This is a genomic window from Arcticibacter sp. (assembly GCF_053551015.1).
On the sequence record NZ_JBMQOB010000023.1, the window covers coordinates 1 to 57,671 of the forward strand.

General features: G+C 45.7%; 47 protein-coding genes and 1 tRNA gene. 21 read left to right on the forward strand and 27 right to left on the reverse strand.

Annotation, left to right across the window (positions count from 1 at the left end; genetic code table 11):
* Positions 1 to 1,848: 1,848 nt before the first annotated feature.
* The 6 genes from ACO1NU_RS17045 to ACO1NU_RS17070 all read left to right on the forward strand — a co-directional run bounded on the left by ACO1NU_RS17045 (position 1,849) and on the right by ACO1NU_RS17070 (position 7,854).
* The gene (locus ACO1NU_RS17045; protein WP_448819708.1) at positions 1,849 to 2,745 is read left to right on the forward strand and encodes an outer membrane protein assembly factor BamD; all 897 of its coding nucleotides are present in this window, start codon (positions 1,849 to 1,851) and stop codon (positions 2,743 to 2,745) included.
* Positions 2,746 to 2,752: 7 nt separating this feature from the next.
* Positions 2,753 to 3,082: a DNA-directed RNA polymerase subunit omega gene (locus tag ACO1NU_RS17050; protein ID WP_448819709.1), complete on the forward strand. Its 330-nt coding sequence runs from the start codon at positions 2,753 to 2,755 to the stop codon at positions 3,080 to 3,082.
* Between the two features lie 58 nt (positions 3,083 to 3,140).
* Positions 3,141 to 4,340 carry a bifunctional phosphopantothenoylcysteine decarboxylase/phosphopantothenate--cysteine ligase CoaBC gene (gene coaBC / locus ACO1NU_RS17055; RefSeq protein WP_448819710.1) on the forward strand — a complete coding sequence of 400 codons (1,200 nt, stop codon included), beginning with the start codon at positions 3,141 to 3,143 and terminating at the stop codon, positions 4,338 to 4,340.
* Positions 4,337 to 5,233, forward strand: a complete 897-nt coding sequence (porD, locus tag ACO1NU_RS17060) for a type IX secretion system protein PorD (protein WP_448819711.1) — start codon at positions 4,337 to 4,339, stop codon at positions 5,231 to 5,233. Before coaBC ends, porD begins: the two co-directional genes overlap by 4 nt.
* A 53-nt stretch (positions 5,234 to 5,286) precedes the next feature.
* Positions 5,287 to 6,960 (forward strand): DNA repair protein RecN, encoded by a 1,674-nt coding sequence (gene recN / locus ACO1NU_RS17065; protein ID WP_448819712.1) that lies wholly within the window; start codon positions 5,287 to 5,289, stop codon positions 6,958 to 6,960.
* A gap of 81 nt (positions 6,961 to 7,041) precedes the next feature.
* Positions 7,042 to 7,854 (forward strand): enoyl-ACP reductase FabI, encoded by an 813-nt coding sequence (locus tag ACO1NU_RS17070; RefSeq protein ID WP_448819713.1) that lies wholly within the window; start codon positions 7,042 to 7,044, stop codon positions 7,852 to 7,854.
* A gap of 75 nt (positions 7,855 to 7,929) precedes the next feature.
* Here the strand turns inward: ACO1NU_RS17070 and ACO1NU_RS17075 are convergent, their stop codons facing one another.
* The 3 genes from ACO1NU_RS17075 to ACO1NU_RS17085 all read right to left on the reverse strand — a co-directional run bounded on the left by ACO1NU_RS17075 (position 7,930) and on the right by ACO1NU_RS17085 (position 9,611).
* Positions 7,930 to 8,322, reverse strand: a complete 393-nt coding sequence (locus ACO1NU_RS17075) for a hypothetical protein (protein ID WP_448819714.1) — start codon at positions 8,320 to 8,322, stop codon at positions 7,930 to 7,932.
* 81 nt (positions 8,323 to 8,403) lie between these two features.
* Positions 8,404 to 8,892: a hypothetical protein gene (locus tag ACO1NU_RS17080; protein ID WP_448819715.1), complete on the reverse strand. Its 489-nt coding sequence runs from the start codon at positions 8,890 to 8,892 to the stop codon at positions 8,404 to 8,406.
* Between the two features lie 17 nt (positions 8,893 to 8,909).
* Positions 8,910 to 9,611 carry an SDR family oxidoreductase gene (locus ACO1NU_RS17085; RefSeq protein WP_448819716.1) on the reverse strand — a complete coding sequence of 234 codons (702 nt, stop codon included), beginning with the start codon at positions 9,609 to 9,611 and terminating at the stop codon, positions 8,910 to 8,912.
* Between the two features lie 129 nt (positions 9,612 to 9,740).
* Between ACO1NU_RS17085 and ACO1NU_RS17090 the strand changes: the two genes are divergently transcribed.
* Positions 9,741 to 10,697, forward strand: a complete 957-nt coding sequence (locus ACO1NU_RS17090; RefSeq protein ID WP_448819717.1) for an NAD-dependent epimerase/dehydratase family protein — start codon at positions 9,741 to 9,743, stop codon at positions 10,695 to 10,697.
* Here ACO1NU_RS17090 and ACO1NU_RS17095 read toward each other — a convergent pair.
* The 6 genes from ACO1NU_RS17095 to ACO1NU_RS17120 all read right to left on the reverse strand — a co-directional run bounded on the left by ACO1NU_RS17095 (position 10,694) and on the right by ACO1NU_RS17120 (position 18,932).
* On the reverse strand, positions 10,694 to 11,614 hold the full coding sequence (locus ACO1NU_RS17095) for a lysylphosphatidylglycerol synthase transmembrane domain-containing protein (protein ID WP_448819718.1): 921 nt from the start codon (positions 11,612 to 11,614) through the stop codon (positions 10,694 to 10,696). The genes ACO1NU_RS17090 and ACO1NU_RS17095 overlap by 4 nt on opposite strands.
* On the reverse strand, positions 11,589 to 12,539 hold the full coding sequence (locus ACO1NU_RS17100; RefSeq protein WP_448819719.1) for a glycosyltransferase family 2 protein: 951 nt from the start codon (positions 12,537 to 12,539) through the stop codon (positions 11,589 to 11,591). Before ACO1NU_RS17100 ends, ACO1NU_RS17095 begins: the two co-directional genes overlap by 26 nt.
* Entirely contained in the window at positions 12,536 to 14,134 is a 1,599-nt protein-coding gene (locus ACO1NU_RS17105) for an ArnT family glycosyltransferase (protein WP_448819720.1), read from the reverse strand. Before ACO1NU_RS17105 ends, ACO1NU_RS17100 begins: the two co-directional genes overlap by 4 nt.
* Before the next feature lie 30 nt (positions 14,135 to 14,164).
* The gene (locus tag ACO1NU_RS17110) at positions 14,165 to 16,210 is read right to left on the reverse strand and encodes a TonB-dependent receptor (protein WP_448819721.1); all 2,046 of its coding nucleotides are present in this window, start codon (positions 16,208 to 16,210) and stop codon (positions 14,165 to 14,167) included.
* The gene (locus ACO1NU_RS17115) at positions 16,207 to 17,517 is read right to left on the reverse strand and encodes a PQQ-dependent sugar dehydrogenase (RefSeq protein WP_448819722.1); all 1,311 of its coding nucleotides are present in this window, start codon (positions 17,515 to 17,517) and stop codon (positions 16,207 to 16,209) included. The genes ACO1NU_RS17110 and ACO1NU_RS17115 overlap by 4 nt, the downstream gene beginning before the upstream one ends.
* A 65-nt stretch (positions 17,518 to 17,582) precedes the next feature.
* Positions 17,583 to 18,932, reverse strand: a complete 1,350-nt coding sequence (locus ACO1NU_RS17120; protein WP_448819723.1) for an NAD(P)-binding domain-containing protein — start codon at positions 18,930 to 18,932, stop codon at positions 17,583 to 17,585.
* Between the two features lie 28 nt (positions 18,933 to 18,960).
* Here ACO1NU_RS17120 and ACO1NU_RS17125 point away from each other — a divergent pair, with 28 nt between their 5' ends.
* Positions 18,961 to 19,575 (forward strand): hypothetical protein, encoded by a 615-nt coding sequence (locus tag ACO1NU_RS17125; RefSeq protein ID WP_448819724.1) that lies wholly within the window; start codon positions 18,961 to 18,963, stop codon positions 19,573 to 19,575.
* A 75-nt stretch (positions 19,576 to 19,650) separates the two neighbouring features.
* Here ACO1NU_RS17125 and rpsJ read toward each other — a convergent pair whose 3' ends face one another.
* The 10 genes from rpsJ to ACO1NU_RS17175 form a co-directional block, all read right to left on the reverse strand.
* The gene (gene rpsJ / locus ACO1NU_RS17130; RefSeq protein WP_016197132.1) at positions 19,651 to 19,956 is read right to left on the reverse strand and encodes a 30S ribosomal protein S10; all 306 of its coding nucleotides are present in this window, start codon (positions 19,954 to 19,956) and stop codon (positions 19,651 to 19,653) included.
* A 60-nt stretch (positions 19,957 to 20,016) separates the two neighbouring features.
* Positions 20,017 to 22,128, reverse strand: coding sequence for an elongation factor G (gene fusA / locus ACO1NU_RS17135; protein ID WP_448819725.1), 2,112 nt, complete (start codon positions 22,126 to 22,128; stop codon positions 20,017 to 20,019).
* A gap of 99 nt (positions 22,129 to 22,227) precedes the next feature.
* On the reverse strand, positions 22,228 to 22,695 hold the full coding sequence (gene rpsG / locus ACO1NU_RS17140; protein WP_448819726.1) for a 30S ribosomal protein S7: 468 nt from the start codon (positions 22,693 to 22,695) through the stop codon (positions 22,228 to 22,230).
* 18 nt (positions 22,696 to 22,713) lie between these two features.
* Positions 22,714 to 23,127 carry a 30S ribosomal protein S12 gene (gene rpsL, locus ACO1NU_RS17145; protein ID WP_448819727.1) on the reverse strand — a complete coding sequence of 138 codons (414 nt, stop codon included), beginning with the start codon at positions 23,125 to 23,127 and terminating at the stop codon, positions 22,714 to 22,716.
* A 132-nt stretch (positions 23,128 to 23,259) separates the two neighbouring features.
* Positions 23,260 to 25,248 carry a M1 family aminopeptidase gene (locus ACO1NU_RS17150; RefSeq protein WP_448819728.1) on the reverse strand — a complete coding sequence of 663 codons (1,989 nt, stop codon included), beginning with the start codon at positions 25,246 to 25,248 and terminating at the stop codon, positions 23,260 to 23,262.
* Between the two features lie 68 nt (positions 25,249 to 25,316).
* Positions 25,317 to 25,670, reverse strand: a complete 354-nt coding sequence (locus ACO1NU_RS17155) for an arsenate reductase (RefSeq protein ID WP_448819729.1) — start codon at positions 25,668 to 25,670, stop codon at positions 25,317 to 25,319.
* 2 nt (positions 25,671 to 25,672) lie between these two features.
* Positions 25,673 to 26,233 carry an aminoacyl-tRNA hydrolase gene (pth, locus tag ACO1NU_RS17160; protein ID WP_448819730.1) on the reverse strand — a complete coding sequence of 187 codons (561 nt, stop codon included), beginning with the start codon at positions 26,231 to 26,233 and terminating at the stop codon, positions 25,673 to 25,675.
* A 203-nt stretch (positions 26,234 to 26,436) separates the two neighbouring features.
* Positions 26,437 to 27,018, reverse strand: a complete 582-nt coding sequence (locus ACO1NU_RS17165; protein WP_448819731.1) for a 50S ribosomal protein L25/general stress protein Ctc — start codon at positions 27,016 to 27,018, stop codon at positions 26,437 to 26,439.
* A 9-nt stretch (positions 27,019 to 27,027) separates the two neighbouring features.
* Complete coding sequence (locus ACO1NU_RS17170) at positions 27,028 to 27,993, reverse strand: ribose-phosphate pyrophosphokinase (protein WP_448819732.1); 966 nt, start codon at positions 27,991 to 27,993, stop codon at positions 27,028 to 27,030.
* A 132-nt stretch (positions 27,994 to 28,125) separates the two neighbouring features.
* A tRNA-Gln gene (locus tag ACO1NU_RS17175) sits at positions 28,126 to 28,196 on the reverse strand.
* A gap of 318 nt (positions 28,197 to 28,514) precedes the next feature.
* Between ACO1NU_RS17175 and ACO1NU_RS17180 the strand changes: the two genes are divergently transcribed.
* Positions 28,515 to 31,541: a protein O-mannosyl-transferase family gene (locus tag ACO1NU_RS17180; protein WP_448819733.1), complete on the forward strand. Its 3,027-nt coding sequence runs from the start codon at positions 28,515 to 28,517 to the stop codon at positions 31,539 to 31,541.
* A gap of 78 nt (positions 31,542 to 31,619) precedes the next feature.
* Here ACO1NU_RS17180 and ACO1NU_RS17185 read toward each other — a convergent pair whose 3' ends face one another.
* Complete coding sequence (locus ACO1NU_RS17185) at positions 31,620 to 32,576, reverse strand: acetyl-CoA carboxylase carboxyltransferase subunit alpha (RefSeq protein WP_448819734.1); 957 nt, start codon at positions 32,574 to 32,576, stop codon at positions 31,620 to 31,622.
* A 140-nt stretch (positions 32,577 to 32,716) separates the two neighbouring features.
* On the reverse strand, positions 32,717 to 34,600 hold the full coding sequence (locus ACO1NU_RS17190; RefSeq protein WP_448819735.1) for an ATP-binding protein: 1,884 nt from the start codon (positions 34,598 to 34,600) through the stop codon (positions 32,717 to 32,719).
* On the opposite strand from ACO1NU_RS17190, the gene ACO1NU_RS17195 reads away from it, so the two are divergent.
* Positions 34,590 to 34,649: a hypothetical protein gene (locus tag ACO1NU_RS17195; protein WP_448819813.1), complete on the forward strand. Its 60-nt coding sequence runs from the start codon at positions 34,590 to 34,592 to the stop codon at positions 34,647 to 34,649. The two genes, ACO1NU_RS17190 and ACO1NU_RS17195, sit on opposite strands and share 11 nt — an antisense overlap.
* Positions 34,650 to 34,685: 36 nt before the next feature.
* Here the strand turns inward: ACO1NU_RS17195 and ACO1NU_RS17200 are convergent, their stop codons facing one another.
* Complete coding sequence (locus ACO1NU_RS17200) at positions 34,686 to 36,869, reverse strand: HRDC domain-containing protein (protein ID WP_448819736.1); 2,184 nt, start codon at positions 36,867 to 36,869, stop codon at positions 34,686 to 34,688.
* Positions 36,870 to 36,970: 101 nt separating this feature from the next.
* Here ACO1NU_RS17200 and pruA point away from each other — a divergent pair, with 101 nt between their 5' ends.
* The gene (pruA, locus tag ACO1NU_RS17205) at positions 36,971 to 38,602 is read left to right on the forward strand and encodes an L-glutamate gamma-semialdehyde dehydrogenase (RefSeq protein WP_448819737.1); all 1,632 of its coding nucleotides are present in this window, start codon (positions 36,971 to 36,973) and stop codon (positions 38,600 to 38,602) included.
* Positions 38,603 to 38,775: 173 nt separating this feature from the next.
* On the opposite strand, the gene treF is transcribed toward pruA, so the two are convergent.
* Positions 38,776 to 40,368 carry an alpha,alpha-trehalase TreF gene (gene treF, locus ACO1NU_RS17210; protein WP_448819738.1) on the reverse strand — a complete coding sequence of 531 codons (1,593 nt, stop codon included), beginning with the start codon at positions 40,366 to 40,368 and terminating at the stop codon, positions 38,776 to 38,778.
* Between the two features lie 112 nt (positions 40,369 to 40,480).
* Here treF and ACO1NU_RS17215 point away from each other — a divergent pair, with 112 nt between their 5' ends.
* Together ACO1NU_RS17215 and ACO1NU_RS17220 are read left to right on the forward strand one after the other, a co-directional pair.
* Entirely contained in the window at positions 40,481 to 41,725 is a 1,245-nt protein-coding gene (locus tag ACO1NU_RS17215) for an aspartyl protease family protein (RefSeq protein ID WP_448819739.1), read from the forward strand.
* Between the two features lie 108 nt (positions 41,726 to 41,833).
* Positions 41,834 to 42,427: a YceI family protein gene (locus ACO1NU_RS17220; protein WP_448819740.1), complete on the forward strand. Its 594-nt coding sequence runs from the start codon at positions 41,834 to 41,836 to the stop codon at positions 42,425 to 42,427.
* 142 nt (positions 42,428 to 42,569) lie between these two features.
* On the opposite strand, the gene ACO1NU_RS17225 is transcribed toward ACO1NU_RS17220, so the two are convergent.
* Complete coding sequence (locus ACO1NU_RS17225; protein WP_448819741.1) at positions 42,570 to 43,340, reverse strand: MBL fold metallo-hydrolase; 771 nt, start codon at positions 43,338 to 43,340, stop codon at positions 42,570 to 42,572.
* 181 nt (positions 43,341 to 43,521) lie between these two features.
* Between ACO1NU_RS17225 and recJ the strand changes: the two genes are divergently transcribed.
* The 3 genes from recJ to ACO1NU_RS17240 are packed head-to-tail and all read left to right on the forward strand — an operon-like array spanning position 43,522 to position 47,499.
* Positions 43,522 to 45,231 (forward strand): single-stranded-DNA-specific exonuclease RecJ, encoded by a 1,710-nt coding sequence (recJ, locus tag ACO1NU_RS17230; RefSeq protein WP_448819742.1) that lies wholly within the window; start codon positions 43,522 to 43,524, stop codon positions 45,229 to 45,231.
* A gap of 1 nt (position 45,232) precedes the next feature.
* The gene (gene lptB / locus ACO1NU_RS17235; RefSeq protein ID WP_448819743.1) at positions 45,233 to 45,985 is read left to right on the forward strand and encodes an LPS export ABC transporter ATP-binding protein; all 753 of its coding nucleotides are present in this window, start codon (positions 45,233 to 45,235) and stop codon (positions 45,983 to 45,985) included.
* Complete coding sequence (locus ACO1NU_RS17240; protein ID WP_448819744.1) at positions 45,982 to 47,499, forward strand: GH3 auxin-responsive promoter family protein; 1,518 nt, start codon at positions 45,982 to 45,984, stop codon at positions 47,497 to 47,499. Before lptB ends, ACO1NU_RS17240 begins: the two co-directional genes overlap by 4 nt.
* Before the next feature lie 2 nt (positions 47,500 to 47,501).
* Here the strand turns inward: ACO1NU_RS17240 and ACO1NU_RS17245 are convergent, their stop codons facing one another.
* The 3 genes from ACO1NU_RS17245 to murB form a co-directional block, all read right to left on the reverse strand.
* Positions 47,502 to 48,473 carry a polyprenyl synthetase family protein gene (locus tag ACO1NU_RS17245; protein ID WP_448819745.1) on the reverse strand — a complete coding sequence of 324 codons (972 nt, stop codon included), beginning with the start codon at positions 48,471 to 48,473 and terminating at the stop codon, positions 47,502 to 47,504.
* A 180-nt stretch (positions 48,474 to 48,653) separates the two neighbouring features.
* The gene (locus tag ACO1NU_RS17250) at positions 48,654 to 49,193 is read right to left on the reverse strand and encodes a sigma-70 family RNA polymerase sigma factor (RefSeq protein WP_448819746.1); all 540 of its coding nucleotides are present in this window, start codon (positions 49,191 to 49,193) and stop codon (positions 48,654 to 48,656) included.
* Positions 49,194 to 49,292: 99 nt separating this feature from the next.
* Positions 49,293 to 50,309 carry a UDP-N-acetylmuramate dehydrogenase gene (gene murB, locus ACO1NU_RS17255; protein WP_448819747.1) on the reverse strand — a complete coding sequence of 339 codons (1,017 nt, stop codon included), beginning with the start codon at positions 50,307 to 50,309 and terminating at the stop codon, positions 49,293 to 49,295.
* Positions 50,310 to 50,423: 114 nt separating this feature from the next.
* Between murB and ACO1NU_RS17260 the strand changes: the two genes are divergently transcribed.
* The 5 genes from ACO1NU_RS17260 to ACO1NU_RS17280 all read left to right on the forward strand — a co-directional run bounded on the left by ACO1NU_RS17260 (position 50,424) and on the right by ACO1NU_RS17280 (position 57,541).
* Entirely contained in the window at positions 50,424 to 51,050 is a 627-nt protein-coding gene (locus ACO1NU_RS17260) for a TetR/AcrR family transcriptional regulator (RefSeq protein ID WP_448819748.1), read from the forward strand.
* A gap of 83 nt (positions 51,051 to 51,133) precedes the next feature.
* Complete coding sequence (locus ACO1NU_RS17265) at positions 51,134 to 51,766, forward strand: TetR/AcrR family transcriptional regulator (RefSeq protein ID WP_448819749.1); 633 nt, start codon at positions 51,134 to 51,136, stop codon at positions 51,764 to 51,766.
* A gap of 94 nt (positions 51,767 to 51,860) precedes the next feature.
* Positions 51,861 to 53,183, forward strand: a complete 1,323-nt coding sequence (locus ACO1NU_RS17270) for a TolC family protein (protein WP_448819750.1) — start codon at positions 51,861 to 51,863, stop codon at positions 53,181 to 53,183.
* Positions 53,184 to 53,303: 120 nt separating this feature from the next.
* Positions 53,304 to 54,368: an efflux RND transporter periplasmic adaptor subunit gene (locus ACO1NU_RS17275; RefSeq protein ID WP_448819751.1), complete on the forward strand. Its 1,065-nt coding sequence runs from the start codon at positions 53,304 to 53,306 to the stop codon at positions 54,366 to 54,368.
* 14 nt (positions 54,369 to 54,382) lie between these two features.
* Entirely contained in the window at positions 54,383 to 57,541 is a 3,159-nt protein-coding gene (locus ACO1NU_RS17280) for an efflux RND transporter permease subunit (RefSeq protein ID WP_448819752.1), read from the forward strand.
* The last annotated feature ends 130 nt before the right edge of the window (positions 57,542 to 57,671 follow it).

Genomic DNA, 57,671 nt, shown 5'->3' on the forward strand with positions numbered 1-57,671 from the left:
CACACCATACGACCAAACAATCACCCAACAATCGCTACAATGAATCAACAGCTCAAAAGGCCGCTTAATACAGGAACATTAACACCGAAATATTAACTTAACTTACCAGACTTTTGGTCTCGAAAATGGGGAGTGTTATACCGATACCGAAAACTCAGGAAGCATCAACGAGGCTATTATATTCCTATATATATATAGTACCACGTATAGCACTAATTAAGAGCCGGGATACTGAAGTCAGGAAGCCCAATGGGGCATTATATTCCTCACCTATATCGGTGTGCGATTTGATCTAACAGTTCTAGCAATCTTATATATGCCAACCAGTAGCAGATTCACGATACGACAATGGGATGCACTGTTGCACCCATCTATTCAGATTCATATAGTAGGAGATGATATTATATAATGCCAGCGTATTCGTAAACTAATCTCAAGCGCGCCTTCGATTCCAAGGAGAACATTCCACAGTCCGTACTCCCGCTACTGACACATACTATCGAGGTAACACCTTTTCTCTTATCCCCTACCGCCCCTTACTATATATATAAGTGTACAAGACCTTGAAGGGCAAAAACTAAAAGCCACATAAAAGATCCACTCATTAAACAAGTAGCAAATCATATTAGAACAAAGCGTAGGATGAAAATCATTTACACGGCGACCGTTTCCAGCTAAAGCATTAAAATTTCAGCGCCTTGTTTCTCACTCCAAACAGAGGGAATTGTATATATTTACGAACAGGAAATACAATAGACTATTCCAATCAGAAGATCGCATACACTATCCTATTTAAAGCAAGATCAACCCTTAAGATTAAAATCGCGCCAATTATCCCGGGATTCTATTAGAAATGCATTATACCATACTATAACCAGCGTTATACCGGCCGCGTGCAAACATCGAATCACCTACCCGACAAATCCGTACAAAGCTCGCATTCTTCCAAAGCTGGTCCGAGGGTGGTCCGAAGCTGATCCGAAGCTGATCCGACATTGCTGTATCGCTAGTATAAAGATGATGATACGGTAACCCTTACACATCCACTTGCAACAGCTCCCTAAAATAACGGTTATAGAAGAATTGACGGACTAATTGAACGTACTGCTTTCCCCGGGCGGCTAGGTGATCCACATTACACTATACCCGTTTAGCTGCTAACTACTTGCTCCACGTGGCACATTTCCTTAAAAACGTACCCGGGATGCGAAGTCTGATCACTACAAAGATCTAAGCGGGCAAGTAAAATACTCATTTTTCTATTCCCCTTTCTGATATGAGGACGCGCCATCCGAAAGGATGTGCGCAAATGCTTTCTACACCAATCACATCGTTTTACGAGGCTGATCATCGTAGCGTATTACTTCTTAAAGTTAAGAATTTCATTTTCTCGCACAAAAGGTGTTCCTCACTTTCCACAAAAATTTGGTAGAACGAAAGGATTCGTCTTCTTTCTTTGCTGATGATGATCTATGCTGCTGCTGATAATATATGCCGATATTGCTCTACTCTGCAGATAGAATACAGTTAACGAAGGTCTATTGCAACTTAGCTCTGCTTCTACGACTAACGATCATGCCGGCTCTTTGCAGGCTTGCCTTAGTAGGTTACTATTTTATGAGACCAATCCTGTCTATCCATTTAGCTCAACCTTGCTGACTATGATGCCTTATTACTCAATTACGGTCTTATTGTTAATGCTGTACCCCGCCCTCGCTGCCTGCGAAGAAGCAAGCCCCACTATGTGTGTTAAGTTTTGTTAAAATGATGTAGTCAGCCATAAAATAACCTAACTTCGGACCAATTAATTGAATTGACTATTATTTTGATTTAATGTATCTTTGCAGGATGTTTAAAAACAAGCGTTTATTAACGTGGTGCTTATTGTTACTTGTCGCTGTTGCAGCTGGCTGTAAAAGCAAATTCGAAAAGTTGGTTGCGAGCAACGACACGGGCAAGAAGTATCAGGAAGCCATTCGTTTATACAATAAAAAAGATTACAGTAAAGCCCTGCTCCTTTTTGACGGGCTTAACCAGAAATATAAAGGACGTGGTGAGGCTGAAGACCTGGCTTATTACTTTGCTTATACGAACTACAGACTGCGGGATTATACCACTGCACGCTACCAGTTCAAAGTATTTGCTGACACCTATCCGAACAGCGCAAGAGCGGAAGAGTGCCGGTTCATGTCGGCCTACTGCTTTTATCTGGATTCTCCGAACTTCACTCTGGACCAGGAGAACACATTTCGCGCTATTGAGTCCTTGCAGCTTTTCATCAACCTCTATCCAAAGAGCGACCGTGTTGTTGAGGCGAGTACTCTGATTGCCGACCTGAGAGATAAGCTCGAGAAGAAAGCGATGGCAAATGCGCGTTTGTATTTGGATATCGGTGATTACAAAGCAGCCGTATTCGCATTCGATAATGCGCTGAAAGATTTCCCGGATACGAAGTATGCAGAGGAAATGGAAGCACTGAGCGTTCAGGCACAATACTTATACGCTGAAAACAGTCTGGAGATCAGACAGGAAGAGCGTTTTGGACAAGTGATCGAGATGGCAAATACATTTGCTGAAAGCTTTCCGGAAAGCAAATTTCTGAAGAACATTCAGGATTATAAAAAACGTGCTGAGCAAGGCATCGTTCAGGTACAAAAATTGATAGCATTGTCTCAGCAAGGCGCTACAGACAAGGCTAAAGAAGAAGAAAAGAAAGAAGAAAAATCCGCTGAGGAAAATAAATAAGTTAAAGATGAGTAATACAAAAAGTACAGTTGCTTCAAGCACAATAACAAGGGATCTGCGTCAGTTGGACACAACTACAGATAATGTATATGAGTCTTTAGTTGTTATTGCAAAAAGAGCCAATCAGATTTCAAACAACATAAAAGAAGAGTTACAAGGAAAGCTTTCTGAGTTTGCTTCTTCAAATGACAATCTGGAAGAGGTTTTCGAGAACCGTGAGCAGATTGAAATTTCTAAGCACTATGAGCGTATGCCAAAACCTACGCTGATTGCGATTGATGAGTTTTTACACGATAAGGTTTATTATCGTAACCCTTCTAAAGAACAACAGGGTTAATTGTTCTAGGAAGTCTGGATAGCCATATTTGTCATCCAGGTTGTTTACTTGATGTGATATGCTTGAAGGAAAAAAGATATTACTAGGCGTTTGCGGCAGTATAGCCAGTTACAAATCTGCTATTTTAACCCGTTTACTGGTGAAAGCTGGTGCAGACGTCAAAGTAATCATGACACAAGATGCGACGCATTTTGTGACCCCTCTTACGTTCTCCACCCTCTCTAAGAACCCGGTCTTTAGCACCTATTATAAGCCTGAGTCGGGCGAATGGAATAACCATGTTGAGCTGGCACTCTGGGCCGATTTTATGCTGATCGCACCGATAACAGCCAACACACTTGCGAAGGTAGCCAACGGCATCTGTGATAATCTTTTAGCGGCAGTGTACCTTTCGGCCAAATGTCCGGTCTTCTTTGCTCCGGCAATGGATCTGGATATGTGGATTCATCCGGCTGTGCAACGTAACGTTTCCTTGCTTGAATCTTACGGGAACAAGCAGATCAAGCCTTCCTATGGAGAACTGGCGAGCGGTCTGGTCGGTGAAGGCAGAATGGCTGAACCGGAGGAGATAGTCGCTTTTCTACAAAATCAGTTCAGCTTAAAGCTTCCTCTCAAAGGAAAGAAGGTTTTGATTACAGCAGGTCCTACATACGAATCAATAGATCCGGTACGCTTTATTGGCAACCACTCTTCCGGAAAGATGGGCTTTGCTCTGGCAGAGGAACTGGCCCGGAATGGTGCATCGGTCACGCTGGTGAGCGGCCCCTCGGCACAGATCTTACACACCCCTTCTATCAGACGCATTGACGTCAGTTCGGCTGAAGAGATGTACCATGCGGTTCATCAGGAATTCGCGGATGCTGACATCATGATCATGAATGCAGCGGTAGCCGACTACAGGCCTAAACTGGTTGCTTCTGAAAAGATAAAAAAGAATCCTTCTGAGTTTGCTATCGAACTGGTGAAGACGCGGGATATTTTATCCTCGCTGGGCGAGATTAAGCGCGACGACCAGATTTTAGTTGGCTTTGCTCTGGAGACAAACAACGAAGAAGAGCATGCTCTGGCTAAGCTCAAAAAGAAGAACCTTGATTTCATTGTCCTGAATTCGTTGAAGGATGAAGGCGCGGGATTCCAGGGCGACACGAACAAGATTACCATCATTGATCGCTCTCTTCAAAAAGAAACCTTTCCTCTGAAGTCGAAAGAGGAAGTTGCTAAAGATATCGTCCGCAAACTTGCAGAACACCTTTCATGAAGTTCGCGGCATTGATTCTGTTCCTGCTTCTTGCCCCGGCTTTAAGAGCACAGGATCTGAATGCTCAGGTGCAGGTTATATCTCCTCAGGTACAGAACACCAACAAACGTGCGCTCATACAGCTTGAAGCGGCTATACGCGACTTTCTGAATGGTCGTAAATGGGCGGATCGCACTTCTGGCACCGAGGAGCGAATTGACTGTAACTTTCTGATCAACATCAGCGAATGGGATGGATCTTCGAGTTTTAAAGCAGAGGCACAGATCCAGTCGAGCAGACCGGTATTTGGCACCACCTACAACTCCCCCATACTTCAGATCAGTGATAAAAACTTCAACTTTACGTACATAGAGGGACAAGCGCTCGACTTTTCGGAACAGCAGTTTATCTCCAATATCAGCTCGCTCCTGGCCTATTACGCTTATATCATCATTGGTGTAGATGCCGACAGCTTCTCCAGACATTCGGGGGAAGCCTATTTCAGACGCGCTCAACAGATTGTTAACAATGCGCAGAACGTAGGTTTTATCGGTTGGAAAGCGATAGAAGGTCAGACAAACCGGTATTGGCTGGCAGAGAATCTGAACAGTCAGCAGTATGAAAGCCTCCGTACCTTCATCTATAACTATCACCGCAGTTGCCTGGATGTTCTGGCAGCCAGACCAGAACGTGGACGAAAGACATTGCTCTCTATCCTCCCTGACCTTCAGCGAACAGACAGGGCGCGCCAAGGCGATATCCTGACTCAGATCCTGTTTACGGTTAAAGCAAGTGAGATGGTAAACATCCTGAAGCCATTGACGGAACAGGATCGCCTGCGTGCACATTCTATTCTCAGCGCTGTAGATCCGGCGAACATCCGTAAGTATGATTTGTTAAAGAGTAATCAATAGTGCTGTTGTATATTTGATGTACCTTTAAAACAAAAGATCAGCTCACAGACCATATGCTAAGTCGCTTAATCATACGCAATTATGCACTTATTGAAAACCTCGATATTGCATTTTCAGGGAAACTAAACATTATCACGGGAGAGACCGGTGCTGGGAAATCAATCATTCTGGGTGCGTTGTCGCTTATCCTGGGCCAGCGTATAGAAGGAAAATACTTCTTTAATCAGCAAAAAAAATGTGTTATTGAAGGACATTTTGAGATAGGATCCTATCAGATCGGCTCGTTCTTCGAAGATAAGGATCTGGATTATGAATCGTCGACGGTTTTGCGCAGGGAGATATCAGCTGACGGAAAATCGAGGGCCTTCATTAACGATACGCCAGTTAACCTGACGGTGCTGCGTGAACTTGGAGAGCTGCTGATTGATATCCACTCGCAGCATGCGACGCTGGAGATTAATAATGAGAAGTTCCAGCTGCTGGTAGTTGACTCCATAGCGGCGAACGACCTTCTGCTGAAGAGCTATCAGGAGAATTACCGCCAGTATCGATCGGTGAATCAGAAGCTGAAGGCACTGGAGGACCAATCTCACCAGGCGAAGGCAGATGCCGACTATTATCAGTTCCAATATAATGAGCTCGATGAGGCTTCGCTGAATGACGAGCAGGAGCAGGATAACCTGGAGCAGGAGCTTAATGCTTTGACTCATGCAGAGGAAATTAAGAAAAGCTTGCTGATGGTGGGGGCAGCACTGACTGAAGACGAGCAATCGGCGGTTATACTGCTGAAAGAGGCACTGGCTCAGCTGCAGCATACGGAGAGATACCTCCCGGAGGTGCATGACCTGACAGAGCGGCTCAACAGCGCGCTCATAGAGGTCAGGGATATCGCGGCAGAAGTTGAGGTTCTTGAAAGCGGCACATCAGTCGATGAACTGCGCGCTGATGTGGTGAACGAACGCTTAAGTGTTCTCTATAACCTTCAAAAGAAGCATCGGGTAGCGTCTACCCTGGAGCTGATTCAGATTCGTGAAAGTCTGGCCGAGAAATTGGATTCGGTCTCTACATTGGACGAGGAGATTGAAAAATTAAAGAAAGAAAGTGCTGCATTGCGAGATGAGCTGATCATCCTGTCAGATACGCTTTCTGCCAGTCGTAATGAGATAATTCCTTCGATAGAGAAGCGCATCAGGGAAATGCTGACGGAGGTGGGTATGCCGAATGCGGTGCTGAAAATTGAAAATGAGTTGCTGGACGAGGCTTCTCTGGGAGCAACGGGCAGGAACAGGATCCAGTTCTTGTTCTCAGCTAACAAGGGACAGGAGCCGGCTCCGATGAACAAGGTTGCTTCGGGAGGCGAGCTGTCGAGGCTTATGCTCAGCATTAAATCGCTTATGTCGCATCATATCGCCCTTCCTACTATCATCTTTGATGAGATAGACACTGGAATTTCGGGGGAAGTAGCGTTAAAGGTCGGTTCGATAATGGAGCGTCTGGCTGAAGGCATGCAGGTCATTGCGATTACGCACCTGCCGCAGATTGCCAGCAAAGGAGACGCACACTACTTCGTGTTTAAAGACGAAAAAGAGGACATCACCCACACGGATATTACTTTGCTGAGCCGGGATGAACGCATCACGGAGATCGCGAAGATGCTGAGCGGCGAGAATCCGGGCGAGTTTGCACTGCAGCACGCCAGAGAATTACTGGAGTCGGCTAAATCGTAAAAAACTGATTTATAAATTCATAGCAATTCATTTCTTTTTAACTGATTAGAATCCTTATTTTAGTCGCCAAATTGGTTAATAATGGCTTATAATTTACTAAAAGGCAAAAAGGGTATAATTTTCGGAGCTCTTGATGAAAAATCTATAGCTTGGAAAACAGCCCTACGCTGCGTTGAAGAAGGCGCCGAAATTGTGCTTACAAACGCTCCTATCGCGATGCGTATGGGAGAGATCAATAAACTGGCCGAACTGTGTAATGCTCCTGTGATTCCTGCTGATGTAACCAGCCAGGAAGACATCGAGAACCTGTTCACCAAGTCTATGGAACATTTTGGTGGGGGTGTTGACTTCGTTCTGCATTCGGTAGGTATGAGTATGAACCTGCGTAAGGGGAATCACTATACAGACACGAACTATGATTTCATGCACAAGAGCATGGACATTTCAGCAATCAGCTTCCATCGTGTACTTCAAACTGCTATGAAGCTTGACGCGATCAACGAGTGGGGATCTGTAGTAGCCCTGTCATACATTGCTGCTCAGCGTGTATTCCCTGACTACAATGATATGGCTGATGCAAAGGCTATGCTGGAGAGTATTGCGCGTAACTTCGGTTACCAGTATGCTGTTAAGAAGCATGTGAGAGTAAACACGATATCTCAGTCGCCTACCCGCACAACTGCTGGTTCAGGAGTGAAGGGATTTGAAGGGTTTATTCTGTTTGCTGAAAAGCAGTCGCCTCTTGGAAATGCATCTGCAGACCAGTGTGCTGATTACACGGTGACATTATTCTCTGACCTGACGAAAATGGTAACGATGCAGAACCTGTTCCATGATGGAGGTTTCTCCAACACAGGTATCAGCCATGCGGTTATTGATCAGATGGAGAAATAATCATCTTTCAAAAAATACTAAAAAGGGGCTACCGATTAAACGGTAGCCCCTTTTTGGTTCATAGGACATTCTATTTTAGTAAACTGCTGAATCGATCATCACGATCTTTAATCGCATATTCGCGGGTGGCGTAACTGCTTTCAGTCCGTCGGCACTTTGAATCTGCACCAGGATGCTTCCTGCATTGGCGACATAGCTGTAGGATACTCCCTGGTATACCTGTGGAACCTGCTCGTAGTTGCGGCCTTCGAAGGCGGCGTAGACCAGGATAGCACCCTGATCATTGAGATAGCTGTCGTACTCAGGCAAGTCGATCAGAGTCTCATAGGTTCTTCCATTTTCCCGCGGATCCCAGTCACGTGCGCGTACGTCTACTATCACTGTCCGGTTTGGGACTACATATTCGGTTTGCTCGCATGCTGTTACCAACAGCATCAGTGGCATGATAAAAGTAAGTAGATATTTCATATCGGTGTGTTTCCTATATAGACGAAAGTTATTTCCGATGGTTTCATCAGAAAAGCAATTTCACGGCATGGACCGATATTATTAGTTAAAGTCTTTGAATGTCGTCCTTGTAAAGGTGCCCGGCATGGCGTGGTCTCCCTCTTCAAATTCTATCTTGACCGCTTTAATCGTGGGGATCTCGGTAAGTGAAAAGGTTGCTTCTGCCAGGTAGGATTCTGCACCGGAGGTTCCGATGTTTTGAGTGAGCTGTGTAGCGTCCTGAATACGGGTAATGATGGTGTCGCCCTGCATTCCCCGGTATTCCATTTGGATGCCGGGATATTTCTTGTTGAGCATCCGGATGATCTCTTCGTATCCCACCCCTTTCATGCTTTCACCGCTATGATCCAGCTGAAGTTTTTGAGTAGTTTCGTTATACGTGGTGTTCCAGGGAAGTGAATCGAGCTGCTTATTCGCTGATGCTGAATCGGTCCTGGTGGAATCCTGGCCTTCAGCATAAAGCTGTTTCTGATCGCTTGTACAGCCACCCAGGAAGATGATACACAACAAAAAGAAACAGCCGTATTTCATAACGAGCAATTAGTATGTTAAGGGGTTGTTACAGCAACGGGAATCACTTTTCCGTTGAAAAATTTGTGAGCAGTCAGCGCAAAATCAGCAATGTATTTACCCATCTCAAAAGCCATTACGGGCGACTGATATCCGGGGAACGCCTCTTCTAGCATCTCCGTTTGTGCTGATCCAAGTGCCAGACAATTGAAGTGAATATTGCGCTCTGTATATTCTACAGCCAGGCATTCGGTGAGGGCGTGCAATGCTGCTTTGCTGGCTGTATAGGCCGACATACCGGGAAACTTTACACTGCCGGTAAAACCAGCCATGCTGCCTATGTTAACCACATGCGCACTGTCATTCAACAAAGGGAGCATATTCTGGATCATCTTGATGTGGCCCATCAGGTTGCTCTGCAACATGGCGGCAAAGTCAATCTGGGTGATTTCTGCAAAAGGCTTTTGAATAAGCTGTCCTGCATTATTGATCAGGACGTCTATTGTCCCTACCTTTTGCTTAACGAAATTCACGAGTGATGTGTAGTCGTCATGCACGATATCAAATTTGGCCGGATAGAGCTTGCAGTTCGGATTCAGGCCCAGTGCTATTTCATACAAGCGTTTAAGCTTGTCTTCTGAGCGTGCTAGTGCAATGATCTCATGGTCGCCGTTTTGTATCATGTCAAGAACGGCTTCAAAACCTACACCACTACTTACACCTGTTATTAAAATCTTCATTATTAATAATATTCTTTAACGATACGAAATTAGGTAAAAAGATCCGCTATATTTAAAACGCCTGGACACGGATTATAGTTTACATTAGTTCGGGACGTCTAAAAAACGTAGCTTTGCTTTATAATTAATATGAGACATATTCTGGTAACCGGCGGTGCTGGTTTTATTGGTAGCAACCTGATTAACACATTATTATTAACTGGCAAGTACAAGATCACCTGTATCGATAACTTCGACGATTTCTACCCGGTTGCACAGAAAGAATGGAACATCAAAGACTTTCTTCAGCACCCAAATTTTACCTTAATTCGTGGCGACATCCGCAATCTGGATGATCTGAATAAAGCGGCAGACGTAGACACCATTGTGCATTTGGCAGCAAAGGCAGGCGTCAGACCCAGCATTCAGAATCCAAAGCTGTATCTGGACGTAAATATTAATGGCACTCAGGTGCTACTTGACTACGCCCGTGAGAATGAAATCAAGCAGTTCCTCTTCGCATCGAGCAGTAGTGTCTATGGAGTTAACGAGAACGTGCCATGGATAGAGGAAGATCCCTTACTACCTATCAGTCCCTATGCCTCCTCCAAGGTAGCCGGCGAAATGCTGGGGCATGTTTACAGTCATTTGTATGGCATCCGCTTCGTCGCGCTGCGTTTCTTCACGGTATATGGTCCGGGACAGCGTCCTGACCTGGCCATTCATAAGTTTTTCAAGGCGATAAGCAATGGAGATCCTATTCCTGTTTTTGGAGATGGTACTACCAGCCGGGATTATACGTTCGTGGAAGATACCGTACGGGGTATTGTAGCGGCACTGGACTATACGAGATCCAGTTACGAGGTTATCAATCTGGGAAATCATCGTACTGTTTCGCTAGCCAGTCTGATTGAAGCAATAGAGGATGTCTGCGGGAAGAAAGCCATCATAGAACGCTACGGAGAACAGCCCGGAGACGTGTCTCAGACATTTGCAGAGATCTCCAAAGCTCAGGAATATTTAAGCTACGACCCTTCAACTTCTTTGGAACAAGGCCTGTCGGCATTCCATGAGTGGTTCCGGGAGTTTTACGCGGAAAAAGTCTAGAGGTTCTTTTCAGACTCCTCTTCTTTTAGATGCGCCATCTCCTCTTCTGAAGGAAGCGGCTCAAACTCGCTGGACCGGTATACGAACCAAAGGCCCGGCAGGGATGCCAATACATTGATCATCCAGAAGGTAAAGGTGATGAACACAGCTAAACTCTGGTCTATGTCGAATACATCTGAGGCATGGGCCATGAATACGTCGCGGACTCCCAGTCCGCCTACTCCAATATTGATCAGGGCAACGATGGACGACATCAGGAAGCTAAACAGGTAGGGTGCGAATTTCCCATCGAAATTCTGTGAGAGCAGTATGCAAATGACGCTCAGGACCTGCAGCGACTGAACCATACCTGCCTTGATATGGTTCCTAACGAAGTGCTTCGAAAAGTTGTTGAAGAAGCGGCGCAATACCAGAAAATAGATGAGCGTACCAGCCAGCAAAGCTGTAATTGGCCAGGTTGCCGGTATTTCGATCTTCGGTATGAAGATAAAGAGTGTCACCGAGATAAACCCTACAGCCCAAAGGCCGCTCAGGCGATCAAAGAAGAAAGCAAGCAGCAGACGCTTCGTTGGGAGCTTATACTTCTTGCGCAAGAGATAAACCTTATAGCCGTCGCCCCCTATTCCACCGGGGAGAAATACGTTGTAAAACATCCCGAGCAGGTACAGACGGAAGTTGTACCAGAAGCTAAACTCGAGACCGATGGCCTTCAAGAAACTGAGCAGACGCCAGGAGGATACCACCTGGGAAAGAAAATAGGAGCATAACGCCAACAGGATAAACCACATGTTGCTCGTTAGAAACAGCTGCTTAACCTGATTGAAATCTATCTTCTGAAAGACGTAGTAGATCAGTAACGCCGTCACAGCTACTTTTAAAGGAATTTTAACTTTATTCCAGAGTTTCTTCTTGTCCATTAAATATTCTTCTTACCTGATAGGTTTTCCTGTTCGTTCCTTCAAAATAGTTTCTGATACTGATTTCGGCGATAATACCGATCGTGATCAGCTGAATTCCTCCGAGAAGGAGAATCAAGCCGAGGATCAGCAGAGGCTTCCCTCCTATATCATTCCCGAGAAGTTTCAGAATGAGCAGATAAAAGTTGATCAGCGCACCGAGACCAAAAGACACGAAGCCGATAGTTCCAAAAAGGTGCATAGGCTTCTGAATGTACTTGCGGAAGAAAACCATGGTGATCAGATCTGCCATGACTTTAAACGTGCGATTAAGTCCGTATTTGGACTGCCCGTGGATACGTGCATGATGTTTTACATCGACTTGCGTGATGTTGGCTCCCTGAAGTTTGGCTAACACCGGAATGAAACGATGAAGCTCTCCATAGATACCCAGGTCTTCTGCGATCTCGCGTTTAAATACCTTTAGCGTACATCCGTAATCTTTAATGTAGACGCCGGTCATCCGTCTGATGATGGTGTTGGCAATCTTGGACGGCACTTTCCTTAAGAACATACCATCCTGTCTCTTCTTCCGGTTACCTGCAACTACGTCCCAGTCTTCATCGATGAGCTTTTCGAGCATCATGGGGATGTCGCTTGGATCGTTCTGCAGATCTCCGTCGAGTAGTGCGATGTACCGGCCTGTTGAGTGTTCAATACCGGCGGTCATGGCGGTACTCTGACCGTAATTTCTTCTTAGTTCGACAAGCGTAATGCGCTCATCGGCATATTTGCGGATCTCCTTCTGTGTTCCGTCAGATGATCCGTCATCTACCAATACCACTTCGTAATTAAGGGTCCCTAATGCTTTGCGTATCGCCTCCAGCAGAGGCTGTATATTTTCTCTCTCGTTGAGGACTGTAATGACTACGGAAAGGTCTTTCATTTCACTTTAAATAGTTTGAGATTGTTGTTGTAGGATTTCACCAATACCCCATTGGGATTGCTCAAATCGCGGTCAAAGGTAAGATAATAGCCCGGCTTCGTGTCATCCTTTGTGGTATGCATAATCTCTCCCCGCTCTCTTTCGATGTAGAAGATGATGCGGTGATAGAAAGGAAGATGCTCCACAGGCGGGTTAAAGTGGTAGAAGTAAATATCTTCACCCTTGCTTATTCCGGCCATTTCGATCGATACCGCTCTGAAATAGGCGTTCTCATTATTCGCATACCGATGAGGTAATACAAAGAAGCTAAAGGCCATTCTCACAACGATGAGAAGACCCAGGAACGCTACGAGTTTATGTCTCTGAAATTTGTAGATCAGCCAGGTAAAGAATACTGCGCCTGAAAAAACAAGCAGCACCTTCGGCACGAGGTAGTCGACGAACGGTTCAAGACCCACAAACAAGGGAGCTAACATGGCCAGCGATACCAATATGCCCAAAACCAGCAGGATGATGTTTAATATCCTGTTCAGTTTGGGAAAATATTCCCTGTAGGTGTAATAGGCATGGCTCCAGATGATAAACAACAAGGGATAGAGCATCAATAAGTAACGCGGTCTTGTTTCGGGAGAAAGCCAGTACACCCAGATGTTGGCAAGGAAAGTGACTGCGCAGAAGAACAGAAATTGATTTGCTTTAAGCTCCTTTAGGAACTTTTTGTGAAAACAGAAGATGATCAGCAGACTTGTTGGCAACATGTGCATAACATGTTCGAAAGGAAACGTCACCAAATGCCTGATACTGCTCCAGAATCCGGTCCTTACAGCGGTACGCTGACTGCTTTGGTCCCAGATGGTCGCAAAGTAGCCTTCCAAATCCGGATTGTACAAGGAATAGTTATAAAAATACAGGCCGATAATGGCCAGACATATCAGTCCTGAGAGGATATGCTGCCAGCTGAAAAGCTTTTTGAAGTTCCGGGTAACGAGCAGGAATGCAATGAGCGTAAAACCCTGAAATACGACGGAGGGCAGCCCTTTGCTTAAGAATGTCAGCGAAGTAATCACATAGGAAACAAAGAAGAGCAGGAACCATTGTTTACGCTGATAGAAGTAGAAAATGCTCATGAATGATATGAACGTGAGCCATGAGTAGAATATATCGATATGCCCCAGCATGGAATCGTACAACAACATACGTCCGTTGACCAGGAAGAAGAATGCGCTCATCAGTGCTACCCGTTTATCAGCGATAAAATACCTCACCGAAATATAGATGGTTCCTGCAAAGAGCAACATCGGCACAACGGCAGGCAGGCGGGTTATAAACTCAGAATAACTGCCGGTGAACAAGTATAATACTACCAGGATCCAGTTGTACAACGGGGGTTTGTTGTAGTAGTATTCGCCTGCAATCGTAGGGACCGAGTAGTTCTTGCTGAGTATCATCTCCAACGCGACGCTCGACCGGGTTGGTTCATCAGCAAAGAGAGGAAGCAGCCCCAGGTTGAATACAAAAGCCGGTATCGACAGGATGATTAGAAAAAGGAATGTTTTGCCCGGATACCGATCTATATAGTCTTCTATCTGCTTCATCTTATTTTCCGCAAAGATAGAAGGATAGAACTATAAATCTACGCTCAATCCTGCAAAGAAGTTCCTTTTGGCAGCTGGGTTGAAGTATCGCCCTCCAAAAGCGTTCAGGTCGTTACCCAGACTATAGTCCTCATTAAGGAGATTATCTGCCCCTGCATAAAGAGAAATGCTCGTACCATTAGCCATCCTGATCCGGCAACTTGCCTTTGCCTGTAAAAGGTGATACTTGGATGCATATACGCTGCCTGCATCATTTAGCGGGATATCTGAGGTATAATTATGCTGGATAAATAAACTATAGTTCTTTGCAAAGCCGAGGTTGACGGAGCTTACCAGCATGTGTTTAGGAACGCCCGTCAGCCTGTTACCAGAAAAGTCCTCTGAACCACTTTGATAGCTATCAAACGAGAAATCGCTGTAGGTATAACTGTTCTTCAATTGTACGCTGCGCAGGATGCCCTGCTTTCTGGTGGGGATTAACCAGTAGATGAGTTGCGACTCCAGACCTGACTGGTCCGTTCCTCCTGCATTAACGAAGAACTCTGCATCAGCATCATTCACCCGGCGAACAATCGCGTCTTGCAGATCATAGCGGAAAACCACGGCGTCCCAATAAAGCCGGTTGTTGACAAGGGACATCCTAAGTCCTCCTTCGTAGTTCCATCCTGACTCTGACTGAAGACTGGTGTTGATCACCTGATCAGAAGCGCGTACCTCTGCAATTGTGGGTGCAGAGTACCCTCTGCTGGTTGACGCTCTTAAAGCTACTTCTTCTGATAACATATAAGAAGCAGCGAACCGCGGCATGATCTCCACATCGAAGTTCTTGCGCGCAAGGGCGGATGCAGCTGCATCCAAGCTGCCATACTTGTAACCATTGAAGTTTACGCTGGCAGCCGCTTCAAGCAATAGCTTGTCGCTTGCCTGGAAGGTAAGATGCGAAAAGAGGAATTGCTGCCTGGCGTTTAGCTGATCTGCCGACTGCGGGTTTCCTCTAACGCCCCTGTTATTGTCGTAATTGCTGATATCTGAATGCGTCTGCTGCCCTTCGTAGCCGAGCTGCAGCGTCAGGGGTATTGCATCCCCTATATATTGAAAATAGGTTCTTAGCCCGACAGTTTTCTCTTTTCTGACTTCATAATTGGTTATAAACGGATTTTTGAAGTCGGTTATCGAGCCTGTGAAAGCGATGACATGCTTAAAGTACCTGTTAAATGTTGTCTCGTGCATCAACCCACCTAAGAATGTTTTGTTATAAATCCCGGCTTGTTGTTCAGCAGCACCTGGATTAGGGCCTCCCGCAGGTCTTGCGCTCCTCGGATTAGCCGCTAATTGCGCTAAGGTTAATCCTCCTGGGGTTTCATAATGCATGTCTGAGTATAAGAGCAGGGCTCCTAACGAAGCACGATCAGAATAGTTCCATTGAGGCCTGGCTTGAACGTACTTTCGGTTCATGGCACTGTTCTCCCGATAGCCATCGGATCGTTGATAGGCCTGATGGATATTCAGGCTAAAATCCTTCCACTTCTGCTGAATTGACGCGTTCTGGTAAAGCAACCCGTAAGAGCCGCCGCTTATATTTGCTTTTAGCAAAGCTGAGTCGGCCTTTTCTGTCCTGATCATCACAACGCCTCCGGTGTTCGCACCAAAAACACTAGCCTCAGGACCTTTAAGCACCGTAATTTCTGAAGGGCTGCTGGCATCAATCGCATTGAGATACGTGTTCCCGCCTGCATCCGTCAGAATGAAATCATCCATGTACATCTTCACGTTTCTTATACCGAATGGAGAGCGCAATAGACTGCCACGTATAGAAAGCCTGTAACTACCAGGCGAGCGTTCTTCCATTCTGATGCCTGGAAGAGAGTTAACTGCCGGTACCAGGGAGAAAGGCTGCTGCTCTGCGAGCATTCCTGTACTTAAGACGCTAACAGAGGCTGGCAAACTGAGCACGGGCTGCTTGATAAAATAAGCATTTATCTCTACCGTGTGTAGTCGCCCCACGCTATCTGTTGATTGCGCAATAGAGTAAAAACCAGAAAAGAGAAGGGAAGCTAGTAGTGTTATTCGTTTCATTTTTTATCGGACGATACGCGCCATAGGGTGTTACCCGCATCATCGGCTACCAGTAGAGATCCGTCGTTGAGCACTGCGACTCCAACCGGACGACCATAAACTTCGCTCTTTCCTCCTTCTACAATAAATCCAGTGAGAAAATCTTCCAGTTTCCCGAATGGTTTACCTCCCTGGAAAGGAACGAAAGCGACCTTGTAGCCGGAAAGTTCAGAACGATTCCAAGACCCATGTTGGCCAATAAAGGCGCCATTCTTGTACTTGGCAGGGAAGGCTGCAGCTTTATAGAAAGCAAGACCGAGCGATGCGGTGTGAGCACCGACAGCTAAGTCAGGGGCAATAGTCTTCTTAACAAGTTCAGGCTTCTGACCCTTCATCCGCGGATCTTCATTCGGCCCGAAGTAAGCATATGGCCAGCCGTAGAAAGCACCATCCTTTACGCTGGTGATATAGTCAGGAACAAGATCGTCCCCAAGTTCGTCCCGCTCGTTCACTGCAGTCCACAATTGCTTAGTTTCCGGATTCCAATCCATCCCCACGGGATTGCGAAGCCCCGCAGCAAAGATACGTTCAGCACTGCCGTCAGGGTTGATCTCGAGAATATTCGCTCTGCGAACCTCATGCTCCATACCGTTTTCCCCAACGTTACTTCCTGAGCCTACTGAAACATAGATTTTTGATTTATCTGCATTCGCGATGATATTGCGAGTCCAGTGATTATTATATCCTCCGGCAGGAAGTTCCAGAATCTTCTTACCTTTTGCAGTAATCTTCTTTTGTCCCTCTTTGTAGGGGTACTGCCATAAGCCGTCGGTGTTGGCAACATAGAAAGAATCTCCTATGACGAGCATTCCAAACGGCTGATGGAGACCAGACAGAAACACCTCCGCAACTTCCGGCTTCCCGTCTTGATTACCGTCCCGGAAGATCAGAATAGAATTAGGGCTTTCACCGAGGTTCTGAGAACCGGCTCTTCCTGATACGATATCCGAGGCTTTTTTACCTTCTGTGGTCGCCTGAGCCACAAAAATGTCGCCATTCGGCGCAACATATATCCAACGGGGATTAGTTAAGCCTCCCACAAACTTGCTGACTGTGAATCCTGCCGGGGCGACAGGGGTCTTCCCCTCAGGCCAACCAATGACTTTACTGAACTTCGTCTTCGACTCACCCGGCTGAGGAAGCTGGCTGGTGTCAGCTGAATGTGAACCAGTATCACTGCCCTTCGATGCAGGGTTATTTTCTGCACTGCAGGCGCCAAATATAAGAGAGCCACCTATTCCTAAAAGAAGTATCTTTCGTAAAGTCATATTGCAAAGTTGTACCGTTTCAACCGCGAAACTGCTTCTTTTGTTTGAACAGCTTTAAGAACAACTTACGATGTCAACCTGGCGATTAATTTAGAACTTTGCTGTGCACCCTCCTGTAACCTGTCGGAAAAGAATTCCTTTACTTGTTCGAAGTGCGACAAGTACCCGCTCATATCACCATACTCGATAATAGAGGCCCATTCTCGCACAGCGGAGTGAAACTCCAGATCATCCGCGCGGATGCTCTTGTCATACAAAGCCGTCTGGATGGTTTCCTCGAGCAGGTCAGCATTCTTATATAGATACTCCGCAATGCCTAGCCTCAGGCGAAACGGGGGTGTCTGACAGATCAGGTTTTCGTAAGGATTTACCCCCAACTGATACCAGGCATCTACCATAGCTAACAGGCTCAAATGCGAATTCGGCATATAGTCATCAGCCTTTTCAGCCATCTTGAAATCCTTCATAACATCCGGATCAAGTGTAATAAAGTCGCGTTCCCCATGAAACACGAATTTACTTGCAGCATGAATACGCTCCCGGAACTTGTCTTCCTGCTCACAAATCATCATCTTAAAAAGCTCTGACTCTGACTTCGCGTATTGTCTCACCTGCTTACGCGCAAAAGGATTCAGAATGGCCAGACCAGCGTAAACATGCGCCTTGTAGCTAAAGATACGAAGCGTAGTTAGTATCTTGACATTATCAATTCCGTTTGAATAAGCCCCATGATCCCAAGGGTAAAAACCAGCATTCTTCCATGCTGTGCCCATACTTTCAAAGCCCATATGCGTTACCGCCTGGGTATCGGCCATGATCTGATCATGCTGCTGATAAGTGGGCACCTCGATAATTTCAGACTCGAGAGCCTCAAATACGTCGAGCGCAGCACGGTATGCATCTGTTGTGGAGCGATGATTCACAACGATCAGCTTCTGACCTGTTGTCGAGAAAGCCGGACCGTGCAAGGAATGGCAGGTAATAATATGAACGTCATCCGGAAGATATTTCTCGAAAGCAGCAATCTCAGGGGTCTTCACAGATGTCTGACCTGAAATGATCGAACCAAACTTAACAGAACTGGCTGTCTGAGACACCACGCTCCCAATATTAGATGCTTCCACGGAATATAGCAGGAAATCTGCCACTCGCGCCACGTCATTGCCGGTTTTAAGAATGATCACAGACGTGTCGCGAAATTCTTCAATAAGTTGCTCATATCGCTCAGGAAGGTCACAGCCATACACAGTAAATCCCTTGGAAGCCCATTTCCTGGCACATACTGAGCCCATATCTCCTAAGCCGATGATCCCGATATTCATACCGTAAATATATACATTGATTTTAGATCTTATTTTTACAAGTAAGAACTTTAACCTATTATTGCCGAGATAGCGTGGGGCTTTGGTACCCATAGATACATTTACTTAATTTACAGACACCATGAAAAAATCCTTTTTTTTTAGTTTATCATTAGCCGGCATGCTGCTATGCGGAGCTTTGAATCAAACAAATGCACAGGATACCACCAAAGCTGCCAATCAGACATTGAATATGCAGTATACAGAGATGTTGAGGAAATCCCGCAACATGGATGGTTACAAGTTGATCAATCCAAACCGCCTGTCTGCATTCTGGAAAAGCACTGCTGATACACTCAGAAAAGAGAGAAGAAGTCTGGCTGAAGCAAGAACGAAAGTTAACACGCTCAGTTCGTCACTCAAAAGCCTCAAGGATAACCTTTCTTCCAACGAGAAAGAGCTTGCCGAATCAACAACAAAGGTAAATCAGGTGAGCTTCCTGGGATTCCCGATGGACAAAGCAACCTATAATATGATTATGTGGGGAGCTGTAATCCTGTTGGCCATCGCGTTAACAATTTGTGTTATCCAGTCTACAAGGGCAAGAATAGAGGCGCGATATCGCGTGAAGCTCTTCGAAGAACTCTCTACAGAGTTCCAGACATATAAAGTAAAGGCTAATGAAAGAGAAAAGAAATTAGCAAGAGAGCTGCAGGATGAAAGGAATAAACTTGATGAGCTCGGATACCGGGGATAAGTTTTTAAGTATATAAAACAAAGAAAGGCGGATAGTAAACTATCCGCCTTTCTTATTTCAGAGTACTCGAGGTACTTAAACTTTGATTTCAACTTCAACTCCACTTGGCAATTCAAGTTTCATTAAAGCATCTACAGTTTTAGAATTAGAACTGTAAATATCAAGAAGTCTCTTGTAAGCACATAATTCAAACTGCTCACGAGCTTTCTTGTTTACGTGCGGTGAACGCAATACTGTAAAGATTCTCTTTTCCGTTGGAAGAGGAATCGGACCACTAACTACTGCGCCAGTAGGCTTTACAGTTTTAACGATTTTCTCAGCTGATTTATCAACCAGGTTGTAATCGTAAGATTTTAATTTAATTCTAATTCTTTGGCTCATCTTATTTTTAATTAAGCCCTGCTTAAGAGCTATTGGTTAAGCAGGGCGATTTTATTTTTATTAACCGCTATTTCTAGCGCCTTTTACTTTAGCAATAACTTCATCCTGAACGTTACGAGGAGCTTCAGCATAGTGATCAAACTCCATTGTAGACGTTGCACGTCCAGAAGTGATCGTACGCAACTGAGTCACATAACCAAACATTTCAGAAAGAGGCACGGTTGCTTTGATAACCTGAGATCCTGCACGAGAGTCCATACCTAAAAGCTGGCCACGACGACGGTTCATATCACCGATAACGTCACCCATGTTTTCTTCAGGAGTCAAGATTTCAACCTTCATGATTGGCTCCATCAAAACTGGTCTACATTTCGGCAATGCCTCACGGAATGCAGAACGAGCACAAATTTCAAAAGATAGAGCATCTGAATCGACCGCGTGGAAAGATCCATCGATCAAACGAACCTTCATATCTGGAAGCGGGTATCCTGCCAATACACCATTAGCCATGGCAGCAGCAAAACCTTTTTCAACAGATGGGATGAATTCACGAGGAATAGCACCACCAGAGATTTCGTTAACGAACTGAAGTCCGCCTTTTTCGTAATCTGCATCGATCGGAGAGATAACAACCTGGATATCCGCGAACTTACCACGACCACCAGTTTGTTTCTTGTATGTCTCACGATGTTGAGTAGTTCCGGTGATTGCTTCTTTGTAAGCAACCTGAGGAGCACCCTGGTTAACTTCCACTTTGAACTCACGTTTCAAACGATCCATCAGGATGTCTAAGTGAAGCTCACCCATACCTGAAATTACAGTCTGGCCAGTTTCTTCGTCAGTTTTTACGTGGAAGGTAGGATCCTCTTCTGCTAATTTAGCAAGAGCCATACCCAATTTATCAACGTCAGCCTGAGTCTTTGGCTCAATCGCTAAACCGATTACCGGCTCAGGGAACACCATAGATTCAAGAATGATCGGGTTTTTCTCATCACAAAGAGTATCTCCAGTTTTGATATCCTTAAATCCAACTACCGCAGCAATATCACCAGCACCTACATTAGGGATAGGATTCTGCTTGTTAGCGTGCATCTGGAAGATACGGGAAATACGCTCCTTGTTTCCTGATCTCATGTTATAGATATAAGATCCGGCTTCGAGGTTACCTGAATAAACACGGATAAAGCAAAGACGACCAACGAAAGGATCCGTTGCGATCTTAAATGCAAGAGCAGCAAACGGCTCAGTTACATCCGGTTTACGAAGGATCTCTTCGTTTGTATCAGGGTGATGACCAACGATACCTTCAACATCCATAGGTGAAGGAAGAAGTTCCATCACATAATCTAGCATGGTTTGAACACCTTTGTTTTTGAAAGATGATCCACATACCATAGGAACGATCTTAGCATCAAGTACAGCCTGACGTAAAGCATCAAGAACCTCGCGCTCAGTGATAGTTTCAGGAGCATCGAAGAACTTCTCCATTAAACTCTCATCGTATTCTGCTACTGATTCAAGTAATTTCTCTCTCCACTCAGTTGCTTCTTCTACCATATCCTCAGGGATAGGCACTTCAGTAAAGGTCATACCTTTATCGTGCTCATTCCAAACGATACCACGGAAGTTGATCAGATCAACCACTCCCTTGAAAGTATCTTCAGCTCCGATAGGTAACTGCAATGGAACTGCATTACTTCCCAGCATCTCTTTTACCTGCTTAACAACCTTTAAGAAGTCAGCACCAGAACGGTCCATTTTGTTAACGAAACCGATACGGGCAACATTATAGTTGTTAGCCAGACGCCAGTTAGTTTCTGATTGAGGCTCAACACCGTCAACAGCTGAAAACAAGAATACAAGACCATCAAGAACACGTAAAGAACGATTTACCTCTACAGTAAAATCCACGTGTCCCGGAGTATCAATAATATTGATATGATAGTTCTGGTTTCTGTATTTCCAGTTTACAGTAGTAGCAGCAGATGTGATCGTGATACCACGCTCCTGCTCCTGAGCCATCCAGTCCATGGTTGCAGCACCTTCGTGCACTTCACCAATCTTGTGGCTAACCCCTGCATAATAAAGAATACGCTCAGTAGTTGTAGTTTTACCGGCGTCAATATGGGCAGCGATACCTATATTTCTTGTGTATTTTAAATCTCTTGCCATTTTATTTTTGTGATTCTCTATGACCAAAAAAAGACTACATTGAGTTCAAAACTAGTCTTTGTCAATGTAATCTTTTTTAAATCTATGTAATCTTTATTGTTAGAAACGGAAGTGTGAAAACGCCTTGTTAGCCTCAGCCATCTTGTGCGTATCTTCTTTCTTCTTCACCGCTGCACCTTCACCTTTAGAAGCAGCAATGATCTCTCCTGCTAATTTCTCCATCATGGTTTTTTCACCACGACGACGAGAGTAAAGGATCAACCACTTCATTCCTAAAGCAATTTTACGCTCAGCACGAACTTCAGTAGGTACCTGGAAGTTAGCACCACCTACACGGCGAGACTTAACCTCTACAGCAGGCATCACGTTGTTCAACGCTTTTTTCCAAGCCTCAAGACCGCTTTCGCTAGTTCTTTTTTCAACTAACTCTACAGCATCATAGAAAATAGAATAAGCAATCGATTTCTTTCCGTCGTACATCATGTTATTTACGAAACGGGTTACCATCACGTCATTAAACTTCGGATCAGGCAGGATAATTCTCTTTTTTGGTTTTGACTTTCTCATTTATATATCCTCCTTTGCTTATTTCTTTTTACCCTTAGCCGGTGCTGCAGCTACCTGTCCTGGCTTAGGACGCTTAGTACCATATTTAGAACGACGTTGATTTCTTCCGGCTACACCTGAAGTATCCAGTGCACCACGGATGATGTGATAACGTACACCCGGTAAATCTTTAACACGACCTCCTCTGATCAATACGATAGAGTGCTCCTGCAAGTTGTGTCCTTCTCCTGGAATGTAAGCATTCACTTCTTTTCCATTTGTTAAGCGAACACGCGCAACTTTACGCATTGCTGAGTTTGGTTTTTTAGGGGTAGTAGTGTATACACGGGTACACACGCCTCTTCGCTGTGGACAGCTGTCCAACGCTGGGGATTTACTCTTATCCTCCAGAGCTACTCTACCTTTCCTAACTAATTGTTGAATAGTAGGCATTTACGTTTTTTGTTTTTAAATTAATTTTGCTTTACTCTATTGTCCTAAAAAGGAATGCAAAGGTAGCAAGTTTTTTTGATTATCAAGGTGTTGCCACAGAAATTTCCGCACAAAAACTAAGATCTTCTTAAACTAGCTTTTCACTTTCCAAATATTATTATCTGTGTTCATATCAGGGAGCGTCTGATCGGGATCGATAGTAACCGATACGACATCTTCAGTCGTAGGATGGTGGAAGGTCCAGCTCTTGTCGCTTTTCCAAATCTCCACCGGAAGCTGCACCCTTTCTGTATTCCCGCTCTTTAATTTGATTTCAACCACAACAGGCATAACCATCTTTTGCAGGTTGCTTATTGTGATCAGAACACCGTTCGACGGATCATTCTTTACATAACTCACTCCTGATACCGCCTGATCGAGCTTCCAGTTGTTAAAGAACCAACCACGCCAAAACCAGTTCAGATCCTCGCCGCTTACATTCTCCATCGTCCTGAAAAAATCATCAGGTGTTGGATGCTTGTATGCCCAGCGGTCGATGTAGGCTTTAAACGCGCGGTCAAACCGCTCAGGTCCGAGCACGTTCTCCCGCAATACCGACAGCGCAATCGCGGGTTTATAATAAGCCAGATACGCTACATTCCGCTCTTTCATATTGTCGGCACTATTCGTCACAGGTTCCAGGGCCGGATCCATGATCAAAGACGTCCACTTTCGCATATTCCGGCCCCCCTTGTCGTACTCGCCCTTGTTAAACGCCGCAGTCGACAGTTCGTTGATAAACGAATTCAAACCTTCGTCCATCCAGGGATGAAGACCTTCATTTGAACCAACGATCATCGGGAACCAGGTATGTCCAAACTCATGGTCAGTCACGCTCCATAATGAACTTCCACGGGCAGTACTTCCGCAAAAAACGATTCCCGGATACTCCATCCCGCCGGCATTGCTCGCTACGTTGATCGCTGCAGGATAAGGGTACTCCGTCCACTTGGCCGAATAATATTCGATAGATGCCTTAACATATTCAGTCGAACGTCCCCAGGCCAGCTTGCTTGCCGACTCAGCGGGGTACGCAGAAATAGCAAGAGAACTTCTGCCCTCCGGAAGGTTAATTCGTGCGGCATCGATCATAAACGCAGCAGACGATGCCCAGGCTACGTCCCTGGTGTTTTCCATCCGGAACTTCCAGGTCTTCGTTCCTGCCACAGGTCTCGATGCACTTCTTGCATCCCTCTCCGAACGGATCACAACCACCTTGTCGCTGCGCTCAGCCTGCACCCAGGCTTTCTGCTGACTCTCCGAATAAACATCCTGTGGATTGAGCAACTTTCCGGAACATACAACGGCATGATTTGCCGGAGCCGTGATATTCACATGAAAGGTTCCATAATCCAGATAGAATTCAGAAGGTCCAAGGTATGGGCTTGTGTTCCAGCCCGAAATATCATCGTAAACACTCATGCGCGGATACCACTGCGCAACAGAAAAAACCGGCCCGTTTGAGGTCTCCAGGATCCCCATCCTGTCTCTCCCTCGTTCCGGAATGATAAACGAAAACTCTATCTTCAACCGGAGACTGCTACCGCCCGCCTTGAGCGGCTCCGGCAACATCAGCTGCATTCGTGTATCGTCAATCATGCAGTTAAGCTCCGTTTCCTTTCCGTTTTTATCGACTAGCTTCGCTGTTTTTATCTTAAAACCACCGTCAAACTGCTTGTCGTTGATGCCTCCCCTGCTTCCACTGATAGGCACCACGCTCAAACCACGGGATCCCTGCTTGAACAAGTTCTGATCCAGCTGTAGCCAAACGAATTCAAGGTCGTCCGGACTATTGTTCGTGTAAGTGATCACCTCCGAACCTGTAACGGTCTTCTGCTTTTCATCCAGCACCACGTCAATATCATAGTCAGCACGATTCTGCCAGTAAGCATGTCCCGGTTTACCGGATGCCGACCGGTATTGATTGCCTGCACGGGTGTACACAGAGCCGCTAAACGCTTCCGTATAATTATATCCGTTCGAATTTTTATCATCTGCAAAAAAACTCTCAGACTGCTGCGCCTTAGCAGCAGAGGCGAACAACACAAATGAAAGAGGAATTAAAAAGCTTTTAAGATGCATAAAGTATAAGCTTCTGACACCCGCCCCCACATGGAGCCGGTACAGTAATGAACATATTAACACTCGATTTACCTGATATTGAAAGCTTGGGCATACCTTGCCTCATCAAAACCCAGGATCACCTGATCTCCGAGCTCAACAACCGGCCGTTTGATCATACTGGTTTTTTCCATCAAAACCGGAAAGGCTGATTCAGCATCAACTACACTGCTCTGCACCTCATCATCAAGCTGCTTCCAGGTAGTTCCCCTTTTGTTAACAAGCGATTCCCAGCCCAGTGCCTTAGCCCAGGCAATCAGACGCTCCTCTGCAACACCCCACTTCTTGAAATCCTGAAACTCATAAGCAACCCCATGCTTATCCAGCCAGTCCAGCGCCTTTTTTACTGTACTGCAATTTTTTATACCATATACCTTTACCATAGCTATTTATTAAAACGCGTCATTGTCAACTCTGCGCCTGCTGTCACAAAACTTTCTATCATCTCTATAGAACGATCAATCAACGCCGGTAGTGCCGGGCGTTCATCATCGTCAAAGCCACTCAGCACATAATCAACCTGCCGCCCCTTCGGAAAATTATCGGAAATTCCGAACCGAAGCCTCGCGTAGTTCGAACCGCCCAGCACAGATTCAATGCTCTTCAACCCGTTATGTCCTGCGCTGCTTCCCTTTGGCTTGATCCTGACCTTCCCAAAGGGAATGGCCAGATCGTCTACCAGTACCAGAATGTTTTCTACCGGAATCTTCAGTTCCTGCATCCAGTAGTTAAGTGCCTTTCCGCTCAGATTCATATACGTGGTCGGTTTAATCACGTAAACCTTCCTCCCCTTGAAACCAAATTCAGTATAATAGGCGAGCCGGAGGTTAACAAAGCTCACTTCTGCCTTTTTAGCAAGCTCATCAGCGATCATAAATCCAATATTATGCCGCGTATCCGCATACTCATGTCCCATATTTCCCAGACCTACAATCAGGTATTTCATCAATAATCTCTTAAAAAGTTCAGGAGCACTATACAAAGCATACACGACAATATCCGTGTACCTGCACGCCTTCTCCCTACAAAAATATACTAAAAGTCCAGACCCGAAAGTTCTGCTCCTCAAGTTAGCTTCTTCCGGTCACTAAACAACAAAAGAGGTTACCTGTTCAGGCAACCTCTTTTGTAAATCTGAAGACGAAAGAATTATTTGTTCTTCGCTGCTTCTTGTTCCGCTTGTCTCAACGCACGTGAAGTAGTTACAGATACGATAGTATCCTCAGGAGTGTTGGTAACGTCGAAACCTTCGAATTTCAGGTCACGAACACGAACAGACTTTCCTACTTCTAATGGCTCGATGCTCACTTCAACATACTGAGGCATTGCAGCTGGTAATGCTTTAACGCGCAGCTTGCGAAGTTTCTGCACCAACTTACCACCCATCTTAACACCTGGAGAAGTTCCGGTTAATTTAACTGGAATCTGCATAACCAAAGGTTTGTCAGCATGAAGTTGTAAAAAGTCCACATGTATAACCTGCTCAGTCAATGGATGAAATTGCGCATCCTGAATGATTGCCTGAGTTGAAGTTCCGTCAATCTGAATATCCACGAAGCTTACATCTGCACTGTAAATCAAAGCTCTTAAATCACTTGCTTCTACAGCGAAATGCTTCTGGCCTTCTCCACCATAAAGAACTGCAGGCACTTTACCTTCGTAACGCAGTTCCTTTGCGTCGCGTTTCCCTACGTTCCCTCTTAGGGAACCGCTAATAGCGATAGTTTTCATATTATATATTTAGTTATTTGTATTCAAATTTTGGTCTACATTAAAGAGACCGCTGATCGAGCCGTGCTCATGAACGATCGAAATAGCTTTAGCAAAAAGATCGGCTGTCGACAATACCTTGATCTTGCTTGAAGGACGCTTCAACGGAATCGTGTCCGTAACGATAAGCTCAGTCAGCGCAGAATTCTCAACAGTTTCGTAAGCGTTTCCTGAAAGCACCGGATGTGAACATACCGCTCTTACACTGTTTGCTCCATTCTCCATGATCAGTGCTGCTGCTTTAGCCAGCGTTCCTGCCGTGTCGCAGATATCATCCATCAACACAATATCCTGTCCGGTTACATCTCCGATGATGGACATGGATTCAATCTCGTTTGCACGCTTTCGGCGCTTATCACAAATCACCACCTCTGCATTGAAGAACTTGGCAAAAGTACGTGCGCGGTAAGAACCACCCATATCTGGCGATGCGATCGTCAGGTTTTTAAGTCCCAGACTCTTGATATAAGGAACAAAGATAACAGAGGCATCCAGGTGATCTACCGGAATGTCAAAGAATCCCTGAATCTGTGCAGCATGCAGATCCATCGTCATAATACGGTGAGCACCGGCAGCAGTAAGCAGATTAGCAATCAACTTTGCCCCGATAGCCACACGTGGCTTATCTTTTCTATCCTGTCTCGCCATTCCAAAATAAGGAATAACAACCGTTATATAATGCGCAGAAGCCCTTCTCGCTGCATCTATCAGCAATAAGAGCTCCATCAGATTATCGTAAGGTTGATTGGTGGACTGAATCAGAAAGACGTCACAACCTCTGACAGATTCATTGAAAGATGGTTGAAATTCTCCGTCGCTAAAACGAGCTGTAACAACATCACCCAGGTCTCTCCCATAGGAGCTGGCTATCTTGCCTGCTAAGAGTGTGGAACCTGAACCGGCAAATAACTTAACGTGATTGGGTTGGAATGGCATTTTATTCGTTCGGATTTCGGAACTTATGAGTGCAATAAAGAATTGAAACTCTGATCTTTAGTGGGAGTATAAATCCGGATGTCGAATTAGATGTACTCTAGAATAATGATCAGAGAATCCGAATTATTTGTGTTGCCCGACCAGGATTCGAACCTAGACAAACGGTACCAAAAACCGTCGTACTACCTTTATACTATCGGGCAATCTTCCATTTCAGTAGCGCTTGCTGCGAAATGGAATGCAAATATAGCGCGATTAAACACATATGCAAAACATTTTTTCGTTTTCGACTACATGGGACCGCATTTCCAAAACAACTATCTGGAAATCAATCCTGAAAAATTAAACATTTTATACCCTTATTTGAGCAATACACAGGCCACAGCAACAAACACGCCCATGGATCCTTCAGATCCGATACACATACCCGCTACATAAATCCATAAAGCGCGGTGATCAGAGTTGGTAATTAAATTCTATTCGTTAATTTCGGGCTCCATATCGATACGGGTATATTACATATGAATTACAACAAGATTAACAACCTCTTCGGTTGGCTATGTTTTATAATCGCAACCGCGACTTATACCATGACAGCAGAGCCGACAGCAAGTTTTTGGGACTGCGGCGAATTTATCGCAGCAGCATACAAACTGCAGATCGTACACCAGCCTGGTGCACCTCTATTCCTCATCCTTCAAAAGATATTCTCTCTCCTGGCAGGTTCCGACGTTACCAGGGTGGCTTATTGGATGAATATAGGATCTGCTGTTTCCAGCGGCGCAACCATCCTCTTCCTATTCTGGACCATCACGGCTCTCGCAAGAAAGACCTTATGGAAAATCGGAGAAGAGCTGAAACCGGCAACCCTGATAACCATCATCGGCTCAGGACTGGTGGGCGCCCTTGCCTACGCGTTCTCTGACACTTTCTGGTTCTCAGCTGTCGAGTCTGAAGTATACGCGATGTCTTCGCTCTGCACCGCCATCGTTTTTTGGGCAACCCTCAAGTGGGATTTCCATGCCGATGAGCAGGGAGCAGACAAATGGCTCGTATTTATTGCGTATGTGATGGGACTCTCCATTGGAGTTCACTTGCTGAACTTACTCGTAATCCCGGCCATAGCACTGGTCTACTATTTCAGACGCTATAAAAATCCTACGGCCAAAGGTGCAATACTTGCATTACTCGCAGGTATCGTTGTGCTAGCAGTAATCCAGTATGGTATCATACAGTATCTCGTTAAGTTTGCTGCCTACTTCGACCTGTTCTTCGTGAACTCTCTCGGAATGGGATTTGGAAGTGGTGTATTCGTTTTCGTTCTCCTTGTAATAGGAGCCCTTACATACGGAATCCTTTACTCCATTAAAAAGGTAAAGCCTACACTGAACCTTATCCTGATCTCCTTTGCATTTATTCTTTTTGGTTACAGTTCTTACGCGATGATCGTCGTACGTGCAAAAGCCAACCCAGCACTAAACAACAGTGATCCAGATAACGCTTTCGCTTTCCTGAGCTACCTCAACCGGGAACAATACGGCGACCGTCCATTGTTATACGGTCAATATTTTGATTCTCAGCCTGTCGACTACAAACAGGGAGATAATATCTACCGTAAAGGAGCTGAGAAATACGAAGTTGCAGGCAAGAAATTCAGCACAGAATACGACCGCAATACTTTATTGCCGCGTATGTACAGTGATGATCCACAGCACGTGGGTTATTACCGCGACTGGATGAAACTTGGCGAAACTGAGTCTCCAACATTCGCCGACAACCTGGGCTTCCTCTTCTCCTATCAAACCGGATTCATGTACGCCCGTTACTTCCTTTGGAACTTTGCCGGCAGACAGAACGATGATCAGGGACATGGAAATTACACTTCCGGAAACTGGATCAGCGGCATTAAGCCGATTGACGCCATGTTACTGGGCCCGCAGGATAACCTTCCACCAAGCATCACCGAGAACGAGGCACACAATACCCTCTTCTTCTTACCGCTTATCATCGGACTGATCGGTGCATTCTGGCATTTCAAATACAATCAGAAAGATGCAGGCGTGGTAGGTTTGCTATTCTTCTTTACTGGTATAGCCATTGTATTATACCTTAATCAGAACCCCCTACAACCCAGAGAGCGTGACTATGCATACGCAGGATCCTTCTATGCATTTGCTATATGGATCGGTCTGGGTGTAGCCGGAATCGCGAGCTTCCTAAACAGAAAGATGTCCGCACAAACCGCAGGCATCGCTGCTACCGTACTCTGCCTTTTTGCAGCACCAGTATTGATGGCTTCACAGGAATGGGACGACCACGACCGTTCAGATAAATTTACCACACGAGATTTTGCAATAGATTACCTGCAGTCCTGCGCTCCAAACGCTATCCTTTTCACCTACGGGGACAATGATACTTATCCGCTCTGGTATGTGCAGGAAGTGGAAGGTGTACGTCCCGATGTGCGTATCGTAAATCTGAGCTTACTGGGTACAGACTGGTATATCCGTCAGATGAAAGATAAGATCAATCAGGCAGACCCCCTTCCGATCACTATGGGCGATGAGAAATTTGTTCAGGGAGTACGTGACGTGATCCGTTACTACGACTACAAGTTTGCTGAGCCTATTGAAATGAAGAACCTGTTTGAAGTGTTGACCTCAGATAATGACAATGATAAGGTTCCTATGCAGGATGGCAGCAAGGAGAATATCCTGCCGACTAAAAACTTCAAGATCACTATTGACCCTGCACAGATCCTCGCCACAAAAACAGTAAGCGAATCCATGAAAGACAGCATTGCCACTGCAATGGAATGGACATACAACAAGAACTATGTAACCAAGACCGAGCTGGCTATGTTCGATATCCTGGCACATAATGACTGGAAACGTCCTGTCTACTTTGCAGTAACAGTACCGTCGAGCAACTACATCGGCATGGATAAATACCTGTATAATGAAGGCTTTGCATACAGATTGCTGCCTTTGAAACAACCGGCGGTTGACTCAACTAAACAGGAGCCTGAGCTGATCAATGCAGATCGCATGTATGATAATATGCTAAACAAATTCGTGTGGGGCAATATGAAGGGAGCTAAATACCTTGACCCGGAAACTACCCGCATGATCGCTACGATCATCAAGAGCTTCAACACGCTTGCCGGCAAGTTATACGAAGAAGGACGTGTAGAAGAGGCAAAGAAAGTATTAAACAGGTCACTCGAAGTAATTCCTGAAAGGAACTACCTGTTCTATTACATTCTTCACAGGTACTATACTGCCGATCTGCTGTACAAAGTTGGCGAAACAGAAAAGGCCAACCAACTTGTTAAGCATACCAGCAATTATATCAGCAAGGAGCTTGGTTATCTAGGCGGACTGTCCGGAAACCGCCAACGCTTCGCAATGAACGATATACAACTTGGCGTATCCGTTCTCAACGAACTGCTGAAAATCACCGAAGCGAACAAGCAAACAGCACTTCATGCTGAACTGCAGAAGCTATTCACAAGCCTGCAAGGGTCTCTGTCTCTCAACTACCAGTAGCAGGGACTGACACCAAAAAGAAGAGGCCTGAAATTACATTTCAGACCTTTTCTTTTTGCGATATATTTAAACTGCAGATTATCCTTCAACCACAACACCCATAGAGCAGAACTTCTCAATACGCTCATTCACCAACGTATCAACATCCTTCGCTTTAAGTTCCTCCAGATCATGAAGAATTCTCTCTTTAAGTATTTCAGCCATGGCTGCAGGATCCTGATGCGCTCCTCCCATAGGTTCAGGGATAATACCGTCAATCAGTCCATTCTTCAGCATGTCATCACCAGTTAGCTTCAGACATTCAGCTGCACGCTCCTTATAATCCCATGTACGCCATAAGATAGCAGAACAGTTCTCCGGGGAGATAACCGAATACCAGGAATGCTCCAGCATGAGTACCTTGTCGCCGATGCCTATTCCCAGGGCACCACCAGATGCACCTTCTCCGATGACCACACAGATAACCGGCACCCGTAATACAGACATTTCCAGCAAGTTTCTTGCAATTGCTTCACCCTGCCCACGCTCTTCAGCCTCAAGGCCCGGAAAAGCTCCCGGTGTGTCGATAAGCGTCACAACCGGCTTATTGAATTTCTCGGCCAGCTTCATCAGGCGCAGAGCCTTACGATAACCTTCCGGATTTGCCATACCAAAGTTACGATACTGACGCAGCTTGGTATTGGTACCCTTCTGGTGACCGATCACCATTACCGTTTGGCCGTTTATCGAAGCGAAACCTCCCACAATGGCCTTATCATCTTTTACCGTCCGGTCTCCATGCAGCTCGACGAAATTCTCGCACATCATCTCGATGTATTGCAGCGTGTAAGGCCGCTCCGGATGCCTGGAAATCTGCACTTTTTGCCAACCCGTCAGATTAGAATAGATCTCGTCTTTTGCAGCCGCCAACTTCTGATCCAGCTCTGTCAGCGTTCCGCTCATATCCACTTTCGTCTTATCAGCAATTTGCTTTACTTTCTCTATCTGCTGCTGAAGATCAGCTATAGGTTTCTCAAAATCAAAGGATGTAGTCATTTTTTCAACAGAATAGTTTGTTTCTTAAATGTTGATGAAGCGGTCGTGATGCCCACGATGCCTTCAACAGGCGGTAAACGTTTTAACTAAACAAATAATCGGGCTAAGTTAGGAAAATGAAGCCACATCAGAAAACAAAACTATTTCAGCGGGAAGTTCACCGAGAAAACCGTCCCCTTTCCGGCGTGGCTGTTGATAGACAGGCTGGCGCCATGTTTCCTCACCAGATCATTACAGATCATCAGCCCGAAACCTGTTCCTGACTCTTTATGGGTACCCTTGGTAGTAAAGTAGCTTTTGCTCATCACCTTCTGCAGCACATCCTCACTCATCCCCACACCTGTATCTTCCACATGGACCTGAATCGAATCTCCGACCGACGAAGATATCCGCACATACCCCGTTTCCGTAAACTTAATAGCATTGGTCAGCAAATTCCGGAACACCACCTTTATCATTTCGCGATCACCCAGAATAGTGAGATCTGGACACACATCATTAATCAGAGCGATATCCTTTTTCCCGGCTGATATCTCCAATTCGTGGCAGAGCCCATCGATGACTATCTTCAGATCAACGGGCTTGGACTCGAGCGGAGAGCCCGACATTTGGCCTTTTATCCAAAACAACAAATTGTCGAGCAGGTTCAGCGACTTGACATATTGGGCATCCAGGTCCTTCAGCATCTGCCTCAGCTCAACCGCACTCAGATAGTTTCCTTCTACCAGGTCCAGAATACCTTTCGTATTGGCCAAAGGCGTCCGGAGGTCATGACTGACTATCGACAGAAGCTTATCCTTCATACGGTTCGACTCCTCGAGACTTTCATTCTGCTTTGTAATGGCGCTGTTCAACTCGTTTAGTGCCAACACATGCTTTTGAATAACGGCTGCCTTGTCCATCAACTCGGCACTGTAAGACTTTGCCTGCCGGTAATTCTTGTACCAGAGAAAGGATAAGATGATCAATGATATCAGCCCACAAGACACTATTCCCAAAACCGCATTCGAGTAGGCCTCCCGCTGTTGCGCATTAACAATCTTCTTTTGAAACACGAATCTTTCCTGCTCTTTCTCCTTCAGAATCTCCAGGAAATTCATGGAATAAAATTTCTCCCTTTCCGACAAAGACTCCTGCATCGCGATAAGTGTATCCTGCCAGCGAATCAGTTCAGCAAGATTTGATTCCTTCCGGTAAACCTCACATAAACCCCTGAGTGATTCTATCTCCAGCTGAACAGCCGATATTGTACCTCCGGCGTTCAGTGCAGACTTCAGCAATTTAACCGCATCGTCATAGTCCCCCTCCGACATAGCAATCCGGGCGAGCTGATTCTTGTTTAAAGCAATCCCATAAGCATCGTTCGACTTCATGTCAAGGGCCAGAGACCTTCTCAGGCACAGCCTGGCTGTCTCGACATCGCCCAATTTAGTGTGCAGCAAACCCAAATTATGATTCGCTTTTTTGATGCCATAAGTGTACCCTACTTTTTCACTCGCCTGTAGCGCCTCATTAAAGTACCCGCTGGCGGACTCAGTCTTACCGGCCGCAAGCTTAACCTGACCCAAGCTGTTCCACATATTGATCAGATCCTCATTCAGACCTAAAATACTGAAATACTTGACTGCAATACTGAATAAGCGCTCTGCTTCTTCGTATTCACCACTCTCCACCAGCGCATTGCCAATCTGCTGATTAGCTTTGGCAATATGCAATGTGTCTTTTATTTTGGTGCTGATGTCGAGCGACTTGTAATATAAGGTCAAAGCCCGCTTTTGATAACCATTTTGATGATAAATTCCCGCTTCCGTCAGCAGGGCCTCTGCCATTCCTTTATCGTAATGATGCAGCTCTGCCAGGTAAGATGACTTATAGATCACGTCAAGCGCACGCATCACATCATTTCTCTTCACCTGAAAAGCCACTTTATTGAGTGAATCTATTTCGCGGTAGACCTTTTCGTTGGGCTTTGCAAAAATATGCGGGCTGTCCAGAGAATCACTGCTACAGGCATTGAACACCATAAACAGTAACAGCAATCCGCCAATGCGTAAGTTTAGCATCGAAGAGTGATAGAGGTTTAGGAATAATCGGATCAGCATTTCATCATCAGATTAAAGCATGTGGCTCCCGGTCTTTTAATTTAATTTCCATAGGATGCCGGTCTACGCCTTTTCTGTCGCAATAGTCGGCTATAATCTCCAGGATCTCGCGTCCGAAGGTTTTGACCTTCGTTTTGCCTATCCCCTTGATCTTTTCCAGCTCCTGTAAGTTAGACGGCATCTGCTCCACCAGCTCGATCAGCGACTTCTGAGGTAAAACCACAAATACCGCCACGCCTTTATCTGTAGCCACATCATTCCGCCACTTCCATAAACTGGAGTACAGCTCCGGATGAGAATTGCCTTTCACAGCAGGAGCTTTCTTCGTCGCCGGCACAACTTTCAGCATAGCCTCATAGTCGATGTCAGCGTTCGCCTTCGTCTTCAGATAACCAAGCGTGTCGAAACCATCAACACCGTAGTTAAAAACCGCTGTCTTGATGTGGGATGCCTTCTGCAGGCGACCAAAAGCATCAGTCAGACTTTTCTTAATAGCTTTATTGTCAGTTTCCAGATCAAACTTTTTAAGTGCGTCCTGCAAAATCAAACGCGCTTTGTCAACAAAATAAGCACATGCTTTTCTTACACGTTCCTGCAGTTGTTCATTGTCTTCCGGGAGCTGCTCTTCCTGAAGCAAACCGCTTAACTGCCGCTGAAATGACTCGGCAACCTTATAAAAGTCTTTATCGAGTGAGGCTCCCATAGCAATAACGTCGTCTGCCAGCGAAGGAACCAGAACCCGGTCATGCTCCTGCACTATTCGCTGCAGCTGAAAGAAGGCCTGTTTGATCTCCCTGAAGTCGAACATATCGAACAACAGGCTTTGTTGAAACGCTACTTTCGAGCGATTGAGCTGATCCTGATCCGGCTCATTATTGCTTGCATCCCGTGTATAAGCGGCAATAGCACCGTCGGTTTTAACGCTGCCCATCGAAATAGCGGAGCTGAGCACCATACCTTCGAAGCTCTTGCAACGACTCAGGGCTACGTAGACCTGACCGTGTGCAAATGCAGCGTTCGCGTCAATAATGGCTCGCTCAAATGTCAGACCCTGACTCTTGTGGATCGTGATTGCCCAGGCCAGCTTCAGCGGAAACTGCGTGAACGTACCGATCACGGACTCTTCCACCTCCTTGGTTGTGGGGTTCAGGTTATACTTGATATTCTGCCATTCGGCTTTTTGCACAGGAGTTTCAAACAGGTCACCGGGACACTTTACATAGATCATCTCCGTAGTCATCCTGACAATCTTCCCGATCTTACCGTTATAAAATAATTTCTCCCGCGAGGTATCGTTTTTTACAAACATCACCTGCGCCCCCGTTTTCAGCTCCAGATCCACTTCTGTGGGATAAGCATATTCCGGGAACTCCCTGTCGATAGCCGCACTGAATTTTTGCGACTTCTCATTTATCTGAAGTAACTTCCGTATGTTAATATCTTGTGCAGAATTATTGTGCGTGGTCAGCGTGATATATCCCTCCTCTTCCGGCGGATTGAAGTTGGGAATGTAACGCTGATTCAGGCTATCAAGCACAGATGCATCAATCCGGTTATCACGTATACAGTTCAGAAGACTAATAAAATGCTCGTCAGACTGTCGGTAGATATGTTTAAGCTCTATGCTTACCGGCGAGGTCTTCTGCAATGCCCTGCTATTGAAAAAATAAAGGTTTGGATAGTACTCCCTCAATATCTGCCAGTCTTCCTGTTTTACCACAGGTGATAGCTGATGCAGGTCGCCGATCATCAGCAGCTGAATACCACCGAAGGGCTTTGAATGATTTTTATAACGTCTCAGCACTTCATCAATGCCATCTAGTGTATCCGCCCGAACCATACTGATCTCGTCGATGACAAGAAGGTCCAGACTCCTTATAAGGTTGATCTTTTCTTTATGGAAGCGGTTCGCGTTAAATGTTGTATTCCTGTTCTGTGGATTAGCAGTCCCCTCGCCCGGAATAAACGGCCCGAAGGGCAGCTGAAAGAATGAATGAATGGTAACCCCTCCTGAATTGATTGCCGCAACTCCTGTAGGTGCCACTATCGCCATCCGCTTTACAGAATCTTTCTTCAACCGATGCAGGAAAGTGGTTTTACCCGTTCCTGCTTTGCCTGTTAGAAAAATATTTTTATCAGTAAAGCGGACAAAATCGGACGCTAATTGCAACTGAACATTGCTCTCCATCATACAAAAATTTTAAATCCCGGGGTAGAAGTTGCGAGCCTGCAATATAGGCAATTTTAAATTTATTCAAGGTCTTCGTATCTTTGCACCCTAATATTCAATTTATGACAAAAGGGTTTTTCACTGTACCTGAACCGGTTAATGAACCGGTACTGAATTATGCTCCGGGAAGCCGGGAGCGGTCTCTTTTGAAGGAAGCGATCACGAAAGCTTACTCAGAACAGACAGACATTCCGATGTATATCGGAGGGCAGGAAATCAGAACAGGACAAAAGGTTGAGATAAGACCTCCACATAATCACCAGACCGTAATTGGCCACTACCATCAAGGCGACAAAACACATGTTCAGCAGGCAATTGATGCTTCGCTGGCTGCGAAAGCACAATGGGAGAATATGGCATGGGAACAACGTGCGGCCATCTTTCTAAAGGCTGCCGACCTGATTGCCGGCCCATACCGCTATAAGCTTAACGCAGCTACTATGCTGGGCCAGTCCAAAAACGCCTACCAGGCGGAGATCGACTCAGCCTGCGAGCTCATCGACTTCCTACGTTTCAACGTGAAGTACATGACCGAGATCTATGCACAACAGCCCATCTCATCACGCGGTAGCTGGAACCGGGTTGAGCAGCGTCCACTCGAAGGCTTTGTGTTCGCACTAACACCATTTAACTTCACGGCGATCGCCGGAAACCTGCCTACATCGGCAGCACTGATGGGGAATGTGGTTGTTTGGAAACCATCCAACACACAAATCTACTCCGCAAACGTGATCATGGAAGTGCTACAGGAAGCCGGCCTCCCGGCAGGTGTCATCAACCTGATCTATGTCTCTGGACCAGATGCAGGAGAGGTTATCTTCCAGCACCCTGACTTTGCAGGAATTCACTTTACCGGGTCAACAGGCGTATTCCAGGATATATGGAAGACCATTGGTAACTCCATTCACAAATACAAATCATATCCTCGTATCGTTGGCGAGACCGGAGGAAAGGATTTCATCCTGGTACACCAATCGGCTAACCTTGAAGTGGCAGGCACAGCCGTCGTAAGAGGAGCCTTCGAATATCAGGGACAGAAATGTTCTGCTGCCTCCCGCGTTTACATCGCTAAATCTATCTGGCCAGCGCTGAAAGAGATGATCCTGAACGACCTCTCGACTTTAAAAATGGGGCCTGTAGAGGATTTCAGCAACTTCATCAACGCTGTTATTGACGAGAAATCATTCGACAAGCTTAGCGCAGCCATTGACAAAGCCAAAGCCGATCCTGAATCAGAGATCATTGCCGGAGGAAATTACGATAAGGCCAAAGGCTACTTCATCAATCCAACGTTGATCGTGAGCCAGAACCCTTCATCCGTAACCATGTGCGAAGAACTCTTCGGTCCCGTACTCACTATCTACGTTTACGAAGACGAACAATTGGATCAAACGCTGGAGTTAATTGACAAGACCTCGATCTACGCACTGACAGGCGCCGTGATTGCTACAGACCGCTACATCATTGAAAAAGCGACCGTTGCACTAAAAAATTCCGCCGGGAACTTCTACATCAATGATAAATGTACAGGTGCCGTGGTTGGGCAACAGCCTTTTGGCGGCGCACGAGGATCTGGAACAAACGACAAAGCCGGTTCCATGATCAACCTTCTGCGTTGGGTGTCTCCACGCACCATCAAGGAATCACTTGATCCTGCCAGAGATTACAGATATTCTTTTCATCAGGAAGATTAATTAAGATCAACAAATAGACAAGGCCTCCCTAATCACGGAGGCCTTGTCTATTATCACCTTCTGTATGCGACGGTAGTAAATGGGACATGAGACTCATATGCGTTTTTACCGGTAGCATACTCAATAATAACAGCGGCAATTAGCCGCATCTTTATTCGAATACTGCCAAGAGATTATTGAATGCTCTGATTTTTTTGTTGCGTGAGAATTTTGAGCAGCACCCCGTTCGTCCAACCGAAGCCATCCTGATTGGGATACTCCCCTCCTCCGGCGAAAACCGCTGTGTCCACGACGTTGTACTTCTCCATCAGCTTACCTGTTTTGCTAAATACACGAATGTTCAGTGTACTCCATCTGCGGGATATCTCCCTGGAGAGTTCCTGTTTCTTATAGGCGGATAAACCGGCGATCGCCATCCATTGCAGCGGTGCCCAACCGTTCGGAGAATCCCACTGCTGACCGGTGTTGGTGAGCGTCGAAACCAGTCCTCCCGGCTTCAGAAACTTTTGCTCGAGAGTTTTCGAGAGGGTGTCTGCACGCCCCACTGATATCATGTTGAAATACATCGGATAGACCCCTGCGAGGCTCATCGAACCTGTCGTAGCTTCCGACTTCCAGTTGTAATCACGGAACCACCCGGCCTCGCTATCCCAGCAATATTTCATGATCGCCTTCTTCCGGCGTTCTGCAGAACCCAGCATAATGTCTTTAGCCTTGATATCGCCGGCCACCTGATAGGCTCTGGCCAGCATAATCTCCTGGTGATAGAGCAACGCGTTCAGATCAACAGGAATGATATTGGTAGTTTGGATGGTGTGGAGCGATCGGCCATCACTGAACCAGCGACTGCTGTAGTCCCAACCCGACTCAGCTCCTGAGCGCAGGTGGCGGTAAACGTCCGTCTTTGCAGCACCCGCATTCACCGCAACAGCAACATCTTCCGAGTACGCTTCTTCACGCGGCCAATCGCCCGAATCAAAATAACGATTCAGGTTTTCACCGTCGGGCATCACCACCACGTGCAGGTTTGCTCCTTTTTTTGCGTCGCGACCGTTCATCCAGAAACTGTATTCCCTTTCCAAGGCATCACGGTTAGCTTTCAGGACCGAGTCGCTCTTCAGCTTCTTGTTCTCCATCAGCAATTTAACCATCAACGAAAAATAAGGCGGCTGGGATCTGGTCAGGTAGTAGGTCCGATTGCCATTAGGTATAAAACCATAGGTGCGGATCAGGTAGGCAAAGTTATTGACCATACTCTCGATCAGGTCCGTGCGGCCACTCTCCTCCAGGCCGAGCATCGTGAAATAAGAGTCCCAGTAATACACTTCGCGGAAGCGGCCGCCGGGAACGATATATGGGTGTGGAAGCGCCAGAAGAGAGCCATATTGATAGTACTTGTCGGGCCTCCGGGTAAGCACATCCCAGAGAGAACGGATATGCGGCTCCACTCCCGCAGCGGTGTTACTGTGGTAATTTGTCGTGGGTGCCTCCGGCTGCGTGAAGTTTGCTTCAACGAATGCCTTGAGGTTAAAGCCGCCGGCTTTCTTCTGCTCTTCATAATCTTTGAGGATCTTTTCCGGCTCTCTCTTGGGCAGGCAATCCGGAAAGGTCTTGCTGTCTTCAAACACATTCCCTGCCTGCACTGCCTCAAACAAACCGGGGAAAAGGTCTCTAGGTGACTGGTGCTTGGTTTCGGCTTTTTGTTTGCAGGAGCTCAGACTGGCAATCAGCAGAAGAGTAAAGAGGGGGATAGACTTCAGAATCATGATGTACAAGGATTTATTGAGCTAACAAACCGAGAAAAGAGTGGTTTCATTTAGAACGGATTTCCTTCCCGGAGGGCGTGGAAATATGTAAATTTATATACAGCCAATTTGTATGCCCGCCATTTACCTCTATATCAGAAAATTACTGTTCTTTTTAGCGTCCGTATTGGCGCTTACGGGATCGGCATTTGCCCAAAGCTTTCAGTTCGAGGGAGGCCGAAAGCAGCAGACAATCGGATTCAGGATGGTGAAGAATCTGATTGTAATCCCCATCCTGATCAACGGCAAAGGGCCGTTTAACTTCCTTCTTGATACAGGGATCGGCGTATGTCTCATTACAAACCCTTCGCTTATCGACTCGCTCCAGCTGAAGGACCTCCGTAAAATGAAAATCACGGGCTTCGGACAAGGCGAGGAATTGAGTGCTTCCGTAGCATCGGGGATGAGGCTTCAGCTAGGCAAGGCGGTAGCCAGATCTATGAACGTGATTATATTGAACCAGGATCTGCTTGAGCTTTCAGAAACGCTGGGGATGCCGATTCACGGACTGCTGGGATACGACTTTTTTGACAGCTTTATCGTAGAGATCAGATATGCGACACAGCGGCTGGTGATCCGACAGCACTCAAGCGGGTATGTTCCAGAAAAGAGCACGGCCATACCCATCACCATTGAGGACCGGAAACCTTATATCATAAGCGACGTGGAACTTGACGGAACGCTGTTCAGGGCGCTGAAGTTGATTATCGATACGGGAGCGGGACACGCCGTCTCTCTGGAAAGCTATAAAGGCAAGCCTTTCAAAGTGCCAGAACTCAACATCGACGCCAACCTGGGTGTGGGCCTCCTCGGTCCTATTCACGGTCACATCGGGCGAATACAACGTATTACTATTGGCGAATATCAACTGGAGCATGTTGTGGCTTCCTTTCCCGAATTTCAGGAGGTCATCAAGCGAAGCGACTTCCCTGAGCGCGACGGAAATTTGGGAAACCCGGTCCTGAAGAAGTTCAGGGTAACTTTTGACTACTGGAAGAAATTGATATACCTGCGCCCCTCCTCTTCATTCAAGGAGCCCTTTGAACATGACATGAGCGGACTCGAACTCGTAACCCGGGCGCCTGACTTCAAGCGCATACTGATCAACCGCATTGAACTCAACTCAGCGGCAGACAGTGCCGGACTTCAGGTTGCCGACGAGATCCTGAGTATCAACTTCCGTCCCGTTCAGGAGATCAATATGGAGGAAATCAACGCGATGTTCAGCTCGAGGTCAGGAAGAACCTTTTTCCTGTACATCATCAGCAGTAACGGTGAGCGGCGGTTTGTGATACTCAGGCTTAAAAGGCGTATATAAAAGTCGTTCCTTGCTAAATGTTCAGGAATTGTCATATATGACATGAATAGATGTTACAACATCTATATGTTTGAAAGATTTTTACCTTTGCATAAAATGAACATCAAAATGAAATTAGCATCAGTTTTAGCCATTGCAGCAATTGGCTTATTTTCGGCTTTCAAGCCTGCTTTAAAGACAGAAAGCTTTAGTGTTGACACCAAGAACTCATCTATTAAATGGTTGGGAGAGAAAGTAACAGGTCAGCATTCAGGAACAATCAAGTTAGCATCAGGGAGCTTAAATTTCAATGGTAATGCTCTTGCAGGCGGATCTTTCGTAGCAGATATGAATTCACTTGTTGCTACAGATGTTCAGGGAGAAATGGCTCAGAAGCTCGAAGGTCATTTAAAAGCAGATGATTTCTTCGGAGTAGCTAAATACCCTACATCAACTTTCAAAATCACTAAGGTTACTCCTGCCGGAGCGGGCCAGGTAAATATTACCGGAGATCTGACCATCAAGGGAATTACAAAACCTCTTACCTTCCCTGCGACTGTAAAAAGACAGAACAATGCAGTAGTTGCAGTAGCAAAAGGAGTTAAGGTTGACCGTACTAAATACGATATCCGTTATAATTCCAAAAGCTTCTTTGAAAGCATTGGAGACAAAGCGATCTATGATGATTTCACGCTTGACTTCAATCTTGTAGCGAAAAAGTAAGACTCAACGTTTAAAAAAAGCCTGCATCATGTTCATGATAGCAGGCTTTTTTGTTTTATTGTTGGCCTTAAGCAATATTCAGCCAGCTGGTATCCGAGCTGCGACATTGCAGATTGATCAACATCAGTTTCTCTTTGATCACTTAAACCTTAACTATCTTAAACGCCCCGTCTACCTCTTCTACTCTTGCGATTGCCTCACTTTTTGCGTGATAGAAAAGACATAACCAGTTTTCTTGTGCTGCCAGTTTACCATAATGTTCGCGAAGCTCCATGGATCGGGCGCCATCATAATCATATTTGGCCTTGAACCTTCTGAGAAGCTGCTCGGGCTCGGGCAGTATGTCGGCACCGAAAAAGCATTTATCCCCCTGATCATCGATCAAAAATACCTGGTGGAACTGGCAATGGCCGCCAGTAAGCTCGTAGCTGATTTCGTTGGTAAGTTGACCGTTGCCTTCAATGAAATGGATGCTGCCGCTCCGCTGCACGACGTCAAAGATGTCAGTGTGGTATGATTTGGATGCGCCGCTGTAGCCAATTTCCCATTCATTGCGGTTGATAACATACTCGGCGTGAGGGAAAGAAAGCTGCATCTTTCCGTCTTTTTCATAGACCATGCCAGCCGCGTGATCATAGTGAAGGTGCGACATCAGCACCATGCTTACATCTTCAGGATCGTATCCGGCTTTGCGGATATTTTCGTGTATGACTAGCTCTCCGGAAGCGTTCTTAAATCCAAGACCTGTGTCCAGAACAATTAACTTACCACCAATTTCAACCAGAAAGGGCTGCACATGAATAAACAAAGATGCGGGACGATCCTTTGCATTGTCGGTCGCCGGGTCGAAAGGAATGAATTTCTTAGAGCTGTCGACGGAATATGAACCTTCTTTTAATGAATATACTTTCATCGGGTATGTTTTATTTAATTCAGGATGATGCTATCATAAGAGATCTGGTGACGCTTTTGAGCGGGGCTGCTCATGATATTTCATCGGGAAAATGTATAATCTGATAATGAATTGCTTATAAAGAGGTGGGTATATAATAACGTATTAAATAGTATATTTAACCCCACAACCTAACAAAGATATGCAAAAAAGGTGGGCAGAACAGGAGTTAAAGGACCTGAAAGCTATTAAGGAACTTCGAGATCAGCTTAACATTGATGAAGTTCTTGCTACTCTGCTTGTCGCCCGCGACATCACCACTTATGAAGGCGCCCGTAATTTCTTCAGGCCCTCATTGAGTCACCTGCATGATCCTTTTCTCATGAAGGGGATGGATGTGGCGGTCGACCGGATCCAGCATGCGCTTCTTTCCAAGGAGAAGATATTGATCTACGGAGACTATGACGTAGACGGCACCACTTCGGTAGCCCTTGTTTATGGCTTCTTACGAAAGTATCACTATCATATCGACTACTATATCCCAGATCGTTACAAGGAAGGTTACGGTATTTCTACTCAGGGCATCGACTATGCACATGAGCATGGCATTACGCTGATCATCGCACTAGATTGCGGGATCAAGTCGGTTGACAAGGTGGACTACGCAAACAGTCTGGGAATCGACTTTATTATCTGCGATCATCATACACCAGGATCAATCATTCCGGAGGCTGTAGCGGTGCTGGATCCCAAGCAACATGATTGCCCTTACCCTTATAAGGAGCTCTCGGGTTGTGGAATCGGGTTTAAGCTCGTTCAGGCATTCGCCATGCAGAACAACATTCCTTTCCAGGATCTGGAATGTTATCTTGATCTGGTGGTAGTCAGCATCGCCTCAGACATTGTGCCCATTACCGGAGAAAACAGGGTCCTGGCTAAATTCGGACTGCAACGTCTGAATACATCCCCCTGTCACGGGATGGCCGCTTTAATTGAGATTGCAGGGAAGAAACAATACAGTATCTCCGATGTGGTTTTCACGCTCGGTCCACGCATCAATGCATCCGGCAGAATAGACGACGCGAGGCATTCTGTTAATCTCCTGATTTCAGAAAACAGGGATATTGCCCGGGGGCACAGTGAAATTATCAATATTAAAAATACAGAAAGGAAAGAGCACGATGCTTCCATCACAGAGCAGGCTCTGGCGATGATCGCGGCAGATCCGGCGCTTTTAAACCGTAAAACCACCGTCGTATATAACGAAGGATGGCATAAGGGAGTGATCGGGATCGTGGCTTCGCGACTTACAGAGAAATATTACCGGCCAACCATTGTGCTTACGCAGTCTAACGGCCATGTGTCAGGTTCGGCCAGGTCGGTAATTGGATTTGACCTTTACGAGGCATTGAATTCCTGCAGTGACCTGTTTGAACAGTTCGGAGGGCATAAATACGCGGCGGGATTGACGCTCAAGAATGAGAATCTTTCAGCCTTCAGAGAACGGTTTGAAGACGTAGTTTCGCAGACGATCCCGGATGAACTTCTTATTCAGGAGATGGTGATCGATGCCACATTACACCTGGAGAAGATAGATGGCAAGTTTTTTAGAATACTCAGTCAGTTTGCACCTTATGGTCCCCTGAACACCACCCCTGTCTTTATCAGCCGGGGAGTACAATGTCTGGGCTCTCCGCAGATTGTGGGAAACAATCACCTGAAGATGACTGTTAAGCAAGGAAACTCGCACGCTTTTGATTGTATCGGATTCGGACTGGGCGAGTACATCGACATCGTTCAGAGCGGCCTTCCCTTTGATATTTGTTACACAATTGAGGAGAATGTATGGAAAGACAAACGTTCTATTCAATTAAATTTGAAGGGTGTAAGGTGTACACCGCAACACGACTAAAATGATACTCAGAGCAGAAAATTTAGTAAAGAAATATAAACAGCGCACGGTTGTTAACAATGTGTCCTTCCATGTGGCCCAGGGTGAGATTGTAGGTCTGCTCGGTCCAAACGGAGCGGGTAAAACAACCTCCTTCTATATGATTGTAGGCTTGATCAAACCCAACGAAGGACATGTATATCTTGAATCGGAGGACATCACGAACGACCCGATGTACAGAAGAGCACAGAAGGGAATCGGCTATCTGGCTCAGGAGGCATCCGTTTTCAGAAAGCTCAGCGTGGAAGACAACGTCATGGCGGTGCTCGAAATGACCAAGCTGACGAAGGCCGAGCAAAAGGACAAACTAGAAGAGCTGCTTTCAGAATTCAGTTTGCACAGAGTACGCAAGAACCGGGGAGATTTATTATCGGGAGGAGAGAGAAGACGTACTGAAATTGCGAGAGCGCTGGCGGCCGATCCGAACTTCATTCTGCTTGATGAACCTTTTGCAGGAGTTGACCCGATTGCGGTAGAAGAAATTCAATCGATCGTCTCCAAGCTGAAGGATCGAAATATCGGCATCCTGATTACCGACCACAACGTTCAGGAAACACTATCCATCACTGACCGCGCTTATTTACTCACTGAAGGAAAAATCATGCTCACCGGCACGCCTCAGGAGATTGCCAGTAATGAGATGGCCCGGAAATTCTATCTCGGCCAACATTTTGAATTGCGAAAAAAGAAGAACAGCAACCCCACTCCCCTATGACACTTGTAAATACGATTGTAACCTGGTTCATGAAGAAACGAATGGATCAGATAGAACTATTTATGAATCATCCGCATGATGTGCAGGACGAAGTCTTCCGTTCGCTGATATCATCCGCCCGATCAACCGAATGGGGTAAGCAGTACGACTATAATTCCATCTTCAATCAGGAGCAGTTCAAACAACGTGTTCCTCTGCAGAACTACGAGACGCTGAAGCCATATATTGAGCGGATGATGAAGGGAGAGCAGAATATCCTCTGGGGTTCTGAGGTAAAATGGTTCGCCAAATCGTCAGGAACAACAAACGACAGAAGCAAGTTCATCCCGGTGAGTGCTGAGTCTCTGGAAGAATGTCATTACAAGGGTGGAAAAGACATGATTTCCATTTACTGTAATAATAAACCGGATACTCAGATGTTTACGGGTAAATCGCTGGTGCTGGGTGGCAGTCATAAGGTGAACCAGTTCAATGAAGATATTTCTTATGGAGACATCTCGGCGGTCCTGATCAAAAACCTGCCTCTATGGGCGGAGTTTCACCGCACGCCGGATATGTCGATCAGCTTGATGGATAACTATGAGGAGAAGATCGAGAAAATGGCTCATGCGACCATCGATGTGAATGTAACATCGATGGCGGGGGTACCGACCTGGACTGTAGTACTAGCCAAACGGGTAATGGAGATTACCGGCAAAAAAGACCTTCTTGAAATCTGGCCTAACCTGGAGCTATATGTTCATGGCGCAGTTAAGTTCGGTCCTTACAGGGAGCAGTTTAAGAAATTGATCCCCTCCTCCTCCATGTACTACCTCGAAACTTACAACGCTTCCGAAGGCTTCTTTGGCATCCAGGATCTCCCGGGATCAGAGGAAATGCTGCTGATGCTAGATTATGGCGTATATTACGAGTTCCTGCCGATGGAAAACTTCGGAGAGGAGAATCCGGCCACAAAAAGCTTGTCGGAAGTAGAATTGGGTAAAAACTATGCGCTCATCATTTCAACAAATGGCGGGTTATGGCGCTACATGATTGGTGATACGATCAAGTTCACTTCTATATCGCCTTACAGAATCCAGATCACGGGAAGAACAAAACATTTCATCAATGCATTCGGTGAAGAGGTTATTGTAGACAATGCAGAAAGAGCATTGACAGAGGCCTGTACGCAAACCGGAGCTATAGTTAAGGACTTCACCGCCTGCCCGATTTATTTCAGCGACAATGAAAGCGGAGGCCACGAGTGGATCATTGAATTCGAAAGTCAGCCTTCCAATATCGAGCATTTCACAGACATTCTGGACAACACGCTCCGAGAGGTTAATTCAGATTACGATGCCAAGCGCTTCAAGGATATGGCCTTGAAGAGACCGCTGGTACATGTTGCTCCGGAAGGCACATTTTATACGTGGCTGAAAACGCGCGGAAAGCTGGGCGGACAGCATAAAGTGCCCAGGCTGGCAAATGAGCGTGGGTATGTAGAGCAGATCCTGGAACAGATCGGCAAAAGGTAAGACTATTTCTTACGTTCAGTAGTAAAGCGGACGAGCTGCTCAAGGGCTGTTCGTGCGCTATGATCCGGAAAGGAGTGCAGAACCTCGAATGCTTCATCCTGAAAACGGTGCATTTGCATTTCTGCATAAGCCAGACCACCATTATTACGTACGAAAGTAATTACTTCTTCCACCTTCACATTATCCTCATTATGATTTTTAACGAGATTGATAATACGCTGTCTTTCCTTTCGCTCCACTTTGTTCAGTGAGTAGATCAGCGGAAGGGTCATTTTCTTTTCTTTGATGTCGATACCTAAAGGTTTGCCAACATCGTCTGTACCAAAATCAAAGAGGTCATCCTTGATCTGGAAGGCCATTCCGATCTTTTCGCCAAAGAGACGCATCTTTTCAATCGTTTCCACATCAGCACCGGCCGATGCAGCGCCGCAGGCGCAACAAGAAGCAATGAGAGAAGCTGTTTTCTGACGGATTACCTCGTAGTAAATTTCTTCACTGATATCGAGGCGGCGCGCTTTTTCGATTTGAAGCAGTTCACCTTCGCTCATCAGTTTCACTGCAGAAGATACAATCCGAAGCAGATGAAAATCATCATGATCAATGGAGAGCAATAAGCCGGTAGCCAATAAGTAGTCTCCTACAAGTACAGCAATCTTATTTTTCCAGAGGGCATTCACCGAGAAGAAGCCCCGGCGTTCATAGGAGTTATCGACCACGTCGTCATGCACAAGCGTAGCCGTATGAAGAAGTTCGACAAGTGCAGCTCCACGGTGGGTGGATTCGTTGATTCCGCCACAAAGGCTCGCAGAGAAAAACACAAACATGGGTCTGATCTGCTTACCTTTTCGTTTAACTATGTAATGAGTAATCCGATCGAGCAGAGGAACGGTACTTTTCATCGAAGATTTAAACTTCTCCTCGAATGCTTCCAGTTCTTGCTCTATGGGTCTTTTTATTTCGTCTAACTTTGACATGAAGGCCTGAATACATGATTCCCTGCTCTTGCAAGACAGGTCGATTGCAAACATAGCTAAATATTACATATTACGATGTTTAAACGAGTAATTAGCCGGTGCAAGGAGCAGGATTTTCATAAAAAAACCCCTGATTACATCAGAGGTTCCTATAGTTGAGTTTAGAAAAAGGGGGCTAAATTATTCGGCCTCTGCGTAGATCGGCTTTTTAACACCGTTATCATAAGGCTTAAGGCTCTTTTTGAGCAATTTTCTGGCAACGTGGATACGTGTTTTAACAGTTCCGATTGGGATAGCCAGGTAGTCAGCTATTTCATGGTATTTATGTCCTTCGAAATACATGCTGAAGGGGATGTAATATTCCTCAGGAAGCTTACCCAATGCATTCTTAATATCATCCATAATAAACTTCGACTCGCCTTGATTCTTTGTAGATGAAAACACCAGGTTTGCAGAAGATATCTCGTCAGACTTTGTAACGAAAGAACTGATCTTAACAAAGCGACGATAGTTATTGATAAAAGTATTCTTCATGATTGTGTATAACCATCCTTTCAGGTTAGTACCCTCTTTGAATTTATTATAATATGTGATGGCTTTTAACAGCGTATCCTGAACCAGGTCGTTAGCATCATCAGCGTCATGAGTGAAATGTAAGGCATACATTCTTAGAGAACTGGCCTGGTGCATTACCATAGTGTTGAATTCGATCTTAGTCATATTATAAAGTTTTTTATAGATGATTAACTGTTACGCTATCATTTATACAAACACTATGCTAAAAGCGGCACTGACTATGGCATCGCCCTGTTAATAGGGTTAAAACACGTTGACTTCGCGTTCAAGTGTGATATTAAATTTCTCGTTCACGTCTTTTATAATTTCTTCCGAAAAATCATATATCTCTGAACCTAAAGCACTTCCAACGTTTACTATAACTAACGCCTGATTTTTCCAGGTTGCAGTTTGACGAATTTGTTTTCCTTTCCAGCCACTTTTTTCAATTAGCCATCCTGCAGCAAGTTTAACTGTACTATTTGGTAGACAGTAATGTACTATGTCTGGAAAAGCAGACTTCAGATGTACAAATTGTTGTTCATTAATAACAGGGTTTTTGAAAAAGCTGCCGGCGTTTCCGATGGTAGAAGGATCCGGTAATTTGCTGACCCGTATTTCTGATACGACGAGGGAAACGTCTTTGATACCGGGCTCGTCAATATGGCGCGTCTCCAGTTCCTGGCGGATAGCACCGTAAGAGATGTTGATTTGGGGATTAAGACTGAGCTTAAAAGTGACGGAAGTAATAATCACCTGATTCTTCAACTCGTGTTTAAAGATACTGTCGCGGTATCCGAAGCGACAGTCTTCAGGCAAAAAGGTAATGACCTCCCCCTTTTTAATATGATAGGCCCGGCAGGAATGGAACACATCTTTGAGCTCGACCCCATAGGCACCAATGTTCTGTACAGGTGATGCACCGACTGTTCCGGGGATAAGTGTCAGGTTTTCGACACCCGCAAATCCTCTCTCTACACAGTAAAGAACCAGGTCATTCCAGACTACACCTGCCCCTGCATGAACAAGCACGGATTCGCCGTCGATCTGATGCGTAATGCCAGGAATGTTCATCCGGATAATCAAACCTTCGAAGTCGCGAGTAAAAAGAATGTTACTTCCCCCTCCGATAACCAGCCTTGCTGCGCCTTTCCATTGCTGATCAGCGAAAAGGAGAGAGAGATCTTCCTCCTGGTGAATCTCTGTGAACCAGCGGGCATGGGCTTCCACTCTAAAGGTATTCAGGTTCTTGAGGGATACGTGTTCGGCGATCGGATACATCTTGTTTTTCTTTGGGCCGAATTTCGCATTTAATATCAAATAGAGAAAATTAAAACCTTCGCATTATTTCTGTATTATAGCTCTGATAAAGGAATAATAGTTAATTTTGATAACGTGGAAAATCAGGATAGGAAAAAGGATTTAATTATTGACGCTGCACTCAAACGTTTTGCTCACTTCGGTCTCTCTAAAACCACTATGACAGAGATAGCGAATGACTTATCCTTGTCTAAAGCACTCCTTTATTACTATTTTCCCGATAAGATATCCCTGTACTCTGCCGTATTGAAGAACATCATTGATACGATGGACGCAGAAATGCGAAAGGATGTGAGCGGCGCGACCAACAGTCACGAAGCCCTCACGAAATGCCTGGATAAAAGGCAGGAGTTCATCACCAAATATTACAACCTGCTCGATTTCACCAAGATCACAGGAGCAGAGCTTCCCGGCAACCTGATGTGCATGTTTGTTAAGGCGAAAGACTCCGAACTGATGGTATTGAAAACAGTGCTGGAAATAGGTATTGCCGCCGGCGAGTTTGAAGTGGACAATCTGGACGAAACAGCGGCTCTGTTAAAAGATGCATTGTCGGGAATCTACTTCACCGTGCTGAAGCGTCATACCAAGGGATTCTTCCCCGAAAAGGAGCAGTTCGACAATATTCTAAGCCGTCAGAAGAAACTTGGCGAAATATTCCTTAAAGGCCTGGAAGTGACTACCGTCTCCACAATCTCATAAATTCTTCAGGATCGTAAAAAACTTGTATATGTCATCGCCGTGCCGTACTTTTGACTAAATTATAAAAAAAGTCAGGGCATAGATTGATAGACATTGATAGAAAACGAGATTTAATTGTTGAGAGTGCGATTAAGCGCTTCTCTCATTTTGGTATTCAGAAAACGACGATGAATGAAATTGCGGATGACATATCTGTTACCCAGCCTTCTCTATATCATTATTTTCCTGACAAGATGAGCCTTGTGGTGGCGGTTGTGGAAAAGATCATGGCGCAGTATTTCTCTGAACTGGAGGGTATGCTAGAAAAAGTGTCTTTACTGGAAGACGAACTGCTGGCGATCCTGATCTGCCGGAAGAAATTTATTGGACGGTATTTCATGCTTAATCTGACGGAGAGCTCTCCTGAAGCCGGCTTAGTTGAGAATGCCTGCTACGGGGTTATGGAACAGGCACGGGTAAAGGAGGTGGCCCTGGTTTCAACTCTATTCAGCAAGGCAGTTGAACGTAAAGAAATTGCGGCAATAGAAACAGACAAGATGAGCAAACTGTATCTGGAAACCATAACCGGACTGAGTGTATTTGAACTGATACCCCTGAAGAACAAGTTTTCTCCGGGAGAAAAAGAGTTTAATTCAATTTTGGAAAAGCAAAAAGCCCTGAGTGCGGTTTTCATCGCTGGGTTGAAGGCTTACGATGTACACGGAAATTTATTGTAACAGCAACACCTTTTATTGATCAAATAACCTATAACAAGAGAACAAAAAGAAGATGATTAGACCGAGAATAAACACCTTAATCGCTGCTGTGTTGATGGCATGTACGTTAGGTGTAGGATCAGTCGAGGCGCAGACGGTTCAGTTAACACTGAAAGAAGCCCTCAACTTCGCCCTTAAGAACAATGCAACGGTACGCAAGGCGCGTCTGGAAGCAGAGAAAGGCAAAGAACTTACAGCAGAAGTGAGGTCGCAGGCCTTACCTCAGATTACAGCAACAGGTAACCTGAACGACAACCTGATGATACAGAAGAGCCCCCTTCCTGGCGAGATCATAGGAAGACCAGGTGAAACGATCCTGGTTGCATTTGGCCAGAAATACACTGCGAATGCCAACGTACAGCTTAGTCAGCAACTTTTCAATCAAAGCGTATTTACCGGATTGAAAGCTGCAAAGGCTGGTGAAGAATACTATCAACTGAACGTTGACCTGAGTGAAGAGAACGTTTTGCAGATGGTTTCCTCAGCATACTACCAGGTACTGGTGAGCAGAGAAAAGATAGAGGCCATTGACGCCAACATCTCTTCTTTACAGCGGACGGAAAGAATATTGAGTGATCAGTATAAAAATGGTTTGGCTACCCGCATTGATGTAGACCGGGTAAAGGTAAGTCTAACCAACCTGCAGACACAACGGGACGAGCTGGCAAGGGCAGCCATTCAACAGGAGAACACGCTGAAGTACTATATAGGTATGCCGATAGGCGTGACCGTGGATATTCCGAAAGCAGAGCTCAACCGGATCGTAGAGAATGCAAACAGCATTGCCGATACGGTAAACGTTGCCGGACTGACCGAGTATGCCTTGCTTAAAAAGCAGGAAGAACTGCTGATCTATCAGAAGAAGTCAAGGGTGGCGGAGTATTATCCTAAGCTTTCCTTCATCACCAACTATTCGCAAAATGGGTTCAGCAACAAATTTGACTTATTTAAAGGTAACAGTACCGCGAACTGGGCACAAGCATCGGCGATAGGACTTAATATCTCCATCCCAATCTTTGATGGTTTCGGAAGAAGATCAAGAGTTAGACAGGCGCAAATCGAGATTGACCAGATTTCAGAGGACCTGAAAGACAACAGACAGGCGCTCAACCTCGCTTACAGCAATGCAAGACTGCAGCTGAATACCAGTGTAAGCACGATCAGGAACCAGAATGAGAATATGCGACTGGCGCGGGAAGTATTTACCAGCACGCAAAATAACTACAATAATGGTTTGGCATCGCTTACTGACCTGCTGAATGCGGAAACTGCTTTAACAGATGCACAGAACAGCTATACACAGGCGCTGCTTAATTATAAGCTTTCCGAAATACAGCTGATGAAATCAAACGGAAACATCAAATCTCTCATCAACTAGAATAAACATCTGCCAACGAGCTTCGGCTCTTTGGCTTTGATCATCAAAAACTAAATGGAATGAGCATGTCCAGGATTGAACAGGCTGATTCCAGTAACCGAAAAGACAAAATATACTCGAATGAAAAAGAATACACTGATTACGATTATTGCAGTAGTAGCGGCCCTCGTTCTGATAGGCTGGATACTTCAAAGCAACAAGAAAAAGAATGCAGCGAAGACTGCTGTTGTTGCGGAAGGAAGCAAGGGCGCCGTTGCCGTTAAGACTGCAAAAGTAGCCAGAACAGAGGTTGACCTTAACTTTTCATCTAACGGAACATTTGAATCTAACCAGGAACTTACGCTTTCTGCAGAGAACTCAGGCAGGGTAACGCGTATCGCGGTAGAAGAAGGTGACCGGGTGAGCAAAGGACAGGTTTTGGCCAGGATAGATAATGAGCTGCTGGTGGTAGACACGGAAACGGCTGAAGCAAATTACCAGAATGCAGTACGTGACCTTGCTCGCTATGAGAGTTCGTTTAGAACAGGCGGTGTTACGCAGCAGGCTTTGGAAAATGCACGTTTACGGGTGAAGACTACCCAGGCGGCAGTTCAGTCGTCCAGAAGAAAGTCTAGTGACGCCAACATTAAGGCACCGTTTTCCGGTGTGATCAACAAGCGCTCTATTGAGAGGGGATCTTATGTATCTCCGGGTACTGCATTGTTTGAGATCGTGGACGTTTCCAAGTTAAAGCTAAAAGTTACGGCCAACGAATCGCAAGTAGTGAACCTGAAGAATGGCGACGAGGTGGCGATCAAATCGAACATCTTCCCTGACAAAGAATTCAGAGGTAAGATCACTTTTATTGCAGCGAAGGCTGATAACAGCCTGAACTTCCCTGTTGAGATTGAACTGGCTAATACCGGTGCATCACAGTTAAGAGCAGGAATGTACGGTACAGCGGTCTTCCAGTTCCCGAAACAGGATCCTTTGCTGACTATTCCTCGGGCTGCGTTTGTGGGAAGTGTAAACAGCAACAAAGTGTTTATAATGGATGGCAACAAGGCTGTTGAGCGCAAGATCGTTGCAGGAAGAATATTCGGCGAAACTGTTGAAGTTCTGGAAGGACTTCAGGAAGGTGAGACGATCATTACCAGTGGTCAGATCAACCTGGTGAATGGAAGTCTCGTTGAGAATGTTAAATAATACAAACTAGTCAGATGAAAATTGCTGAAATATCGATCAAAAGACCCACGGTCGTGGTGGTACTGTTTACGGTACTCTCCATTCTGGGCTATATAAGTTATACGTCGCTCAGCTATGAGCTTCTTCCTAAATTTTCGCCTTCGGTTGTTTCGGTAACGACGATATATCCGGGAGCGTCACCGAGTGAGGTAGAGAATACGGTAACGAAAAAAATTGAGGACGCGGTAGCTTCGATGGAGAACATCAAGAAGCTGAACGCGACATCCTATGAAAGCCTTTCGTCGGTTGTTATTACGCTGAATAGCGGAACAGACGTGGATTTGGCATTGAACGATGCGCAAAGAAAGGTTAATGCCATCCTGTCAGAACTGCCTGATGATGCGGAGGCTCCTTCACTGAACAAGTTCTCTTTAGATGACCTTCCGGTGATTACAATGTCGGCTACATCTACGATGGATGATGCATCGTTCTTTGACCTGATGGACAACCGTATTGTTCCGACTATCTCGAGAGTAAGTGGAGTTGCTCAGGTGAACATCATCGGCGGACGTGAACGTGAAATCCAGGTAAGTATCGACGACAATAAGCTTCAGGCTTATAACCTGTCACTGCTTTCGGTGCAACAGACCATACAGGGTTCCAATCTGGACTTCCCGACCGGATCTGTAAAGACACAGGATCGTGATATCCTGGTTCGTCTGGCCGGTAAATACGCGACGGTAGAAGAACTGCGGAATCTGGTTATCTCTGACAAGAATGGTATACAGGTAAGGCTAGGTGATGTTGCTGACGTGCAGGATGCACAGAAAGATGTAGAGAAGCTGGCCCGCGTAGACAGGAAAGCGTCTATTGCATTGCAGGTGATCAAACAGTCGGATGCGAATGCGGTAGATGTGAGTAAGGGAATCCATACGATCATCGATAAGCTGCAGCAGGATTACAAAAAGGTTGGGCTAAATCTGGTGATTGCCTCAGACAGCTCTATATACACGCTTGAATCTGCAGATGCGGTTATCCATGACCTTATCCTGGCAGTTGTACTCGTTGCCTTTGTGATGTTGTTCTTCCTTCACAGTTTGAGGAACGCGGCGATTGTAATGGTATCTATTCCGGCTTCTTTGATTGCTACATTTATCGGAATCAGCCTGTTCGGCTATACACTGAACCTGATGTCGCTCCTTGGACTGTCGCTGGTTGTAGGTATCCTGGTGGATGACGCGATTGTGGTTCTGGAGAATATCTACCGCCACATGGAGATGGGCAAGAACCGGGTGAAAGCTGCTTATGAAGCGACGAAGGAAATTGGGTTTACGGTTACATCGATTACCCTGGTAATTGTAGTCGTGTTCTTCCCTATTGCCATCAGTACAGGTCTTGTTTCGGATATTCTGAGGCAGTTCTGCGTGGTGGTAATTATCGCAACGATGCTCAGTTTGCTGACCTCGTTCACGATCATTCCACTACTGTCTTCCCGTTTCGGAAAGCTGGAGCATCTTACTGGAAAGAATGTGTTTGAGCGTGTAATCCTGCGATTTGAAAGAGGACTGGACAAGTTCACAGCGTGGATCACGGGTATACTTACCTGGTCTTTGGGCCACAAGAAGACCGTACTGGCTGGAACGTTTCTGATGTTGGTGGCGTCTATAGCTTTACTTGCGACAGGATATATCGGGACGGAGTTCTTCCCGAAGAGTGACAGAGGAGAGTTTATTGTGCAGATTGAAATGCCTAAAGACGCTTCGATCGAGCAGACGAACCTGATGACATCTAAAGCAGAAAATCTCCTTAACCAAAAACCTGAGATCACTCGTATGATCACCACTGTTGGTCAGACAAGCGACGGAATGGGTGCGAGCCAATCCACAGCATATAAATCGGAGATTACGGTTCAGCTGGTGGAGCGTAAAGAACGTGCCGATCAGTCGGACGTCTATGCAGCAAAGGTGAGAAAGGAACTGTCTGCAAGCCTGGCGGGTGCAAAGATTACGACTACTCCGGTGAGTATCCTCGGTAGTGCGGAAAGAGCGCCTGTTGAGGTAATTGTGATGGGTCCGGATCTGCCGAGTGTAATGGAGTTTGCTGAAGTGGTACGTGGAAAAGTAGAGAAGATTGAAGGAACCACTGGAATTAAGCTTTCTGTTGAGAGTGGAAATCCGGAGGTGAAGGTTCAGGTTGACCGTGACAAGATGTCGTCGCTAGGACTCTCTCTACAGACCGTAGGTGCAACGATGCAGACGGCCTTTAGCGGTAATACGGACAGTAAATTCCGCCAGGGTGAGTATGAGTATGATATCAATATCAGACTTGATGACTATAACAGGCAGAGCATAGATGACGTGAGAGGTCTGACTTTCATCAATTCAAAAGATGAGCGTATTCGTTTGGAGCAGTTTGCTACGGTAACAGAAGGATCTGGCCCGAGTCAGCTTGAGCGTCAGGATAAGAGTACCAAGGTATCTGTTCAGTCTCAGGTGGTAGGACGTCCTACAGGTTCTGTCTTCACGGATATTGAGACCCAGATTAAAGACATGAAAAGACCTACCGGAGTGAGCTATGTATTTGGTGGAGATATGGAGAACCAGTCGGAAGGTTTCGGTACTCTGGGGATGGCATTGCTGATGTCGATCATCATGGTGTACCTGATCATGGTGGCCCTTTATGACAACTATATTTACCCGTTCGTGGTGATGTTCTCCATTCCGCTGTCTATCATCGGTGCGTTGCTGGCTCTTGCATTAACCAACAATTCGCTGAGCATCTTTACCATTCTTGGATTGATCATGCTGATCGGTCTGGTGGCTAAGAATGCGATCATCCTGGTCGACTTTACCAATCAGCAGAAGGCTGAAGGAAAGTCAACACGCGAATCTCTGATACTGGCCAACCATGCCCGTTTAAGACCAATTTTGATGACGACGATTGCGATGGTTATCGGTATGCTTCCTATTGCGATTGCATCGGGTGCGGGTGCCGAATGGAAAAATGGACTTGCATGGGTTATCATCGGAGGTTTGATGAGCTCGCTGTTCCTGACACTGGTTATTGTACCGGTTATCTACGAAGCATTTGATAATATTATGCATCGTTTAGGATGGGATAAGAAGGGCGACAATATTGAAGCGATGATGGTTGAACCTGATAAGAAGCAGGAAGAACTGGAAGTAGTTCACTAGTCGTTCATTCTGCTATACGGAAAGCTCAGAAGGGTTAACAACCTTTCTGAGCTTTTTTTGTCCACATCTTAGCAATGCAGCACAGGATAGTACAGGTTGCGCAACGGCTCCAATAGCCTTAAGTTTAACG

What these genes read in the sequence shown, in the direction of transcription:
- pruA (WP_448819737.1), top strand. Translation starts at nt 36,971, where the DNA reads ATGACAAAAGGGTTTTTCACTGTACCTGAACCGGTTAATGAACCGGTA.
- ACO1NU_RS17125 (WP_448819724.1), top strand. Translation starts at nt 18,961, where the DNA reads ATGAAAAAATCCTTTTTTTTTAGTTTATCATTAGCCGGCATGCTGCTA.
- ACO1NU_RS17200 (WP_448819736.1), bottom strand. Translation starts at nt 36,869, where the DNA reads ATGATGGAGAGCAATGTTCAGTTGCAATTAGCGTCCGATTTTGTCCGC.
- lptB (WP_448819743.1), top strand. Translation starts at nt 45,233, where the DNA reads ATGATACTCAGAGCAGAAAATTTAGTAAAGAAATATAAACAGCGCACG.
- ACO1NU_RS17155 (WP_448819729.1), bottom strand. Translation starts at nt 25,670, where the DNA reads ATGGTAAAGGTATATGGTATAAAAAATTGCAGTACAGTAAAAAAGGCG.
- ACO1NU_RS17225 (WP_448819741.1), bottom strand. Translation starts at nt 43,340, where the DNA reads ATGAAAGTATATTCATTAAAAGAAGGTTCATATTCCGTCGACAGCTCT.
- ACO1NU_RS17070 (WP_448819713.1), top strand. Translation starts at nt 7,042, where the DNA reads ATGGCTTATAATTTACTAAAAGGCAAAAAGGGTATAATTTTCGGAGCT.
- rpsJ (WP_016197132.1), bottom strand. Translation starts at nt 19,956, where the DNA reads ATGAGCCAAAGAATTAGAATTAAATTAAAATCTTACGATTACAACCTG.
- rpsG (WP_448819726.1), bottom strand. Translation starts at nt 22,695, where the DNA reads ATGAGAAAGTCAAAACCAAAAAAGAGAATTATCCTGCCTGATCCGAAG.
- coaBC (WP_448819710.1), top strand. Translation starts at nt 3,141, where the DNA reads ATGCTTGAAGGAAAAAAGATATTACTAGGCGTTTGCGGCAGTATAGCC.
- ACO1NU_RS17170 (WP_448819732.1), bottom strand. Translation starts at nt 27,993, where the DNA reads ATGCCATTCCAACCCAATCACGTTAAGTTATTTGCCGGTTCAGGTTCC.
- ACO1NU_RS17240 (WP_448819744.1), top strand. Translation starts at nt 45,982, where the DNA reads ATGACACTTGTAAATACGATTGTAACCTGGTTCATGAAGAAACGAATG.
- ACO1NU_RS17275 (WP_448819751.1), top strand. Translation starts at nt 53,304, where the DNA reads ATGAAAAAGAATACACTGATTACGATTATTGCAGTAGTAGCGGCCCTC.
- ACO1NU_RS17090 (WP_448819717.1), top strand. Translation starts at nt 9,741, where the DNA reads ATGAGACATATTCTGGTAACCGGCGGTGCTGGTTTTATTGGTAGCAAC.
- ACO1NU_RS17245 (WP_448819745.1), bottom strand. Translation starts at nt 48,473, where the DNA reads ATGTCAAAGTTAGACGAAATAAAAAGACCCATAGAGCAAGAACTGGAA.
- rpsL (WP_448819727.1), bottom strand. Translation starts at nt 23,127, where the DNA reads ATGCCTACTATTCAACAATTAGTTAGGAAAGGTAGAGTAGCTCTGGAG.
- ACO1NU_RS17045 (WP_448819708.1), top strand. Translation starts at nt 1,849, where the DNA reads ATGTTTAAAAACAAGCGTTTATTAACGTGGTGCTTATTGTTACTTGTC.
- ACO1NU_RS17085 (WP_448819716.1), bottom strand. Translation starts at nt 9,611, where the DNA reads ATGAAGATTTTAATAACAGGTGTAAGTAGTGGTGTAGGTTTTGAAGCC.
- ACO1NU_RS17115 (WP_448819722.1), bottom strand. Translation starts at nt 17,517, where the DNA reads ATGACTTTACGAAAGATACTTCTTTTAGGAATAGGTGGCTCTCTTATA.
- recJ (WP_448819742.1), top strand. Translation starts at nt 43,522, where the DNA reads ATGCAAAAAAGGTGGGCAGAACAGGAGTTAAAGGACCTGAAAGCTATT.
- treF (WP_448819738.1), bottom strand. Translation starts at nt 40,368, where the DNA reads ATGATTCTGAAGTCTATCCCCCTCTTTACTCTTCTGCTGATTGCCAGT.
- ACO1NU_RS17180 (WP_448819733.1), top strand. Translation starts at nt 28,515, where the DNA reads ATGAATTACAACAAGATTAACAACCTCTTCGGTTGGCTATGTTTTATA.
- ACO1NU_RS17150 (WP_448819728.1), bottom strand. Translation starts at nt 25,248, where the DNA reads ATGCATCTTAAAAGCTTTTTAATTCCTCTTTCATTTGTGTTGTTCGCC.
- ACO1NU_RS17080 (WP_448819715.1), bottom strand. Translation starts at nt 8,892, where the DNA reads ATGAAATACGGCTGTTTCTTTTTGTTGTGTATCATCTTCCTGGGTGGC.
- ACO1NU_RS17220 (WP_448819740.1), top strand. Translation starts at nt 41,834, where the DNA reads ATGAAATTAGCATCAGTTTTAGCCATTGCAGCAATTGGCTTATTTTCG.
- recN (WP_448819712.1), top strand. Translation starts at nt 5,287, where the DNA reads ATGCTAAGTCGCTTAATCATACGCAATTATGCACTTATTGAAAACCTC.
- ACO1NU_RS17280 (WP_448819752.1), top strand. Translation starts at nt 54,383, where the DNA reads ATGAAAATTGCTGAAATATCGATCAAAAGACCCACGGTCGTGGTGGTA.
- ACO1NU_RS17165 (WP_448819731.1), bottom strand. Translation starts at nt 27,018, where the DNA reads ATGAAAACTATCGCTATTAGCGGTTCCCTAAGAGGGAACGTAGGGAAA.
- ACO1NU_RS17270 (WP_448819750.1), top strand. Translation starts at nt 51,861, where the DNA reads ATGGCATGTACGTTAGGTGTAGGATCAGTCGAGGCGCAGACGGTTCAG.
- ACO1NU_RS17250 (WP_448819746.1), bottom strand. Translation starts at nt 49,193, where the DNA reads ATGACTAAGATCGAATTCAACACTATGGTAATGCACCAGGCCAGTTCT.
- pth (WP_448819730.1), bottom strand. Translation starts at nt 26,233, where the DNA reads ATGAAATACCTGATTGTAGGTCTGGGAAATATGGGACATGAGTATGCG.
- porD (WP_448819711.1), top strand. Translation starts at nt 4,337, where the DNA reads ATGAAGTTCGCGGCATTGATTCTGTTCCTGCTTCTTGCCCCGGCTTTA.
- ACO1NU_RS17185 (WP_448819734.1), bottom strand. Translation starts at nt 32,576, where the DNA reads ATGACTACATCCTTTGATTTTGAGAAACCTATAGCTGATCTTCAGCAG.
- ACO1NU_RS17075 (WP_448819714.1), bottom strand. Translation starts at nt 8,322, where the DNA reads ATGAAATATCTACTTACTTTTATCATGCCACTGATGCTGTTGGTAACA.
- ACO1NU_RS17120 (WP_448819723.1), bottom strand. Translation starts at nt 18,932, where the DNA reads ATGGGTACCAAAGCCCCACGCTATCTCGGCAATAATAGGTTAAAGTTC.
- murB (WP_448819747.1), bottom strand. Translation starts at nt 50,309, where the DNA reads ATGTATCCGATCGCCGAACACGTATCCCTCAAGAACCTGAATACCTTT.
- ACO1NU_RS17050 (WP_448819709.1), top strand. Translation starts at nt 2,753, where the DNA reads ATGAGTAATACAAAAAGTACAGTTGCTTCAAGCACAATAACAAGGGAT.
- fusA (WP_448819725.1), bottom strand. Translation starts at nt 22,128, where the DNA reads ATGGCAAGAGATTTAAAATACACAAGAAATATAGGTATCGCTGCCCAT.
- ACO1NU_RS17110 (WP_448819721.1), bottom strand. Translation starts at nt 16,210, where the DNA reads ATGAAACGAATAACACTACTAGCTTCCCTTCTCTTTTCTGGTTTTTAC.
- ACO1NU_RS17215 (WP_448819739.1), top strand. Translation starts at nt 40,481, where the DNA reads ATGCCCGCCATTTACCTCTATATCAGAAAATTACTGTTCTTTTTAGCG.
- ACO1NU_RS17190 (WP_448819735.1), bottom strand. Translation starts at nt 34,600, where the DNA reads ATGGTGTTCAATGCCTGTAGCAGTGATTCTCTGGACAGCCCGCATATT.
- ACO1NU_RS17100 (WP_448819719.1), bottom strand. Translation starts at nt 12,539, where the DNA reads ATGAAAGACCTTTCCGTAGTCATTACAGTCCTCAACGAGAGAGAAAAT.
- ACO1NU_RS17095 (WP_448819718.1), bottom strand. Translation starts at nt 11,614, where the DNA reads ATGGACAAGAAGAAACTCTGGAATAAAGTTAAAATTCCTTTAAAAGTA.
- ACO1NU_RS17105 (WP_448819720.1), bottom strand. Translation starts at nt 14,134, where the DNA reads ATGAAGCAGATAGAAGACTATATAGATCGGTATCCGGGCAAAACATTC.